Annotated in this window: 42 protein-coding genes (2 of these 42 running past the window's edge); 26 read left to right on the top strand and 16 right to left on the bottom strand. The window is 54.6% G+C overall.

Annotation, left to right across the window (positions count from 1 at the left end; genetic code table 11):
- Both R3C20_11010 and R3C20_11015 read right to left on the bottom strand, forming a co-directional pair.
- On the bottom strand, positions 1-939 hold the 5' portion of the coding sequence (locus tag R3C20_11010; GenBank protein ID MEZ6041028.1) for an arylsulfatase. It extends 540 nt beyond the left edge of the window; only the first 939 of its 1479 coding nucleotides appear in the window; it begins with the start codon at positions 937-939; its stop codon lies beyond the left edge, outside the window.
- Complete coding sequence (locus R3C20_11015) at positions 936-2642, bottom strand: FAD-dependent oxidoreductase (protein ID MEZ6041029.1); 1707 nt, start codon at positions 2640-2642, stop codon at positions 936-938. The genes R3C20_11010 and R3C20_11015 overlap by 4 nt, the downstream gene beginning before the upstream one ends.
- Before the next feature lie 84 nt (positions 2643-2726).
- On the opposite strand from R3C20_11015, the gene R3C20_11020 reads away from it, so the two are divergent.
- From R3C20_11020 to R3C20_11060, 9 genes are all read left to right on the top strand, one after another.
- Positions 2727-4073, top strand: a complete 1347-nt coding sequence (locus R3C20_11020; protein MEZ6041030.1) for a Gfo/Idh/MocA family oxidoreductase — start codon at positions 2727-2729, stop codon at positions 4071-4073.
- A gap of 466 nt (positions 4074-4539) precedes the next feature.
- Positions 4540-5274 (top strand): glycosyltransferase family 2 protein, encoded by a 735-nt coding sequence (locus R3C20_11025; GenBank protein MEZ6041031.1) that lies wholly within the window; start codon positions 4540-4542, stop codon positions 5272-5274.
- The gene (locus tag R3C20_11030) at positions 5271-5624 is read left to right on the top strand and encodes a lipid-A-disaccharide synthase N-terminal domain-containing protein (protein MEZ6041032.1); all 354 of its coding nucleotides are present in this window, start codon (positions 5271-5273) and stop codon (positions 5622-5624) included. The genes R3C20_11025 and R3C20_11030 overlap by 4 nt, the downstream gene beginning before the upstream one ends.
- Positions 5621-7354 (top strand): glycosyltransferase family 39 protein, encoded by a 1734-nt coding sequence (locus R3C20_11035; protein ID MEZ6041033.1) that lies wholly within the window; start codon positions 5621-5623, stop codon positions 7352-7354. The genes R3C20_11030 and R3C20_11035 overlap by 4 nt, the downstream gene beginning before the upstream one ends.
- Positions 7355-7433: 79 nt before the next feature.
- Complete coding sequence (locus tag R3C20_11040; protein ID MEZ6041034.1) at positions 7434-8393, top strand: ATP-binding cassette domain-containing protein; 960 nt, start codon at positions 7434-7436, stop codon at positions 8391-8393.
- A gap of 4 nt (positions 8394-8397) precedes the next feature.
- On the top strand, positions 8398-9351 hold the full coding sequence (locus tag R3C20_11045; GenBank protein ID MEZ6041035.1) for a hypothetical protein: 954 nt from the start codon (positions 8398-8400) through the stop codon (positions 9349-9351).
- Positions 9348-12494 carry a VWA domain-containing protein gene (locus tag R3C20_11050; GenBank protein ID MEZ6041036.1) on the top strand — a complete coding sequence of 1049 codons (3147 nt, stop codon included), beginning with the start codon at positions 9348-9350 and terminating at the stop codon, positions 12492-12494. Before R3C20_11045 ends, R3C20_11050 begins: the two co-directional genes overlap by 4 nt.
- 1 nt (position 12495) lies before the next feature.
- Positions 12496-13872, top strand: coding sequence for a DUF1501 domain-containing protein (locus R3C20_11055; GenBank protein MEZ6041037.1), 1377 nt, complete (start codon positions 12496-12498; stop codon positions 13870-13872).
- A 368-nt stretch (positions 13873-14240) separates the two neighbouring features.
- Positions 14241-17549, top strand: coding sequence for an efflux RND transporter permease subunit (locus R3C20_11060; protein ID MEZ6041038.1), 3309 nt, complete (start codon positions 14241-14243; stop codon positions 17547-17549).
- 133 nt (positions 17550-17682) lie between these two features.
- Here R3C20_11060 and R3C20_11065 read toward each other — a convergent pair whose 3' ends face one another.
- From R3C20_11065 to R3C20_11075, 3 genes are read right to left on the bottom strand one after another with little or no spacing between them, the layout of a single operon-like run.
- Positions 17683-19266: a glycerol-3-phosphate dehydrogenase/oxidase gene (locus tag R3C20_11065; protein MEZ6041039.1), complete on the bottom strand. Its 1584-nt coding sequence runs from the start codon at positions 19264-19266 to the stop codon at positions 17683-17685.
- 45 nt (positions 19267-19311) lie between these two features.
- Positions 19312-19926 (bottom strand): bifunctional nicotinamidase/pyrazinamidase, encoded by a 615-nt coding sequence (gene pncA / locus R3C20_11070; protein ID MEZ6041040.1) that lies wholly within the window; start codon positions 19924-19926, stop codon positions 19312-19314.
- Between the two features lie 59 nt (positions 19927-19985).
- A complete protein-coding gene (locus tag R3C20_11075) occupies positions 19986-21467 on the bottom strand; it encodes a nicotinate phosphoribosyltransferase (protein ID MEZ6041041.1) in 1482 nt (493 codons plus the stop codon).
- Positions 21468-21694: 227 nt separating this feature from the next.
- Between R3C20_11075 and R3C20_11080 the strand changes: the two genes are divergently transcribed.
- Positions 21695-23833 (top strand): MMPL family transporter, encoded by a 2139-nt coding sequence (locus tag R3C20_11080; protein ID MEZ6041042.1) that lies wholly within the window; start codon positions 21695-21697, stop codon positions 23831-23833.
- A gap of 374 nt (positions 23834-24207) precedes the next feature.
- Positions 24208-25209: a pseudouridine synthase gene (locus tag R3C20_11085; GenBank protein ID MEZ6041043.1), complete on the top strand. Its 1002-nt coding sequence runs from the start codon at positions 24208-24210 to the stop codon at positions 25207-25209.
- 3 nt (positions 25210-25212) lie between these two features.
- On the opposite strand, the gene R3C20_11090 is transcribed toward R3C20_11085, so the two are convergent.
- The gene (locus R3C20_11090; GenBank protein ID MEZ6041044.1) at positions 25213-26517 is read right to left on the bottom strand and encodes a hypothetical protein; all 1305 of its coding nucleotides are present in this window, start codon (positions 26515-26517) and stop codon (positions 25213-25215) included.
- A 117-nt stretch (positions 26518-26634) separates the two neighbouring features.
- Positions 26635-27843 (bottom strand): MBL fold metallo-hydrolase, encoded by a 1209-nt coding sequence (locus tag R3C20_11095; GenBank protein MEZ6041045.1) that lies wholly within the window; start codon positions 27841-27843, stop codon positions 26635-26637.
- A gap of 137 nt (positions 27844-27980) precedes the next feature.
- On the opposite strand from R3C20_11095, the gene R3C20_11100 reads away from it, so the two are divergent.
- The 3 genes from R3C20_11100 to R3C20_11110 all read left to right on the top strand — a co-directional run bounded on the left by R3C20_11100 (position 27981) and on the right by R3C20_11110 (position 31866).
- On the top strand, positions 27981-28805 hold the full coding sequence (locus R3C20_11100) for an HAD-IIB family hydrolase (protein MEZ6041046.1): 825 nt from the start codon (positions 27981-27983) through the stop codon (positions 28803-28805).
- Between the two features lie 37 nt (positions 28806-28842).
- Positions 28843-30054 carry a glycosyl transferase gene (locus R3C20_11105; GenBank protein MEZ6041047.1) on the top strand — a complete coding sequence of 404 codons (1212 nt, stop codon included), beginning with the start codon at positions 28843-28845 and terminating at the stop codon, positions 30052-30054.
- A gap of 75 nt (positions 30055-30129) precedes the next feature.
- The gene (locus R3C20_11110; protein MEZ6041048.1) at positions 30130-31866 is read left to right on the top strand and encodes a sugar phosphorylase; all 1737 of its coding nucleotides are present in this window, start codon (positions 30130-30132) and stop codon (positions 31864-31866) included.
- A 12-nt stretch (positions 31867-31878) separates the two neighbouring features.
- Here R3C20_11110 and miaA read toward each other — a convergent pair whose 3' ends face one another.
- The 5 genes from miaA to R3C20_11135 form a co-directional block, all read right to left on the bottom strand.
- A complete protein-coding gene (gene miaA / locus R3C20_11115; GenBank protein MEZ6041049.1) occupies positions 31879-32844 on the bottom strand; it encodes a tRNA (adenosine(37)-N6)-dimethylallyltransferase MiaA in 966 nt (321 codons plus the stop codon).
- A gap of 112 nt (positions 32845-32956) precedes the next feature.
- On the bottom strand, positions 32957-34234 hold the full coding sequence (purD, locus tag R3C20_11120) for a phosphoribosylamine--glycine ligase (GenBank protein MEZ6041050.1): 1278 nt from the start codon (positions 34232-34234) through the stop codon (positions 32957-32959).
- Positions 34231-34440 carry a hypothetical protein gene (locus tag R3C20_11125; GenBank protein ID MEZ6041051.1) on the bottom strand — a complete coding sequence of 70 codons (210 nt, stop codon included), beginning with the start codon at positions 34438-34440 and terminating at the stop codon, positions 34231-34233. Before R3C20_11125 ends, purD begins: the two co-directional genes overlap by 4 nt.
- A gap of 34 nt (positions 34441-34474) precedes the next feature.
- Positions 34475-35050 carry a DUF309 domain-containing protein gene (locus tag R3C20_11130; GenBank protein MEZ6041052.1) on the bottom strand — a complete coding sequence of 192 codons (576 nt, stop codon included), beginning with the start codon at positions 35048-35050 and terminating at the stop codon, positions 34475-34477.
- 399 nt (positions 35051-35449) lie between these two features.
- Positions 35450-37060, bottom strand: coding sequence for an ATP-binding protein (locus R3C20_11135; GenBank protein ID MEZ6041053.1), 1611 nt, complete (start codon positions 37058-37060; stop codon positions 35450-35452).
- A gap of 343 nt (positions 37061-37403) precedes the next feature.
- Between R3C20_11135 and R3C20_11140 the strand changes: the two genes are divergently transcribed.
- The 4 genes from R3C20_11140 to R3C20_11155 are packed head-to-tail and all read left to right on the top strand — an operon-like array spanning position 37404 to position 42412.
- Positions 37404-38738, top strand: coding sequence for a 3-deoxy-7-phosphoheptulonate synthase class II (locus R3C20_11140; protein MEZ6041054.1), 1335 nt, complete (start codon positions 37404-37406; stop codon positions 38736-38738).
- Positions 38739-38770: 32 nt separating this feature from the next.
- Positions 38771-40207, top strand: a complete 1437-nt coding sequence (locus R3C20_11145) for a hypothetical protein (protein ID MEZ6041055.1) — start codon at positions 38771-38773, stop codon at positions 40205-40207.
- On the top strand, positions 40200-41363 hold the full coding sequence (locus R3C20_11150; protein MEZ6041056.1) for a class I SAM-dependent methyltransferase: 1164 nt from the start codon (positions 40200-40202) through the stop codon (positions 41361-41363). Before R3C20_11145 ends, R3C20_11150 begins: the two co-directional genes overlap by 8 nt.
- The gene (locus R3C20_11155; protein MEZ6041057.1) at positions 41360-42412 is read left to right on the top strand and encodes a glycosyltransferase; all 1053 of its coding nucleotides are present in this window, start codon (positions 41360-41362) and stop codon (positions 42410-42412) included. Before R3C20_11150 ends, R3C20_11155 begins: the two co-directional genes overlap by 4 nt.
- A gap of 93 nt (positions 42413-42505) precedes the next feature.
- Here R3C20_11155 and R3C20_11160 read toward each other — a convergent pair whose 3' ends face one another.
- Complete coding sequence (locus R3C20_11160) at positions 42506-43543, bottom strand: NAD-dependent epimerase/dehydratase family protein (GenBank protein ID MEZ6041058.1); 1038 nt, start codon at positions 43541-43543, stop codon at positions 42506-42508.
- A gap of 148 nt (positions 43544-43691) precedes the next feature.
- Here R3C20_11160 and R3C20_11165 point away from each other — a divergent pair, with 148 nt between their 5' ends.
- The 7 genes from R3C20_11165 (at position 43692) to R3C20_11195 (ending at position 53849) form a co-directional block, all read left to right on the top strand.
- Positions 43692-45395, top strand: coding sequence for a hypothetical protein (locus R3C20_11165; protein ID MEZ6041059.1), 1704 nt, complete (start codon positions 43692-43694; stop codon positions 45393-45395).
- Between the two features lie 80 nt (positions 45396-45475).
- The gene (locus R3C20_11170) at positions 45476-46951 is read left to right on the top strand and encodes a M28 family peptidase (protein ID MEZ6041060.1); all 1476 of its coding nucleotides are present in this window, start codon (positions 45476-45478) and stop codon (positions 46949-46951) included.
- Positions 46952-46995: 44 nt separating this feature from the next.
- On the top strand, positions 46996-47598 hold the full coding sequence (locus R3C20_11175; GenBank protein ID MEZ6041061.1) for a hypothetical protein: 603 nt from the start codon (positions 46996-46998) through the stop codon (positions 47596-47598).
- A gap of 52 nt (positions 47599-47650) precedes the next feature.
- The gene (locus R3C20_11180; GenBank protein ID MEZ6041062.1) at positions 47651-48484 is read left to right on the top strand and encodes a hypothetical protein; all 834 of its coding nucleotides are present in this window, start codon (positions 47651-47653) and stop codon (positions 48482-48484) included.
- A 291-nt stretch (positions 48485-48775) separates the two neighbouring features.
- Positions 48776-49765, top strand: a complete 990-nt coding sequence (obgE, locus tag R3C20_11185; GenBank protein ID MEZ6041063.1) for a GTPase ObgE — start codon at positions 48776-48778, stop codon at positions 49763-49765.
- Positions 49766-49799: 34 nt separating this feature from the next.
- Positions 49800-50744 carry a 4-hydroxy-3-methylbut-2-enyl diphosphate reductase gene (gene ispH / locus R3C20_11190; protein ID MEZ6041064.1) on the top strand — a complete coding sequence of 315 codons (945 nt, stop codon included), beginning with the start codon at positions 49800-49802 and terminating at the stop codon, positions 50742-50744.
- A 186-nt stretch (positions 50745-50930) separates the two neighbouring features.
- Positions 50931-53849, top strand: a complete 2919-nt coding sequence (locus R3C20_11195) for a PSD1 and planctomycete cytochrome C domain-containing protein (protein ID MEZ6041065.1) — start codon at positions 50931-50933, stop codon at positions 53847-53849.
- A 29-nt stretch (positions 53850-53878) separates the two neighbouring features.
- Here the strand turns inward: R3C20_11195 and R3C20_11200 are convergent, their stop codons facing one another.
- Positions 53879-54691: a formylmethanofuran dehydrogenase subunit C gene (locus R3C20_11200; GenBank protein MEZ6041066.1), complete on the bottom strand. Its 813-nt coding sequence runs from the start codon at positions 54689-54691 to the stop codon at positions 53879-53881.
- A gap of 222 nt (positions 54692-54913) precedes the next feature.
- Positions 54914-55783 (bottom strand): 3'-5' exonuclease, encoded by an 870-nt coding sequence (locus R3C20_11205; GenBank protein MEZ6041067.1) that lies wholly within the window; start codon positions 55781-55783, stop codon positions 54914-54916.
- A gap of 337 nt (positions 55784-56120) precedes the next feature.
- On the opposite strand from R3C20_11205, the gene R3C20_11210 reads away from it, so the two are divergent.
- Entirely contained in the window at positions 56121-57095 is a 975-nt protein-coding gene (locus R3C20_11210) for a MoxR family ATPase (GenBank protein ID MEZ6041068.1), read from the top strand.
- 220 nt (positions 57096-57315) lie between these two features.
- Here R3C20_11210 and R3C20_11215 read toward each other — a convergent pair whose 3' ends face one another.
- A protein-coding gene (locus R3C20_11215; protein MEZ6041069.1) for a helicase C-terminal domain-containing protein crosses the window boundary here: on the bottom strand, positions 57316-57671 show its 3' portion. 1660 nt of this gene lie beyond the right edge of the window; only the last 356 of its 2016 coding nucleotides appear in the window; its start codon lies beyond the right edge, outside the window; its stop codon occupies positions 57316-57318.

Here is a 57671-nt window from a genome sequence, read left to right on the forward strand (position 1 = left end):
GAAAACTACAAGTGTGTTGTCACTTAGTTTCAGCTCGTCAAGAACAGCCAACAGTTTGCCAACCTCATTGTCCATGTGAGTAATCATGGCTGCATACGCCGCACGCGGCGTAAAGTGAGGGGTGTAGCCCCCGGTCGCTGCCGTAAACGGGGGATCATTCCAACCTTTCGCCAAATACGGCGACAACTCTTCATCCGGGATATGCAGGGCTACATGTGGAATCACGGTCGGATAATACAGAAAGAAAGGCTTGTCTTTGTTGTCACGAATAAACTTTAAAGCTTGTTCATTGATACGATCCGGGGCGTAATCCTGTCCTTTGAATTCATCGTAACTGGCTGGATCTGATGGATCCGCCCCGGCCGAAAGCTTTGCATGCCCGGGCACTGCGGGATTGTTCTTCAAAGCCACTCGTTCGTTGTCGCTCCACAAATACGATGGATAGTAACTGTGCGCGTGCCTCTGGCAGTTGTAACCAAAGAAACGATCAAAGCCCTGACGCAAAGGCTCGCCTGTTGAACCTGGTCCACCCAGGCCCCACTTCCCAAAAGCTCCTGTGACGTAACCCGCTTCTTTCAGCAATTCTGCCACCGTCACTTCCTCGGCCGGTATCGGTTTCTGACCTTCCGGTTGCATTTCACTGTTGTTTCTCACCCAGGCGTGTCCCGGGTCTTTGCCTGTCATCAACACGCATCGAGACGGGGCGCATACCGCGTTTCCGCTGTAGTGCTGCGTTAACCGCATCCCCTCTGATGCCAGCTTGTCCAGGTGTGGTGTCTGAATTTTCTGTTGCCCGAAACTCCCCAGTTCCCGGTATCCCAGATCATCGGCAAGGATGAACACTACGTTTGGTTGCCCCTTTAGCTCTCCGGCCCCCAATTCTCTGTGGGTAAGCACTTGCACGGTCAGCATTACCATACCGATTACTTGATACTTCATCTTTCCTGTCGCTTCCTCTTTATGATGACCAACAACACCGGTGACGCCTGATTACTCGTATCTGCTTCTATCCTGAAGACTGTCGTTTCTTTTTCCCGCTGAAGCTTCGATACCACTGATTCCACTTCGACTGCCTCTGCCTGACCGCCCTCATGACCGCGGTATGCCACAACTGTTATCACTCCTCCCGGCTTCAGCAGTCTGTAGCCTGCTTCGATTGCCTTTCCTGTTGTGTGGCCTGATGTCACACAAGTCTTGTCACTGCCTGGCAGAAATCCCAGATTAAATGTTATGGCCGACTGGCTCTCCGTTCGCAACCATCCGCTCAACAACTTCGCATGACACCCTCGGATGTACGTTACGTTGCCCAGTTTTTCTGCCTGAACTCGCTGCCGAGTCGCCTCGATCGCCTGATCCTGAAGGTCGATCGCTGTGACTACGCCCGTCTCTCCTATCCTTTTCGCCATCAGCACCGTGTCGTAACCGTTTCCTGCTGTCGCGTCGATTACTCGATCGCCTGGCTGCAGATGTCCCGACAGTAGTTGATGAACCAGCTTTGTCAGCGATTTCCGCCTTGTATCCGCTATCACCGCTTCCAGAAACTCTTCTGTTCGCCATTCAGCCACTTCGTCTTCGTTTCGTAAGCGTCTGGTTATTTCTTCTGCCAGCTCTTTCGCTTTGACGGGTGCAACCAGGCACCCTTTCGCCCCAAGGCCATTAAAAATTGCCACTCGGGATTCTTCCTGGTGATACCCCGCCACCACTTTACGATTGCTCATCGCCGGCCTGACTGCCGCTACGTGCTTGACCACCCTGGCCTCTTTCTGTTCCGCTGCTGGCAGCTGGCTCAATAACTGACTCAGCCCCTCTTCGCTCGGTGTGTTCGTTAAGTCCTTCCAGTCGTAGGTCGCTCCTATGCTAAACTCGTTCCTGCCTTCTTCTGGCACGATCCATATCCCCTGATGTGTTATTCTTCGCTCCGTTCTCGCTGGCAACGCAACCTTTACTATGTCGCCCCGGGCGGGTTTGTCTGGTATGTGGGCAAACCACGGGTTGCTTTGCGGCTGATACCCCTGACAGAAAACGATGTTGTGACCACGAAGTTTCAGTCGCGAAATCGTCACGGTGCTGTTGCTCACCCGAACGTCGTTTTCGATTTGCAGAGATTCACTCACCACGAAGTGTTTGCGGCTGAAGAACTCTTTTGATGCGATCAGGTATCGTTTCACAAGTAGACGGCCTGCTGGCTGCATCGAAAAACCGGTCAATCCTTTTTCCGGATCCGCTTCTTCCCTGACTGAGCCTCTCAGCTGCTCACGACGTCTTGTGATGAACATCTGCCTTTCCTCTTCGTTGCGAAATATTCGCAGCATCGATGTCGACTGAAAGATTTCGCACTGTGTTTGCTGTTCTACCTCTCTGTAGAATGCTGACGCGTACTCCCAGTACCGTTGAAAATCCGGCATCTGAGTCATTCGCTTGCCCGTAACTGGCGTGATCAGACCTGCCGCTGCTCTGGAAGCTGTTACCTCCTCTACCCGATCTATCAACGCCAGTGTCCTGCCCCTGTTGTGCAGTTCCCAGGCCAATGTTGTTCCAGCAATTCCCTGCCCTACAATGATGACGTCCACCAGCCGCTCAGCGGTCTCTGCACCGTTGTCACTGTTCTTAGTGTTTTGATTTGACTGTAATGCTTCTTCCAACCGACCCTGTTCCTTTGTTCCTACTCGTGTTTTGCTGATAAAGTTCCGCTTTACCTGAACCCTCCTGATTGAAAGGCTCGCCTGATGTCGCGTACCTCCCACCTCGATCGTCGTTCGTTTCTTCGCACTGCTGGCACGTCTATCGCTGCCGTTGGATCTTCGTTATTTGTCAACCCAGCGAGCTTTGGGTTCAATCGAAGTCCTCTGGAAAAACTGAATATTGCATGTATAGGCACCGCTAACCGTGCTGCTGAAGATGTCAACGGTGTGATGTCCGAGAACATCGTGGCCATCGTCGACGTAGATTCGAACTACCTCGAACGCGCTAAGAAAATGCTCACGGAGAAGAATCAGCTCACCCCTCGAACTTACGCGGACTACCGTGAAATGATTGAAGCGGAGGGCGACAAGATTGATGCCGTTGTCATCGGCACCACTGACCATCATCATGCTCCAGCTTCAATCAGGGCCATCCGAGCTGGTAAACATGTTTACTGTGAAAAACCTCTGACCCACACAGTACAGGAAGCACGCATCATTGCTGAAGCCGCAGCAAAGCAGGGTGTTGCTACTCAACTTGGTACTCAGATTCACGCCGGTGAAAACTATCGCCGCGTCGTTGAAATCATCGCTTCTGGAGCCATCGGTACGGTTACCGACGTCCATGTCTGGGTCGGAAAGGGTTGGGGATACCGGAAGGACTGGGCTAATAGTCGCACCGAAGCTGGTACCCAACCTCCAGCAAATCTTAACTGGGAACTGTGGCTTGGCCCAGCTCCTGTTTACCCGTTCCACGAAGGTCGATTTCATCCCGCACAGTGGCGGCGATGGTGGGATTTTGGTCAGGGCACTCTTGGCGACATGGCCTGCCACTACATGGATCTTCCTTTCTGGGCTCTGGGTCTGCGGCATCCAAATCATTGTGAAGCCGAAGGTGAATCCCCAGACGCGAACATGGCACCGGAGGGACTTGTTGTGCGATACAAGTTTCCTACCAGCAATCAAAACTCACCAGTTAATCTCACCTGGTACGACGGAAACCTCATTCCAAAACGCGTCGCGGACGAACCGGTTCCACCAAATGGCGTGATGTTTGTTGGTACAGAAGGACACATGTTCGCGGACTATGGCAAATATAAGCTTTTCCCTGCGAACAAGTTCGCGGGATTCCAGGCACCAGAAAAATCCATACCACCTTCGATTGGACATCACGCTGAATGGATCAAGGCCTGCAAAGACGGATCACCGACTACCTGTAACTTTGATTATTCCGGTGCACTGACCGAAACAGTGTTGCTGGGTAACGTAGCGTACCGGACTGGCAAATCACTGGAATGGGATGCAGCAACTCTGACAGCCACCAATGCTCCCGAAGCCGCAAAACTGGTTTCCAAGGAATATCGAAGTGGCTGGGAAGTTATTGCGGGGTAGATCAAACAGGATTTGATTCAGAAGCAAGAAGACCTGAAAGGAGAGACTTTTTTCAGGTCTTTGCTTTTGACAGCGAGAAAAATGAAATCAGTAAAAGAAGTAGCAGAAGTACTAGTAAGTGACGTCGCAAATGTTGATAACTCGCCTATCTCTAATCGTAACCCCTTGTTTTAAAAGAAGTTAAGACAAGTGAAGAACGTTGAAAACCAGTAGAAAACACAGGGAAACAGAGTGATCACTGGGCATCAAAGAAGGTCGAAACTCGGCGTCAGCCAGTGATGTCGAGCAGACAGTTTGGAAAACTCACCAGCTCAGCAGCGCAGGAACAGCTAGCGCGTTAACAAGTTATCAACAACACTTGGGAAGGAAGGCATGGTAAGCAGAACTGAGTTTGACTAAAAAAAAGGCAAGCCAGAGAATCGTCGCTCAGACAAACCAAACCCAGCCGTGGAATCAGGGGTCGATGATGTTGTCGGTTGTCATTCCAGCTCATAATGAAGCCGAAAACTTACCAGGATTGCTCGAGGAGATCATCGAAGCGTTCAAAGATGGGCGGACCGAGTACGAAGTGGTTGTGGTGAATGATGGAAGCAGTGATGAAACAGCAGGAGTGCTGACCGCGATACAGCAAACGATGCCACAGTTGCGAGTAGTGACACATGAGAAAAGTTGTGGCCAGAGTACGGGGTTGATGTCGGGCGTTGATGCAAGTCAGGGAGAACTGATCGCCACACTTGATGGCGATGGTCAGAATGACCCGGCAGACATACCCAGAATGCTGGAAACCTATCAGACGGGGACAATACCGTTAACCATGGTGGTGGGACACCGGCAAAAAAGGAAGGATGGGGGTTGGCGGCTATTCTGCTCGAAGGTAGCAAATAGCGTAAGAAGCCGAATGTTGAAAGACGCGACCCCGGACAGCGGATGTGGGATCAAACTTTTTCCAAAAGACGCCTTTCAGAAGTTCCCCCGCTTTGATCATATGCATCGATTCTTGCCGGCGTTGATGCGACGATTGGGCGGTCGAGTGATCTCCCAGACGGTCAATCATCGAGTCCGAGGCAGCGGTTCGTCACACTATGGGACACTCGGTCGATTAACGGCAGGGGTAGTGGATCTTGTCGGAGTCGCATGGTTAATGCACAGAAGCCGATTACCAGTATTAACGGACCAGAAGAAGGAGTCTTCAGGGCCATGACGTCGGAGCAGTGGTGGGTAGGATTTGGCTTGTTTGGCCAGGCGTTGTTTACTGGGCGGTTTATCGTTCAGTGGGTTTCCAGTGAACGGCAAAAGAAGAGCGTGATCCCAGTGGCATTCTGGTATCTGAGCATATCCGGAGCAACAGTGTTGTTAAGCTACGCAGTCTATCGACAGGACCCCGTATTCATCATTGGCCAGTCAACCGGTTTTGTCATCTACTTTCGCAACCTCCAACTGTTGTCCAGGGCTTCGCGGAGAAGCGAAGAGGAAGCAGAAGTTGTGACGTTGCCGATGGTACGGACAGAAACAAGGTCAACAGCTGAGCAACCATCAAGACGAGCGGCATGACAGAAGATCCCAGAGATCTTCCCCGATTGTTTTTACCAGTCGCATTAATGCTGGTATTAACAGCATCGGCATTGATGTCACGGCCTCCTCTGCCGGTCGATGAAACACGATATCTGTCGGTAGCGTGGGAGATGCATGAGTCCGGTGACTGGTTGGTACCACACAAAAATGGTGCCACCTATGCACACAAGCCGCCACTATTGTTCTGGATAATGAATGCACTGTGGCTTTTGACCGGACCGACCGGATGGTCAGCCAGGTTGGCCGGCCCGGCGATGGCCGTAGTCAGCATACTGTTCACCTACCAACTGGGAAAACAGCTCTGGAATCGAAAAGATGTGGCTCAGGCTGCTGCATTGATTCAGACATCTATGATGCTGTGGATGGTGTTTTCCACACTGACGATGTTCGACACGTTGCAGACAGTCACTGCCCAAATGACTTTGCTGGCATACCAAGACATAGCAAGCCGGGGGTTAAGAAAACGCAGCATCCTGTTGGCGTCGGCTGGCATAGGGCTCGGAATACTGGCAAAAGGGCCGGTGATATTCGTCCATGTGCTGCCAGTAGCTTTGTCAGCTCCATGGTGGTGTTCAGCGTCTCTAAGAATTGGGCGATGGTATCTGACAGTGGCGATGACGATCGTATTTGGCGGTATTATCGGATTGAGCTGGGCTCTGGCGGCTGCAGCGAGTGGCGGTCAGGCTTATGCAGAAGAATTACTCTGGGGGCAGACAGCCAATCGAGTGGTCGAATCGTTTTCCCACAAACAGCCCTTTTGGTTCTACCTGCTGGTGCTTCCGATAGGTGTGCTGCCGTGGCCGCTTTTCTCCAGATGTACGGCTAATCTGATGTCAGCAATTCGGGATCGAAGCAACCGATTTTGCCTGGCAGGCATAGTGGGTACGCTCCAGGTGATGTCTTTGGTAAGTGGTAAACAGCCTTATTACCTTGTGCCGTCTATACCCCTGGTGGCATTGTTGATCGCCCGAACAATGATGACGAACGCGACACGGGTTGAACGCAGCGAAAAGTATCTCCAGGTGGCAGCAACTTTGTTTGCCGCCGTGACACCAGCCGTGGTCAATATGGTCCCGCAGTTGGCAGTGACCCGGCTGAACAACGTTTGTCCAACGATCTACAGCGTGGCATTGGTTTTGGTATCGCTGAGCGTTTTGATTCCGGTACAGGAAACACCGATCAGAATGATTCGTCATCATGCAACAGCATCGGTGATGTTTCTGAGTGTGCTGGTGGTCGGACTTGGTAATGGCTTCTGGCAGGAGTTCGATCTAAGCCCAATGGCTCGGTTCGTACGGGTTCAGCAAGAAGCAGGAGAAGCGGTGTTCTGGTATGGGGGCTATCATGGGCAGCTGAACTTTATGGGCCGACTGGAACAGCCGTTGGTAGAGGGCCCGAAAGAAGTGTTGCTGCAGTGGGTGAAAGAGAATCCCGGTGGTGTGGTGGTGATGAGAGCCATCGACGACATACGGGACTTCAGCGAACAGAATCAGGGTGATGATCAGCGTCGTGCAGCGATCGAACGGCAATTGCAACAGACAGGTTTTCCGGACCAGCCTCTGGTAGTTGAGAAAGTTCTCTTTGACCAGCCCCTCCGACGGGGACTGAGCGTCGGGGTCATCGCGGCGGTACGATTGAGGTTCACGACCGACGAACGGACGACAGAAACTCAGGGAAAACAGGGAAAAGAAGCGTCAGAGACTCTTTGATTGCTTCGTGATTTGTGCGTAGCTTACCAGCGGCGACGATGGGTGTTGCCGCAGTTCAGGATAAGCGAGGCAGCCAACGATGCAAATCACCGTAACGAACCTGGTTCTGTCCGGGAGTGATCGCCCTCGCCTGAATAACGTATCGCTGAAAATCAGGGACCAATCGACGGCAATTGTCGGGTATTCCGGAGCAGGGAAAACGTCGCTGTTAAATGTTCTGGCAGGATTTGAAGTGCCGGATAGTGGCACGGTGGATCTGAAGCGAGACCGGACGGATAGCAGCCTGCCCCTTTTCTGGGTGCCTCAGAACGGAGGGTTATGGGCACACATGACGGTCAGGCAACATCTGACGACTCTGGAAAACGCTTTGGAATCGCAAAAACTGGCGATTTCGACAGACGAATTGCTTTTCCGGATGGATCTGCAGCAGCGTCAGACGGCGCGCCCGGGACAGTTGTCTGAAGGTGAGCGATCCCGGCTGGCAATTGCCCGGGCTCTGGCATCCGGAGCAGAAATGCTGCTGCTGGATGAACCTTTGTCACACGTCGACCCGGCTCGTCGTGAAAAGTACTGGAAAGTGATCACAGAAATAACAGAAACACACGGAATTAGCCTGGTCTTTTCTTCGCACGAGCTCGAGGCAGTGATCCGGGAATCCGAACAAGTCATTTGTATCAACGAGGGACAAATCATCTATCATGGCCCGACGAGAACGCTCTACGACAATCCACCCGACCGAATACCCGGAGAGTTTCTTGGCAGGTTAAACTGGTTCACAGCTGGCGAAGCGTGGAAGTGGTTGCAGCAGGAGATATCCGAAGACAGTGTCGGTATCCGCCCGGAACGAGTGATTCTACGGCCGGATCCGTCGTCATTGCTGGAGATCAGCGAAACGCGGTACTCAGGGCACCGATCCGAAACATCGATCGTGAACACACAAACAGGGGAAGGTCGATCCCTGCTGCACCGTGTGGAAGTCAGCAACTTAGGGCCCGGAGATCGGGTGAAAATAGAATGGTTGGCTGTTGATCAAGACTGAAAGCATGCAAAAACCCTCAGCAAGTAGTTCGATTCTCCCGGAACAAGCTGCATATCTGATTGCGCTGATGGTTTTGGTGTTTATCAGTGGATGCGGTGACGTGGCCGCTGATCCGCAGCTTCACTTCCGTCGGTTTGATGCATGGAAAGTTCCGGCAAATGGTCATCATCTTCCGGCGCCGAGGGCACTGTATTCTGATGAAGCGGACACAGTCTATGCTCTGGATGACGCTGGGCGAGTGCTGGTGTACTCACCCAAAGGAGAGCTCTTAAGAAGCTGGTTCATGCCGGAATACTCGATCGGACGGGCGGAGGGGATTATCAAGCTGCTGGACGGACGTCTTGCCGTCGCTGATACGCATTACCACCGTGTCGTGATTTTCGATGCTGATGAGTCAGGTGCAGTCAGTTACATGTTTGGCACAGAGGGCAATGAGGACGGTCAGTTCATCTTTCCAGTGTCCATTGCTCAGGATCCGGCCGGATTCCTCTACGTTGGTGAATATGGGGAAAAGCAGAGGATTCAGAAATTTACCGTGGAAGGCACCTACGTCAGTCAATTTGGATCTCATGGAACCGACGAAGGACAGTTTCAGCGTCCGAGCGCAATCGTATGGCGGGACCAGAAGATCTTTGCGGTGGATGCTTTCAACAATCGAATTCAGGTGTTCACAGATGACGGGAACTTTGAACGAGTGATAGAGCTTTCTCCGGCATCCGCACCGCTGGCGTATCCTTACGATCTGAAAGTTTTGCCGGACGGTCGGATGTTTGTCGTGGAGAATAAAGGTTCACGCGTCACTATTATGCACGACGACGGAACCATAGAAGGACGGTTCGGAAAACCAAGCCGAGGCGTGGACGGGTTTTACACACCGTGGGCGATCGCCGTTTTGTCTGATGGCAGGATTCTGGTAGGCGATACAGGGAATCATCGATTAGTGGAGCTCACACCGTGAAGACCTGGCAACGAATTCTGCGGCGCATAGTTCCTCCAGCCCGGCGGCCGGTCGGGTGGTATTCGGCGATACCTCTGGTCGTTTTCGCGGCGCTGTTTGCCATTATCGGCCTGTCGATCATTCCCGCAGTTTTCCGAGGCTTAACATCTTTTGCCCGCCGGGGATCAGAACCCGGAGCGCTTGCTGGGTTTCTGGACTGGACGCGCCCAGTCTGGGGAGCCGTTCCTGATCTGGAATATGGTCGACCCTGGGCCTTTATACTGGTGGTCGTAACACCCTGGATCTGGTGGATGCAGGCGGCCGGTCATTCGGGATTACCGGCCATTCGTGGCGGGTTTGCATCCTTTTGTCGGTTGATGATTTGTGGTCTTCTGATTCTGGTGCTGGCCGAACCACGGACAGTGCGAACAAGTGACGTCGTATCGGTGGTGTACACAGTTGATGTCTCGGATTCCGTGAATGAAGCCAGGAATCAGGCGATGGAGACGGTGGCGGCAACAGCCGAGCAGAAGCCCGTCACCGATCAGGCCGGTTTGGTGGTGTTCGGGCGAACGGCAGCAGTCGAGTATCCTCCCCGAGAGTCGTTTCCGTTTCAGAAGTTCATCAATTCACGCGTCAGTCAGGATGCGACCAATCTGGAACAATCACTGGCCCTGAGCGCGGCGATGCTTCCGGAAGAAAACAACGGCCGCATCGTATTGATCAGCGACGGGACGGAAACGATCGGACAGCTGAAAGACGTGGTCGATGACCTGCAGTCACGCAACGTCGAAGTGAATGTGATACCCATAGAATATGACTACCAGCACGAAGTACTTCTGGAGCGACTGGATTTACCTCGATTTGTTCGACTGGGAGAAACGTATGAAGCGTCGGTGGTCCTGACCTCCCTGGCCAATGGAAAAGGCACGCTGGTGCTGGCACAGGGCGAAGAAGTTCTGGATCGCCGCGAAGTCGAATTCGGTCCGGGAAAAAGCAGGCATACTTTTCCGATTAAGGTCGAGACGCCCGGGTACTACGAGTACGAAGCAAGAATCGAAGTCCCCGCGGCCTTTGATAATCGTTCCGAAAACAATGTTGTCCGCAACTACCTTTTTATCGATGGTCCGGGTCGGATATTGCTGGTGACGGATCCTCAGGGCAACCCGCAGGAATGGTCGTCAATGCAAAAAGCTCTGCAGCAGGGCGAACGGCAGGTCGAAGTCTGCAATGCCATGGAATTTCCCGTGGATCCACTGTCTCTGATGCCATACGACGCCGTGGTATTCGCGGACGTTGCGGCTGATTCTCTCACAAACATTCAAATGCAGTCACTTCACGACGCGATCCGGAATCTCGGCGTCGGGTTCCTGATGGTGGGTGGGCCAAACAGTTTCGGCCCGGGTGGTTATCAGGGATCGGTCATAGAAGATGCTCTGCCGATTTCGATGGAGATCAGTAACAAGAAAATCCTGCCCAAAGGCGCGCTGGCCATCATCCTTCATACCTGTGAGTTTCCTGCCGGAAACAGTTGGGCAAAACGAATAACGAAGCGGGCCATTCAGGTCCTGAATGCGGAAGATCTCGTAGGCGCGCTGGCGTACGGCATGTCGGGTGAGGAATGGATCTTCGAGATGACCAAGGCCAGCGAATATGGTGAATTGTCTCGAAAAATCAATGCCGCCAGCATAGGCGACATGCCCGACTTTGCGGCAACGATGCAAATGGGATTGAAGGGACTGGTCGACAGCGACGCTGCCAGCCGCCACATGATCATTATTTCTGACGGTGACGCCAGTCCACCCAGCGATAAGCTCATCAAACAGTTCATCGACAATCAGGTCACCGTTTCGACCGTCGCTGTGTTTCCACACAACGGAGACACGCGAACGCTGGAAATGATCGCCGGCGTCACAGGAGGGCGATTCTACTATCCGTCAGACCCGAATCAGTTGCCATCAATCTTTGTCAAAGAAGCCAAGACTCTTCGACGGAGTCAGATTCAGAAGCGGACATTTGTGCCGGAGCTGGAGAACGTCGATCCAATGGTTCGGGATATTGGCGTGCCGCCGGAATTGCATGGATATGTCCTGACATCACCGAAGGATGACCCGCGAGCCACCGTCATTCTTTCCGCACCATCCTCCGACAAAGATGCTGCCATCACAGACGGAGAAAGTGATCCCATTCTTGCTGTGTGGCGATATGGATTGGGCGTCACGGCAGCTTTTACCTCGGATATGACGACACGCTGGGGTGATGACTGGCTGAAATGGGATCAGTTTCAGCAAATGGTTAATCAGATGATTACCCGCGTGGGTCGAGTCAAACGGGAACAGTTTCTTCGAGTCTACACCTACGTCAACGGCAACGAAGGGGTCGTTGTTGTGGAGGATTTTCATCCGGAAGAGAGTCTGCTGGATGTCACCGTCAGTGTTACGGGACCCAACAATTTTGACACCACCCAAAGCGTACGTCAGATAGCACCTCGACGTTATCAGACATCCATGGAACTGAAGGGTGAAGGTCGATACCAGGTACAAATCAGTGCAGTGGGGACCGATCGAAAAGAAACCGCTTACGCCGGGTTTATCGTGTCGTACTCACCGGAATATCTCCGTTTTCGGGCAAACCCTATTGTCCTCCGTGAAATCGCAGAACGAACCGGCGGCGAAGAACTGGTGGTGGATGAGAATGTCGAAGAACTGGCAAACAGGATCTTTGGCGAACGAAAACCCAAGCGCAGCAGCCGACCCGTATTTGACTGGTTCCTGATGGCATTGGCATGCATGGTGCCACTGGATGTCGCAATCAGGCGTGTTCAGATTGATATCATGTGGATCGCGAGGCTGTTCAGACGCAGCAGGAAGGAGTCGACCGCGACACTGGGCCAGTTACTGCAAAAGACGGGCGAAGTACGATCCAGCCTGGCAGGCAGAAAAGACGAAGGATCACGTCCGCGTCCGGCCCAGCCAGAACGACCCATGATGCCGCGACCCAGCATGCCCAGGCCGACAGCTGCCCAAAAGCCGTCCGAAGCGAACACAGGAACAGGATCACAGCCAAAGCCGGATCAAAACTCGTCTGCACCGGCGGGCGATGATGGCAGCACGACTTCGCGGTTGCTGGCAATGAAGAAAAAACGCGATCAGGAAGGGAAGTAGCATGCATTCGTTCATGACGAGACGCCAGTTTGCTCGATACGCAGGCCTGTCGCTTCTGGGCGCATCCGGATCCGGGTGGTTGAGCCAGTTGGCTGCGGCGACTTCAGTCGGTGTGGCAAAACCTCGTCGATCGTGCATCCTGCTGTGGATGTCGGGAGGACCCAGCCAGATGGAAACCTTTGATCCGAAACCAGGGAACGAAAATGGAGGTCCGACCAAGAGTATTGAAACGGCAGTGAGCGGGATTCGGATAGCAGAGAACCTGCCAAAGGTCGCACAGCATATGAAGTCGCTCGCCCCGATCCGGTCCATGTCGACTCGGGAAGGCGACCACCAGCGCGCAACCTACTACATGCGAACGGGTTATTTGCCGCAGGGGCCCGTTCAGTATCCGGCGATGGGTGCGTTTCTGGGAAAGGAACTTCGGCAACAGGAATGCGATCTGCCGTCCTACGTCAGCATTAGCCCCTTTCGAGCGTTCAGTCCGCTGGCCTATGGCCCGGGCTTTCTTGGCCCTGCCTGGTCTCCGCTTGTTGTTGCAGCTCAGCAGGAACGTGCGAGCCAGTCAGATCAGCCACCCGGCGATGGCACCGCGCCGTCAATGAATGAAGTCTCATTTGAAGTACAGAATCTGAAGGTCCCGGAGGCTGTGTCATCAGCGCAGGTCGACGCCCGGTTAAGTCTGCTGGCAGGAATGGAACATCGATTCCTGTCGGCCCGACCGGACAATCCGGGCGTCAGCCATCTGCAGTCGTACGATCAGGCGGTTCGTATGATGAAATCCAGTGCCGTAGGAGCTTTCGATCTCAGCCAGGAGGATGAGTCTCTGCGGGACGCCTATGGTCGCAACGCATTTGGTCAGGGCTGCCTGCTGGCGCGGCGATTGATCGAACATCAGGTCTCTTTTGTCGAAGTCACATTAAACGGGCTTGATGCAAATCCAGGAGCAGGCTGGGACACGCATGCTGACAATTTTGATTCTGTAAAAGCCTTGTGTGAGATTCTTGACCCGGCCTGGGCGACCCTGATGAGCGATCTCGAACAACGAGGACTGCTCGAATCGACTTTGGTGGTTTGGATGGGAGAATTTGGACGCACACCTAAAATCAACGAGAACACCGGCCGGGATCACTGGCCGGGAAGTTGGTCCACCGTGCTTGGTGGCGGCGGCATCCGGGGTGGTCAGGTTTACGGTGCGACAAGCGAAGATGGCATGGAGATTACACAGACTCCAGTGTCTGTGCCCAACCTGATGGCCACGATTTGCTCCGCTCTGGGGCTGGACCCGGCGTCCACAAATCTCAGTAATATTGGTCGACCTATTCCGCTGGCCGATCATGAGGCAACGACAATCAGAGAACTGATCGCCGGCGATTAGTTCCGGCAGATGCAGCCCGCAGGAAATGTGCTGCCGGCGAAGTACGACTCGCCAGGCACCGCTGCCAGCCATCCGGCATTGGCGGCCACGCGTCGTGTTCGAACACGACTTCTGAGATTTTCATCTGACGCAGAAAACGGACTGTTGAATACCGTTTTCAGTCGCCATCATTCAGATCGTACCGGGTCCGACGGTGTCTGGCTTTTCCCGCGGAAAGCCGGGTATCGATCCGAACCCCCGTTGACTTTCAGCGTCACGATAGCCGGTAAGCACATCGACAAAGGACTTTCCGGTAATATACGAACCGTAGTCCTACGGTTTAGTCATCCGCCAGTAACAGGCACAGCCTTCCAGGAAACAGAGAATCCATGTCGCTGCCATCTTACAGCGTGCGCAATCCGGTTCTGGTCAACATGCTGATGCTGGTGATTCTGGCAGCCGGATTTGTGTTTGCGTTCACTTTGCAACGTGAGATGTTTCCGGAATCACGTCCGAAAGGCTTGCTGGTCTCCGCTTTCTATCCGGGGGTACAGCCGGAAGACATTGAAAAGGCCGTGACGATCAAGATCGAAGAAGCGGTTCGCAGTATCGAAGGTATCGAGAAAATCGAATCCCAGGCCGGAGAGAGCATCAGCTTCACGACGCTGACGTTGATGCAGTCTGTTGATGATGTTGACGCTGTGCTTCAGGAAGTGCGTAACGAAGTCGACTCGATCGGTGATCTTCCCGCTGATCTGGAAAAGATCAGCATCCGAAAGGTGGAACCGCAGTTACCTGTGATCAGCATCGCCATTTATGGTGAAGCCAGCGAGTCCGCGTTAAAGAACGCGGCTCAGGATTTGCGTGATGAATTGCTGAAACTGCCGGGTGTCAGTCGAGTGCAGCTGGATGGCATCCGGGACGATGAGATCTATGTCGATGTACGACCCGACAAGCTTGTTCAGTACGACATAACGTTTGAAGAAGTGGCGAGTGCGATCCGTGCTACAAATGTTGACATCAGCGGCGGACAACTGAAGGGCGAACGCAGTACCATCGCGGTGAGAACGATGGGGGAAGAGCAAAACGCCCGGGATCTGCGCGACATCGTCGTCCGGTCTGATTCGTCTGGTCGATTGATCCATTTGTCGGACATCGCCGATGTGTTTGATGCGTTTGTCGATGACGATGTCAAAGGAGAATTCAATGGCAAGCCGTTTGTTAACTGTGTTATCTTCAAAGCCGAAGCCGAAGACGCTGTCCAGATATCAGCGGTAGTGAAAACGTACGTGGCGGCTCGCAGTGGCGAGCCCTACCAGGGACCATCCGCAGGATTATCCGGCGCTCAGGCGATGCTGGGCCGACCAAATCTGCACCAGATCTATGAGGAGCATCGGCAACGGCCTTTTCCGGATATCTATACATATCGACTGCATACGGACATCGCTCGCTTTGTTGAGGGCCGTCTGGACCTGATGGTGCGTAATGGAAAGGCTGGGTTGATTCTTGTTCTGTGTTCGCTGCTGCTGTTCCTGAACTGGCGCGTGGCCGTCTGGGTCGCGTGTGGTCTGGTGGTGTCGTTTCTGGGCACGTTTATTGTCATGTGGCTGCTGGGTGCGTCGGTCAACCTGTTAAGCATGTTTGGTCTGATCATTGTGCTGGGCATCATCGTCGACGACGCGATCGTCATCGGCGAAAACGTATATCGGCATGTAGAGGAAGGTATGCCAGCGTTCCAGGCCGCGATCCATGGCGCGCAGGAAGTGATGTGGCCGGTGATCGTGTCGGTTTCCACCACAATCGGGGCTTTCGTTCCCCTGTTCTTTATTCGAGGGCAAATAGGCGACTTTATGGGGCAGCTGCCTTTGGTGGTGATTTCGGCATTGTCCATATCACTTCTGGAAGCCCTGGTTATTCTGCCAGCCCACCTCAGACACCTGCCCATGCACCGGAAGCTGCAGAAAGTTTCAGGCGACGCGAGCAGTGAAGGGTCCGTCACCGCGCGGGTGCCTTCCAAAGACGGTCTGTTTCACCGCATCGGCGTGATCGGGCAGCAGGTGAAAGAAGGACTTCTGCAGAACATCCTGCAACGTCCTTATGAACGGGTCTTGCGAGTGTGTCTGACCTGGCGTTACGTATCGATGGCAGGTGTGATGGCCGCCCTGATTCTGGCGTTCGGATTGCTGGTCGGTGGCGTTGTGCGCTGGCAGTTTATCCAGGACATGGACAGCGAAACCATCATCTGCGCGCTGGAGATGCCGATCGGAACCACCGGAGATCGCCTGAAGGGTCAGTTGAAACGGCTGACCGATTTTCTGGTGGATGAACAGCGGTTTCCGGAGGTGATCAATGTACAGGCGATATCGGGTCGACAGTACGACGTCACTGGTGCAGGCTCCGTTGGTTTTGAAGACCAGAGTCATCTGGGACAGGTCGTCGTTGAAATCTGCCCGGCAGATCAGCGTTCCCGGTCGAGCAATGATTTGTTGAAGGAACTTCGGGAGTTCTGCAGCGAAAATCTGACGGGTATGAATTCCGTCCGCTGGCAGGCGATGAGTGGGGGACCCGGAGGAAACGATATCGAAATCAGCGTCTCCGGTGTTTCGGACACGCTGTTGCCAAAGGCTGTCGAAGACGTGAAACAGCTGGTAGCAGGCAAAGAGGGTGTATACGACCTGGACGACAGTCTGGATCTGGGCAAGAAGGAACTGCAATTGCGACTGCGAGAAGCGGCTATCCCAACCGGCATCACTGTTGGCGGGCTGGGTCAGCATGTTCGGGGCGCTTTGTTCGGGCAGGAGGCACGACGCATCACTCGCAACCGGGAAGACGTGCGCATTATGGTGAGGTACCCAGCCGGTTTCCGGGAAGACGCGTTCAACGTCGAATCCATGTGGATACCGTCTGCCGGTCCAACCGGGCAGAGAAGCTGGATCCCCATGGATGAAATTGCGGAAGTCGTACCAACCATTGGGTATTCCACAATTCATCGCTATCAGCAAACACGATCGGCGAAGGTGGTTGGATCGTTCGATGATTCGGGCGATGTCAGCACAACAGCCGCGCTGATGGAGATACAAAAGGAAATTCGCGAACAGATCTACCCGCGGTATCCGGGCATCAACGTCGAATACCTCGGCCAGGCCGAAGAAACCCGCAAGTCATTTTCTTCACTCTTGTTCGCTTTCCCGGTTGCGTTTCTGATCATTTACGGGATGCTGGCCGGATTGTTTCGTTCGTACACGCAGCCACTTGTTGTGATGGCCGCCATACCTTTTGGTTTCATCGGGGCAGTGCTTGGCCACTGGATCACGGGAGAAACCTTTACCATTTTGAGTGCCATCGGAATGGTGGCCCTGGCAGGTATTCTGGTCAACGATTCGCTGGTGCTGATCGATTTTATCAACCATCGAGTTCGCGAAGGTTTACCGATTTATGAAGCCAGTGTCGACGGCGCGAAGAAACGATTGCGAGCCATCTTGCTGACCACGCTCACGACCGCTGCTGGATTAATGCCACTGATGTTCGAAACCAGCATGCAGGCGAAGTTTCTGATCCCAATGGCCGTGACGCTGACGTTTGGTTTGTTATTTGCCACTGTGTTGACGCTGATCGTGGTACCAGCACTGAATCTCATTCGAGAAGACATTCTGACTCGGGTTTTCAGGATGTCGACGCAGCCGGAAAGCGTCGATTGAAACTCGGGAACACTTGCCATCACCATGGAGTAGCACAATGAATCCGGTGGATCCAGCAAAAGTCCAGAATCGCAGACAGTGGGGCGGCGTCATCACTAGCATTGCAAGCTCTTGATTCTGTGACGCCTGATGTTCAAACGGGAGGCAGGTAGCTCGTCGCGAGTTCGGTGAAATCGCGGATTTGTTGGACCCGCCAGCTGTCGGTTTGTTGCAATTCTGTTTGCATGATCTTTGCTACGACGGGTGCCGAATCTATTGCGGCCTGAGCATTCAGAAGGAGGGCTCTCAGACGTCGTGAAAGAACATCTTCGATGGTTCGAGCCATTTCCTGACGAACGGCCTGAACAACCTGGGCTTTGACATACGGAAGGCCTGGAATCAGCAGATCACTTCGCGAAGAAGCCTCATCAACCAGACTTGGGATTCCGGCTGCTGTCACATCGTTCTCGGACAGAGTTGCAGTGTCGGGCCGTGAATGGTTGATGACTGCAGAAGACCCGTGCAGTGGCAGGGTGGCTGTACGAGACGTTGCATGTGGTAGCGAGCCAATCGTCGCTGCTTTATTGATGACCTCTTCGCCCATCTTCCGATAGGTCGTCCACTTACCTCCGATGACGGTCAACAGGCCCGCAGGTGAGACGTGCAAATCGTGTTCTCTGGATAAGTTGGCGGTCGACTTTTTCCCGCCTGGTTGCCCCAGTAAAGGTCGCAGGCCGGCGAATATGGACTGGATGTCCGAAACGCCAGGCTTTCGCACAAGGTAGCGTCCCGCATGTTCCAGCAGGTAATCAATTTCATGTCGGCCGGGTTTGGGTTCCAGAGAGATGTGTTCGACACGGTGGTCTGTTGTGCCAAGCAGGGTGTGTCCTTCCCACGGGATAGCAAACAGGACACGACCGTCATCCGTGTCCGGAATCATGAGACCCTCATTGCCCGGAAGGAAATCGCGGCTAAGCACGATGTGTGATCCCTGACTGGGAACAACCTGAGGGCGATTTGAAATGGACTCAGAGAGGTCCAGATTCATCATAGAATCGGCAAAGACACCCGTGGCGTTGACCACAACTTTCGCTCGAACTTGAAATACTTGACCAGACTCGTTGTCACGACAGGCCACCCCGTTGATTCGGTTGCCCAGCAGAATCAGTTCGGTTACCGGGCAATAGTTAAGAACTACGCCGCCGCTCTGGACGATGGTTTGGGCGAGACTGATTGCAAGGCGGGCGTCATTGAACTGGCCGTCTGAGTAGGCAACGCCGCCACGCAAGCCCTGCGTGCTGAGCGTAGGTAAGGATTGAGCCACCTGTTCAGCCGACAATAAGCAGGAATTGCGGAGACCATCTCTGCCAGCCAGAAAGTCATAAGCTTTCAGCCCGGCCAGGTAATACCATCGCGAACCCCGGCGATACGACGGAATAACAAAACGCAGTGGATGCACGATGTGCGGGGCATTGTTTAACAGCCGAGTGCGTTCGCGGAGAGATTCCCGCACCATGCCTATCTGACCGGATCGCAGGTACCTGACGCCACCGTGGATCAGCTTGGTTGAGCGGCTGGAAGTTCCTTTCGCAAAGTCCGCCGCTTCCAGCAGGATAGTTCGATATCCACGACTAATGGCATCCAGGGCTGCGCCCAGTCCCGTTGCTCCACCGCCGATGACAACAACATCCCAGGTTGTCTTTTCGGCCAGCATCGAAATCATCAGGTTGCGATTCATTGGAAGGCTGTCGGCAAGAATGAGGACCGTTGGTGTGGAGTTCGGTTAAGGAGTTTCGGGGCTGATGGTGACACCGGCTGCGGCCATTTGTTCGACAGCAGCTTTGATGTCGCCCGTTTGCATCTCGACGCCGCGGCAACCAGGAAGAATCAGAGTCGTCTGAAATCCGGCCGTGACGGCGTCCAGTGCTGTAAAGCGGACACAATAGTCGGTAGCGATACCCATCACAGAAACGCGATCGACGTCGTTCGATCGCAGAAAGTCTGCAAGACAGGTCGCCTTTCGATGGCCATTGTCAAAGAACCCGCTGTAGCTGTCTATCTCGGGGTCCGTCCCCTTCTGAATGATTGTGTTGATGCGGGAAAGATTGAGGCCATCGACCAGTTTTGCCCCGAAGGAATTCTGAATGCAATGGTCGGGCCACGCGACCTGTGAAAGCCCATTCAGGTCGAAAACATCTCCGATCGAAACTCCCGGATGCTGGCTGGCAAAGCTCTGATGGTTTTTGGGGTGCCAGTCCTGAGTGGCAATGACCACGTCAAACTGAGGCATCCATTGATTCGCCAGAGGAATCAGTTCCAGGCCACCCGAAACAGCCAGGGCTCCGCCTTCAACAAAATCATTCTGCAGGTCGACGATGATCAGTGCATGCCGGGGCATTTGGTACTCCTTTCGGACAGAAAATCGATTGGACAGAGAATCGATGTCGCGTTATTCGATCACGGGGTCGCTTCAGCGATCATCCGGGATTTCAGATCATGGAGACTGCCTTCCAGACCGACGCGATAACGCTCGGGATTATCAAATCGCAGCACCGGGGGGTGAAGTTGTTGTAATTCACGTTGAGCCCGTGATCGAGCTTCGTCCAGGGAAGGCAGGTCTGCCACGACCTGGCCGTTTCGAAGCACCGGCTGAAGCAGATCTTCGCCGGAATCCTGGGCATTCATACGATGAGACCGCGTCGGGTTGGCCAGATCCACGATGGTAACATCGTTGGCAACAGGCTGAAGCAGATTCCAGATCATGTCTCCGGAAAAGAAACCGTGAGCGTCGCGGAATCGTCGCACCTGAAGGATTCCCGGCGTGGAAGTCTTAATTGGCTGCTCAGACAACTTCAGTCGGTGTTGCCAGTCTTCGATCACAGTGGAATTTTCAGCGGAAGCTTTGCGAATCGCTCCGAGCTTGTAGACACCCCCTAGTGCTGGTTGATCGTAGGCCGTGACGAGTTTCGTTCCGACTCCCCAAATGTTGATCTGTGAGCCCTGCGCTTGAAGACTTTCGATCAGACGTTCATCCAGATCGTTGCTGGCCACAATTGCAGCATCAGCGAAGCCTGCTTCATCCAGCATTTGTCGGGCTGTGATACTCAGGCTGGCCAGGTCTCCGGAATCCAGGCGAATGCCAACCATCTTGTGGCCGGCTTCTTTCAGGTGTTTGCCCACCTGGATGGCATGGCGAACACCGTCGATGGTGTCGTAGGTATCCACGAGAAACACGCAGTTGTTGGGCATCGCGGCTGCATATTCCCGAAATGCCGTCAGTTCGTCATCAAATGACATGACCCAGCTGTGGGCGTGTGTTCCTTTGACGGGAATGCCGAATCGTTTTCCGGCAAGAACATTCGAGGTTGCAGCACAGCCGCCGATGTACGCCGCCCGGCTTGCCGCCAGTGCTCCGTCGATGCCTTGTGCTCGACGCAGCCCGAATTCCAGCACAGGCTGTCCTTTCGCGGCTCGGCAAATACGTGATGCCTTCGTCGCGATCAGAGACTGGAAGTTGATGATGTTCAGCAGAGCTGTCTCCAGCAGCTGACATTGAAGAATTGGTCCGGAGATCCGCAGCAGGGGCTCGTGTGGGAACATCACGGTACCTTCCGGAACAGCATCCACATCGACCGACAGCTTCATGGTGTTGAGGTAGCCCAGGAAGTCCATCGAAAACAGCGGCTTTCCGTCGTTGCCTTCGATCGTTTCCAGAAATGCCAGGTCATCTGCATCGAAGCGAAAGGTGCTCAAGAAATCGACGACAGGTTTTAATCCGGCTGTGACGAGATATTCACCTCTGAACGGAGACCGTCGAAAGAACAGATGAAAGACGGCGGTATCTTCAGCCTTCGCCCGGGACCAGTATCCGTAGGCCATCGTGAGTTGATAGAGGTCTGTGAGCAATGCCAGCGATGCTTGTGAATCTGTAGTGATCATGCGGTTTTCGGGCTTCACAAAAAGATGCAGGGTCTGGTGAATCGTTTCCGACAATGGGACTGTGTGGACGATCACTGATGCTCTGGATTGTCCGGCGGTGCCTGCCTGAAAGAACAAACCCAGAAGCGAGACATGCCGAAACAACGAACGGTTTCACGCAAAGGAGCAAAATTCTTCGATAGCAAATAGGCCTTTCCTGTCTTTGTGCGTTTAGCAGGCCCATTTGCATGGTTTCAGAATTTTATCGCCGACATTCGATGGCTTTGCTGGTCGCCTGCGCGATTGCACTGCCTTTTCTTACCTGGTACGGCGAAAAGCTTCCTTCGAATAACGATATCGAAACCTGGCTGCCGGCAAAATCGGATCTCCGGACCGACTACGACGAGTTTGTCCGAACCTTTGGTGCGGACGAAGTGATTATTGTAGCCTTCCAGAAGCCATTTCCGGAGGCAGACCGATTGAACAGCCTTGCGGCGCGTCTTCAGGGTTTGAAGGGGGTTGCGTCCTGCTGGACTCGTCAGCAAGTGGCGGAAATGATGATGGCCAATGACGTAGATGGGCAAACGGCTCAGGACCGACTTGTCCACCTGCTGAAGGCACCGAAGGGCGACCTGGAAACATTGTTGCTGGTTCTGAACAGTCGCGAGTTGTCATCTCGTGCCATGTTGCTGGATGGTATTCACCGTCAGCTGGCTTACTGCGATCTTGGCAACGCAATCGTCGCGGGTGCTCCCGTAGTCGCCTCACAGCTGGACCTGCTGGGAAGCCGTGAAAGTTCCCAGACCCTGTTTGGTCTGACGCTGGTGATCTGCGGTGTTCTGCTTTATCTGAACGTAGGTAGCTGGAAGATTTCACTGGCTTTGATGGCGGCGAATGTGTTAAGCATTCAGACCACCTTGTCTGTGATGCACTTTCTGGGGCAGGAGATGAATTTTATTCTCTCTTCGCTGCCGGTGATGGTGATGGTCTTCACCACAGCTTCATCCATCCATTTTATTGGTCAGTATAACCACACGGCCTGCTATCCAGACGGGCTGGGCCGCGCGATGGCCTCTGTGATTCGACCAAGCGTTTTCGCTGCTCTGACCACCGTAATCGGCCTGCTCAGTCTGGTCTGGTCTGATGTCGGGCCGATACCAGTGTTCGGCAAGGCTGCAGCCATCGGTACGGTCATTTCCTTCATGGTTGGCATTGGACTGACGCCCTGCGTGCTGATGACGCTGAAATACCGGCCCCCTGAAACCGGGACTGGTCAGGAGTGGCTTGAAAGATTTGGTGTTCGCGTACTGAATCAGCCGTCTCGATTTCTGACGCCGCTACTGGTGCTGACCTGTGTGTGTGCGCTGGGACTGGGAAGTCTGAGATCGCTGATTGATCCTCTGGAGTTTCTTCCGGGGAATGATCCGGTTCTGCAGGATACTCTGCAGGTGAAGAACTCTTTGACCAGCCCAACCAGTATTGAAGCGGTGGTGGATTTCAAAGGAGAAGATTCATCATTCGTGTCGCGACTGCTGGCCATCCAGAGTATCGAAGAGACTCTGATGTCGCATCCGAACGTTTGTCATACCTTGTCACTTGCCGACTTCTTCCCGGCCGACGTTGTCGACACGGAATTGTCCGTGAGCCGACTGATCTCTTCGGCTGGCAGCAGTGCATCGAAGGGCTTGATCGCCGACGGCAGCCGCCTCTGGCGCATATCAATTCGATTGCATGAAGATTCGCCCTCCGAGATGCACGAGACGCTGGAGGGTTTAATTGCATCGACAGCCGGGCATGACATCAAGTTCACAGGTCTTGGACCACTGCTTGAACAGGCTCAGGGGGACATCTTTGAAGGGTTCTGGAAGAGTTTTTCTTCGGCCTTTATCCTGATCTCGATTGTCATGGTCGTGGCTTTGAGGTCTCCTTTGGCGGGACTTGTGGCGATGATCCCGAATTTGACCCCGATTCTCCTGGTCTTCGGGATTCTGGGATGGGCCGACTATCCGATCGATATCGGTATCATGATGACCGCGAGTATCGCGCTGGGCCTGGCTGTCGACGGAACATTTCATTTCCTGTTCAGCTATCAGGACTGTTTCCGTTCGACGAAGTGTCGCTACCGGGCGGTTCGTCGGGCGTTGATGCATACGGGTATGCCCATTATCTGCTCCGCCATCATTTCCGGAACAGGGTTGCTGGCTCTGGGACTGTCGCCGTTTCGTCCGACGATGCGTTTTGGCGTGTTGATGTTTTGTCTGTTGTCGACGGCCCTGATTGGTGATCTTGTGCTGCTTCCCGCGTTTCTGGCCCTGGGGACACGCCGCAAGCGACTCACTCGCACTTCTCACACGATCCCCATCACGCGCAAACAGATCGCGGCGTAGTTGGCACCAGGTTTTCGCTTTCTGGTGGGAATTCGAAAGAGGGTTCTCGGTGCACAGTCCGAGGACCGGTATAATCAGCCGATTGCCGCGAGGATTGTTCTTCGCGGCTCCTGGTTAGTGAATCTCTCTTTTGATCTGTGACAATGCCTCGCCATTCCAATTCGGGTCCTTCAAAGCCGGGCCGTAAACATTCCTCCACGTCGAACTCCGGAGGATCGCGCAAAAAAACGGGCTCATCCGGGCGCCCTTCGCGTCCCGCAGCAAAGAGAGCGCCTCGTCGAGACCCATCGAAAGGCCGCGGCGCCGCAAGAGCCGGAGACAGAGACGAAGCTATCCTGCCCTTCGCGCCGGAACGAGGTGTGGTCCTTCCGGGAATGCGATCTGACGCGGGTCCGGATGAAGCGGTAGAAGATGATCGTGAACGCATGCGCCTGCAGAAGTTTCTGGCAACCGCAGGCGTTGATTCTCGCCGTAATTGCGAAGAGTACATTCGTACGGGGCGCGTCACAGTCGACAGTCAACCCGTGCTGGATCCGGCTTCCCTGGTGGATCCGGAATCTCAGGATATTCGCCTTGATGGCGAACGGCTCAGGATGCCTCGCTACAAGTACTTTCTGCTGAATAAGCCCAAAGGAGTGCTGTGTACCAGCCGGGATCCACAGGGACGGCCTCGGGCGATTGATCTGGTCCCTTCGCAGGGACGCCGTTTGTTTACCGTCGGTCGGCTGGACGAAAGTACCGAAGGGCTGTTGCTGATCACGAATGATGGTGATTTAGCGGAGCGACTGGCCCATCCTCGATTTGAGGTCGTTCGGCGATATCGATGTCATGTTGCAGGCGTGCCGACGAATGACACGTTGAAGCAACTGCGAGAAGGGATGTACTTTTCAGACGGATTCTTTCGCTTTCGGGGTGTCCGAGTGCTGAAGCGAAAAGGCCGAAGCGTCATGCTGGAACTGGAATTGCGGGAAGGCAAGAATCGCGAAATCCGTCGGCTGCTCGCAAAGGTCGGCCACAAGGTGATTACGCTGGAACGAATAGCATTCGGGCCGTTGCGGATAGGATACCTGAGCCCCGGGAAGTTTCGAGAACTGCGTCCAGCGGAAATCGGCCAGCTGAAACAGGAACTGGAACAGATGGAGAAACAGCGGGTCGTGGATTCCAATCGGCGACCACTTCGAAGACCGAAGGCCGATCCCGCAGAAAGCACGCCCGATCAGGGTGAGACCAGCAAAAGTGACGCTCGCCCGTCGCCTCGAAAGCCAGCGTCCTCTGTTGGCCGACCAGGCGGAAAGGGAGCTGCCCAGAAACGCGGAGGACCAAAGAAGCCGGCCCCTGCGATCAACAAGGGTCGAGATCGTCGCCGCAATAAATAAGGTTCACACGCCGCCGTCAATCGGCTTTCCCTCTTCGTGTCGAACCGTGTTTCGGCTCAGGAGAAGGATCGCCCCAAGCCAGACGGGCAGAAACAAGATCCATACTTGTGACATGCCCAGCACCCCCATCGAACGGACGCAGAGTCGGATGAGTACACTTGCGGCGGCTTCGGTCGCCGGTTTAACAATTCCATTCGCGACAGCGTTGTACTTTCGCTGCATTGGTATCTCGAGCGGCAGGAACAGTTCTGCCGTAGCGACGTCGTAGATCGATCGACGGTACACATCCCCTGCTCGAGCGATTGTGACAGCAAGCAGGGATGAGAGATATTCGCGGGACTGAAGCAGCAAAAGAGCGATCAGTGCACACAGAACCGGAAAGGCCTGCAGTGCTCTGCTGGTCCCGATTCGATTCAGAAGCCTGCCGGTGGCAAACAACTGAATCATCAGAATCAGCGAATCTGTGACGGCATAGAACCGGGCAAAGTACGCGGTAAGCAGTGCCTCATTTGACTGAAAATGCACGGCGGCAATGGACTTCCATTGATAGCTGATCATCGTCAGGACCAGTGATTTGCATGCCGTCATCGTCATCAACGCGATCAGAAATACGGTGTTGTTTGTATTTCCCGTCGAGGTGAGAGGCGGATTTTCAATGTTGTCACGAAAAGCCGTTTGCTCTGAGAGCCGACGTTGCCAGGTTGATCCGGAACGGAACAAAGGGAACGACAAAGTGGCAACGGCGAACAGATCCAGTCCGCATAAGAAAATCAGCCAGGTGCGACCGCCCAACGCGAGTATTTCGCTACCCATCACGATTCCGGTTGCGATTCCGGCCATCGGGGCCCCTGCAGCAACAACCGCGAAGGCACTCTTTGCCCGCTGGTGCTGAAACACTTCCGCCAGCAGCGATGTCAGCTGGATTGTGTTCAGACAACCGCGAACTTCGGCCAGAATATACAGCAGACTCACTGCCCAGATTCGAGTTTCGTTAAGTCCGTCGAGCCAGTCCAGCAGCAGTGTGGCAGTCACCAGACTGATGCGAGTGGTGCGAGCAATTCGAAGGATGCGGACGGATTTCCCCAGTCGATTTGCGAGTGCCGCCGAAAGACCCACAGCGATCGCGGAGAACAGGAACATCTCCGGAAGTGAACTGATGCCTCGCTGCGATAGAAACAGACTGTCTCCCACAGTTCTCGCAACGAAATACGATGAGGATGTCAGGAAGCTGTAAAGAAACAACAACCCGACAGCCCGCTGCTGCGGTAGGGGAATTCCCAGAACATCTCGAACGAAGTTTTTGAACAATCCAGAACCTTAAAAAGTGCGAGGCCGCGCGACATCAGGCCGCGCGGAATGGGCGACTGCTCAGGGAATGCCTGTCAGAAGAAGCAACATCCAGCGAACGTTGGAAAATAGTGGCGCTTAGTGTTCGGATCGAGTGGCGTAGGTGTGTTGCGTGGCGGCCGGCCCAATCCGAACGGTGTAGCTCTGCCCGTCCGCAGCCACCGATGCCTTCACCCATTCGCCCTTGCAGCCTTCAGTCGGGCCGTGGTTTGCGATGAATTCGGCAGGTGCCTGTTTGGATGCATCCAGCTGAACATTCTGGTGCAACTGAAATAGATTCTGCAGAGACTTTACCTCGCGCAATGTCTGCATCGTTTGCTCTGCTCCCCCTTTGGTTGGTCCGTTGCACATCACAGCCACAACCGGATCGATTGCCAGGACAAGAGCCGGGTTGTTGCTGACGGGCAGGCCGTGATGGGTCACCATAAACAGATCCACCAGTCCGATTCTGTTTGTTGGTGTGACGAGGTCGGCTTCCACATTCCAGGTGAGATCGCCACAGGTCAGAAAACGGAATTCCCCGAAAGTAAAGAGTAGGCTGAGGCTGGCAGCATTGTCCGAGGGATCGTGGGGTTTTGGCAGATGCCGACTGGCATACGGGTTTGGCTTTCCTTTGTCATCGATCACTGCGCGGCCGGATGTGAGTACTCGGACGGAGAGCGGTGTGTTGCCGGATTGGAGGGGGATCGAATCGCCCGCGGCAAGTGACTTTGATGCGTTCTGGCTTGCGCTGCGATAGGCGGCAATTCGTTCGTGGTAATTGGGGTCTTCCTGAAGTTCGTCAGGGATCCCACGGTCCCAGAATGTACCGATGCCAAACTCCGCCTGAAGAGCCGCGTGGTTGCCGTAGTGATCCAGATGCCAGTGCGAAACGACCGCATGATCAATGCGGGACAGTCCGGCAACGTCTTTGGCAACGTGAATGATACGCTGCAGGTCGCGCCCATGGTTATCCGGATAGCCGGAATCGATCAGCATCGATTCACCCGAGGGAGTGACGAGAAGCGTCGCCGCGCCTCCTTCGACGTCGATGAAGTAGATATCGAGCCGCTGATCTTTTTCAGAAGCAGAAGCGGAACCGGCAAGAAGGACAACAAAACCGGCTAGGAAGTGGTGTATTGCAAATGGTTTTTGAACCCAACTCAGCATCAGGACATCCTTAATGTTCAATGGTTGGCATAGAATGGGTGTCAATTCACCCAACGCCGTTGCACCCCCAACGTTGTTGAGTGATGCATAGACGCTTTCGATCATGCGAATCAGAGCCTTCGCCTGCCATCGGGTCAAGTGGTTGTGTCATGTCTTCGCGCAGCGGGCCTCTGGTCGTCGAACCGGGGATTCGTCATTTCTCGCCGTTGCGATCGAGGTGTTCGATCGCAACGCGACGGCTTGCCGTCGTCGCAGGATTCGTTGAGAGAGAACAAATGCAGTCTGGAAAACGGAAACTCATCGTCTTTACTGATCTTGACGGATGTTTGCTGAACAAGCACGACTACGACTGGTCTGCGGCCGCGGGGACTCTGCAGGAACTCCGACGTCGAGCAATCCCCGTCGTGCTGAATTCCAGCAAAACGGTCGCTGAGATGCGGGAGTTATCATCTGAGCTGGGCCTCGACGGTCGAACCATCATCTCAGAGAACGGTGGAGTGATCTGCTGGGGAAAAGAAGTGCCGAAACTGGCGGGCTCCGTCGAAGTCATCGGTTCCGTTCGCCGGGACATCGTTCGCCTGTTAGGGACCCTGAAAGACAGATATCAGTTTCGCTCATTTGAAGACATGGGCCTTGATGGTGTGATGGAAGAGACACAACTCCCCCGGCATCGAGCATCCCTGGCCATGCAGCGTGAGAGCACGGAACCGTTGATATGGGAAGACACAAATCAGGCGCGTGAAGATTTCGAATCGGTTTTGCACCTGCACGGCTTTCACCTCACGAAGGGAGGAAGATTCTGGCATGTTGCCGGAGATGCCAGTAAAGGAACGGCCATGCAGAAAGTGACCAGTGAATTTCTTCGACAAAGTCTGCTATCGTCCCCTCAGGAGATTCTGCTGACAGCGGCTGTAGGAGACAGCCCGATAGACCAGAGCATGCTGGATGTGGCAGACGTTCCGATAGGAATTCCAACCGACCGGGGGCTGGGAGTGAGAATTGATGCTCGGCGTGGCATCGCGGCGACGCTGGTCGGTGCAGCCGGATGGGCCGAAGCCGTCACCAGATTACTGCGAGAGTTTGACGAACCGTCGGGCTGAAAAGCGACCAACGCACCTGATTAGAAAGCACGAATACATGGCGGATTTTGCTCAGGACGGGATCATTGGGACCCTTCATAACCTGCGAAACCGATCGACGGAAGAACTGGAAGCGGATCTGTTACGGTTCTCCGAAGAGACGCCGATGTCTCTGTTGCTGCCATGTCTTTACTCTGAGCTCGAAGGGCCGGCGATGGAGCACATCGTCGACGAACTTGCCAGGATAACGTATTTAAGCGAGATCATCATCGGACTCGACCGGGCAAACGAGCAGCAGTTTCTGGCAGCAAAGAAGTTCTTCGAACGCCTTCCGCAAAACTACGTTGTCCTCTGGAATGATGGAACACGTCTGCGACATGTGGATGCCGCACTGCAGGCAGAGGGATTGTCGCCAATAGAACCTGGAAAGGGCCGTAATGTCTGGTATTGCCTGGGCTATTTTCTGGCCTCAGGTAAGTCGAAGGCTGTGGCTTTACACGACTGCGACATCCTGACGTACGAACGGTCTCTTCCGGCTCGTTTGCTGTACCCGCTGGCCCATCCGTCTTTCAATTATCTGTTCTGCAAGGGCTACTACTATCGGGCGGCGCAGGGGAAACTGAACGGTCGGGTCTTTCGGCTTCTTGTGATTCCATTGATCCGTGCGATGAAGACCGTGCTCGGTAATGTGGAATTCCTCGATTACATGGGGAGCTTTCGGTACGCCCTGTCGGGAGAATTCGCGATGAAGTCTGAAGTGATTACATCGCTGCGCGTGCCAAGTGACTGGGGACTGGAGATCGGTACGCTGTCGGAGATGTATCGCAACTGCAGCCTGAACCGAATCTGCCAGGTCGACATTGCCGACGCCTACGATCACAAGCACCAGCTTGTCTCAGAGGACGATCGAACGGGAGGCCTGCATCGCATGGCGAATGACATCTGTAAAGCTTTCATCCGAAAGCTGGCGGTGGAGGGCGTCGTGATCAGCCGCAGCATGCTTCGAACTCTCAAGGCCTGCTACTACAGAACCGCCCTGGATCTGGTTCATCACTATCACAATGACGCTGCGATGAATGGCTTGAACATGGATCGGCACCAGGAAGAATCAACGGTGGAGCTGTTCAGTCGCGTCCTGGTAGCCGCGGGGGATGAGTTTCTCAGTCGGCCGGACGAGAGTCCGTTTATTCATAACTGGTCCAGGGTCACCAGCGCTCTGCCTGATATCTATGAACAGATCCTTGGTGCAGTGGAAGCAGACAATGCGTGATCGTCCCTTCGACGTCACGGCCCTGAATTGACCAGTTTGCTGGTTCTGTGAACTCGAACAGAAAAGGCCCGACTGATGAACTCTGATCACGCTGAACAGGAATTCGAGAATCAGCTGCTTCAGCACCTGAATTTCCTGTACCCGTCTATGGATGCTGATGCGCTGGTGGGCAGGATCGGGCAGATCTTTGAAGATTTCAGCAGATCGGTTCCCTGTTCACTGAGCGACCTCTGGTGCCAGAGAGACATACTACTGATTACTTACGGAGATTCGATTGTTGACGACGACGCGACACCACTGAATACGCTTCAGCAGTTCCTGGACGAATACTTGAAAGACGCGGTGTCCTCGGTGCATATTCTGCCGTTCTGCCCGTTTAGTTCGGATGACGGGTTTGCGGTGGTGGATTACACCGTGGTGAATCCCGCGCTGGGAGACTGGTCGCATATTCGCCGGATCGCCGAACGGTACCGATTGATGGCAGATATTGTCATCAACCATGTCTCATCAGAAAGCCAGTGGTTCCGGAACTTCTGCGAGAACGTTGAACCCGGTGCGACGTACGTGATGCAGGCTCGTCCGGAGGATGATCTGACGGATGTTGTCCGACCCCGCGCTTCACCGTTGCTTCGGCCAACGGAAACCCTGGACGGAACCAAATACGTCTGGTGTACGTTCAGCCATGATCAGATCGATCTGGACTTCCGAAACCCCGAAGTGCTCCTGGCCTTTCTGCAGATTGTGCGGCTGTATCTGGAACAGGGCGTCCGGATCTTTCGGCTGGATGCCGTCGGGTTTCTCTGGAAAGAAGTGGGAACCTCCTGCATGCATCTGCCTCAGACACATGAGGTCGTCAAACTCATTCGTTCCATTACCGACTATTACGCCCCGGGAACATTGCTGATCACAGAAACAAACGTACCGAATCACGAGAACCTGACGTATTTTGGCAACCGAAATGAAGCCCACGTCATCTACAACTTCAGCCTCGCGCCGCTGCTGGTGCATGCTCTGCTGACCGGAGCGACGGAGTACCTGAAGCGCTGGATGATGAGCATGCCGCCGGCACCGGTGGGGTGCACGTATCTGAATTTTACCGCGTCGCATGACGGTATCGGTATGCGACCCGTTGAGGGTTTGTTGTCCGAGGAAGAGCAACAACAAATGGTCGACACCATCTGTCGTTTTGGAGGGCGCGTTTCGACGCGTCGAACAGCGGACGGTGGAGAACGGGTCTATGAATTGAACGTGTCGCTCTTTGATGCGCTGCGTGGTACGGTGAGTGGGGAAGACGAATGGCAGTTGCATCGTTTCCTGTGTTCTCAAACCATCATGATGGGCCTCGAAGGTATTCCCGCCTTCTACATCCATAGTCTGCTGGCGACCCCCAACGATTATGACACGCTGAAGAGAACGCAGCACAACCGCAGCATCAATCGTCACAAGTGGGATCTAAATCAGCTTCAGCCGCTGTTGAATGATCCGGAGACGATCCAGTCTCAGGTTCTAAGAGAGTTGAAGCGGCGTATGAAGATCCGGGCCGAACAGTCCGCCTTTCATCCCAATGCGACTCAGTTCACGCTGCATTTAAGTGACCCTTTCTTTGCGTTCTGGAGACAAAGCACCGACCGAAGTCAAAGTATCTTCTGTGTGCACAACATGACCAGTTCCATTCAGTCACTGCGCTTTACCGACCTCAACCTGATCTCAACCGATCTTTGGTACGACGCGATTTCCGGTCATCAATATGCTGACCAGGTCAGCGAAATCGAAGTCTTACCCTACCAGTGTCTATGGGTCACGAATCGATGAAGACGAGAGGTGTCACGTTTCATCGAGTTCCGGAGTGTCACGGAGTCCGTTCTTAATGGCACGGCTCAGTTCGTCCGCTGATTCGGTTCCCGTCGTGGAAACGGATCGACATTCCTCAAGATTTCTGAACCAGGTGTGCTGTCGTTTTGCGAATTGCCGTGTGCCGGTCTTGATCTGTTCGACGGCTGCATCGAGCGAACATCGGCCGGATAGATGTTCTATCAGTTCGCGATAGCCCAATGCCTGCAGAGCCGTTCGACCGGCGGGTGGATCCAGTGACATCAGCCATTTCACTTCCGGCAGCAAGCCTTGTTTCATCATTTGATCCACGCGTTCGTTGATACGGTTATGAAGCCAGTGACGAGGCGGATCAATCCAGATGACTCCCCGAGGCTGATCTGCCACAGGACGTGGATGTTGTGATTGCTCGTCAGACAATCGTCGTCCCGTCAGGCGATAGACTTCAATAGCCCGAATGATGCGCCGAGTGTCATTGGGATGCAGTCGCTGTGCTGACGTTGCGTCAATCATCTTTAATTGTTCGTGCAGCCATGCTCGGCCATGCTGCATGGCTTGCGATTGCAGATGGTCCCGCAGGTCCCAGTCGGCTTCCGGTCCTTCAAACAGACCTCGAAGCAGGCTCCGCAGGTACAGTCCCGTGCCGCCCACAAACAAAGGTGTGCGGTTCCTTTTCACGATGTTTGTGGCTGCAATTGTCGCCATCGAAACAAATTGAGCCACACTGAAGTCCTGTGAGGGATGTGCGACGTCGATCAGGTGATGCGGCACGCCTTCCTGCTCGTGCGGCAGGGGCTTTGCAGTGCCAATGTCCATCCCTGTATAGATGGCCATGGAATCGAGCGAGACGATTTCGGCTTCCAGCAATTGTGCCAGGCGGATCGAAACGGCTGTCTTGCCGGAAGCGGTTGGCCCGGCAAGAAAAACACTTCGACGCAGGATCTGAACGGCCAGAGTCATTGGCAGTCAATCAACGACGGTCCACAGAATAGATGGGTCAACGGGCTGAGATGGGTGACCAGAGATTGTCGAGCAGCGTTCACCGTTCCTGACGGACATCGCATCCTCAATTTCACGCATCGACGCACTTGTCACTGATGTCGCGTCGGCACCAGCCACCGTCCCAGGTGATTTTATCAACAGCTTCGTAGGCACGCGATTTTGCATCGGCGACGGTGTCGCCCAGAGCGGTGACCCCAAGGACACGACCACCAGTGTTCACGACTTCGCCGTTCTTTTCTGTTGTGCCCGCATGAAACACCTTCACATCCGGCAGATTATCCGCATCCGAAAGACCATGAATCATATGGCCTTTCTGGTAGTTACCGGGGTAGCCGTCGGAGGCCATGACAACGCAAACCGAAGGCCGAGGATCCCAGTCGAGTCCCTCCAGCTCAGCCAAACGTCCGGTGGCAGCCAGTGACAACACCTGCGCAAGGTCCGATTTCAGCCTCATCAGGACGGGCTGCGCTTCGGGGTCACCAAACCGAACGTTGTATTCCAGAACTTTGGGCCCGCTGTCGGTGAGCATGATGCCAGCGTAGAGGACACCCGAGAAGGGGCAGCCTTCAACCCGCATCGTATGAACCGTTGGAATAAGAACCCGCTGGATAATCTCGTCCATCAGCTTTTCAGTGACCAGCGGTGCCGGACAGTAAGCGCCCATGCCTCCCGTGTTTGGACCCTGATCGCCATCGTAAGCACGCTTGTGATCCTGTGCTGCATCCAGAGGGATAATGACGTCGCCATCGACGATGGCCAGAATACTGGCCTCCTGACCAACGAGGCATTCTTCGATAATCAGAGATTGCCCGGCGTCGCCGAATGTTCGATCCTGAAGGATTGATTTGCAGGCGGCTCGCGCTTCTGAACGATTCCTGCAGACAAAAACGCCCTTACCTGCAGCCAGTCCATCGGCTTTGACAACCATCGGGCCTTCTTCATTCTGCTCGATGTATTCCAGGGCTTCGGCAAGGCGAGAAAACACCTGAAAATCAGCCGACGGAACATTTGCCCGACGAAGAAGCTTTTTGGTGAAAACCTTGCTGCCTTCCAGTCGAGCTGCAGCGGCAGATGGTCCAAAGACCTTCAGCCCCGCGCGGCGAAATTCATCGGCAATTCCGGCAACTAATGGTGCTTCAGGTCCGACAACCGTCAGATCGATTTGATTCTCTTTCGCGAAGTGCATCAGACGAGAGATATCTTCGGCGGGGATATTAACGTTTTCCGCGTCAATCCCCGTTCCGGCGTTCCCCGGAGCACAGTAGACCCTGGTCACAAGCGGCGACTGGCTGAGTTTCCAGACAAGAGCATGTTCACGTCCACCGGATCCAATGACCAGAATCTTCATCGCGTACTTTCACCTTCCGGACCATGATGTTCCGGGTCGTTGCTCAACAGGGGCAGGAGTTCGGCAGACAGGTTAACGAGGCCAAACGTCAACTTCGATTCAGAGCGACACGCAGATCCGGTTTTCTTCGAACCTGAGAGCAGTGAATCGTCCGGCAAATGACAAAGCCCGGCCTTCTGACGGAGGCCGGGCTTTGAAATGAGCATCCTGATACTTCAACACTCAGGACATTGATCACACTCAGGACATTGATTGCGGCGCGGGTTCGGGTTTCAGAATGAAAGGAAACACACGAACGGCAACCCCGGGTGGATGCTGGGTCTTGTAGGCCAGCTGAGCAGCTCGGTCGGCAGCGAACTGGAGACGGATGAACTGCAAACCACAGAAAGAATCAACATCTGCTTCGGCGGCGACATCAGCAAACATTTCGCCAGCAGACGCAGCATGACGGCGCACACCATGAATACTGCGTTCGCGAACTTTGACGCCGGCAGCAGCCAGTTTAATCAGACCCTTCAGAAATCGCCCGACTGTTGTATCGGCGCCGGATACACGCCAGAGTCGCTCCCACTCTTCGTGGGCTTCCCAGTAGTAGCCGAAATTAAAGAAATCCACACCAAGCAGGTAATTGCGATTAGTGCACCAATTGTCCTGATTCAAAGCCTTGGGGCCCTGGCCAGGTGCATGCTTGCGACCATGGCTGTGACCTTTGGGGTCACGAATAGGATGGGGCATTCCGGAACCGGGGAAGTACGCGTACTCAGGAAGTGGTGTTCCGGGTAGCAGGCGTTCAATTTCGGCTTCTGCCGTGATCATAGGTGGTCGACTCCACGAAAGGGGTGCCTGGGCTGGTTGCTCCGCGGAATGAGATCAGACGATTTTGATCAGGAAACACGCGGAACTTGCTTCCTGATCAACCTGGACATCGCTGAGGCCTGAACAAAAGATCAGTATCTGATCCGTGTCGTTTGGGTTGGCACGAATTTACACCTTTTTCCGGTAACTGCGAGAACTAGTTGCTCGAAACGGTTAGTTTCGTGGGACCTTTCATTCGTGGGCAACTTCGTAAGCACAATGGTTGCCGTTTCTGTATCTTGCCTAAAGTTAAAATGAGCAGGGGGTTACGGAAACTGTTCGTGCGGTCCTTCCCGGAGTCAAGTGCCACACGCGTTCCAGGACAGCCCTGGGGACGCACATTGTCCGAAGTACCGGCGATCAGGAGTCGGAGAGCAGACCCAGTCTGCGGAGGGCGGGCTCCAGGCTCCGTTGGTCTCCGATTTTTAGTATGGCCTCCGGTTGCAGGTAATCAGGCAGATTGTCGGCCGTACCACCATCCTGGTGAATTGAAATAGCGGTTGCGACTTCGGGTGAAGCCCGTTTGATGGCCTGAATAACGTCCCTTCCGGATGTGGGTTGCATTTCCGCGGCAGCGATCACAAGGTCATACGTACCGTTGAAGAATTGCCGGAGGCCGTCGTCGCCGTTGACAGCAACATCGACCGTGTGGCCCAGACCTGCGAGAAGATCATCCAGTGGTTTTCGACGAACAGCGTCCTGATCGATGTGAAGAATACGCTGTTTCTCCGAAGTATTTCGGTGCTCAACTTGCTGCTGAGCCTCAGCCGAAGGTTGGGCTGTGGCGAGCGGTTGGACGCCGACTAAAGGAAGCCGAATGGTAAATACTGTCCCCCGAGGTGTGTTTGGGGCAGCTTCCAGGGTACCACCGTGAGATTCGACAATTCGTTTCGACAGGCAAAGTCCCAAACCGGTACCGGTGGCTTTACTGGTGACATACGGTTGAAAGAGTTGCTCCCGGACAGCATCCGGAATTCCATGACCCGTGTCAGCAATCTGGATGACAGCCTGATTATTGGCTTCACGCAGTGTCATTCGCAGTTCGCCACCTTCGGTCATCGCTTCGACCGCGTTGGAAAGCAGGTTCACGATGACCTGAGTCAACTCAACTTCATTGGCTACGGTCGGTTGGACCATCTCCAGATCCGATACGAAATCGATACGGTTCTCCTGATTCTCTGATTGCCACATCACACTTGTCAGCTTTGGCACGTGCTCCAGAAGCGAACGCAGGTCCGTGAGTGTTCGATTGGTATTTGTGGAGTTTTGATAAAAGCTTCTGAGGTTTGTCAGCAGTCGTTCGGCGTGTTCGACAGCAACCACCAGCTGATCAATTCGGGGCTTGATGTCGTCCGGAACGTTGACCATGTCGTTCAGTAATTGGACGATGCCAAAGATGGGCGAAATGGCATTGGCCACGTCATGAATCACGCCTGCGGTGACTTCTCCAAGAACAGAAAACTTTTCGCGCTGGAGCAGAGATCGTTCAGCGAGTTCCAGCCGACGAACAGTCTCCGAAAATTTCCTGCTGGCCTGTCGCAGTTCATCGTCAACCTCATGAAGTTCTGATGCCGCTCTCTTGTTCCCGGTGATATCCCTTTGAAGGGCGATCAAGTGAGTCGTCTGGCTCCTGTTGTTACGCAGGGGACTGATGATCCATTCCAGCTCGAAAGGGGTCCCATCGCGTTTGTAGTTTGTTGTTCGGGCGATGAAATTCTGACCCGATTTCAGCGATTCTTTCAGCTGATTCAGAAGAGATCGATCGGTGGCAGGCCCCTGCAGGATTCGGGGTGTCTTACCCATGAGCTCTGCAATGGAATACCCTGTCATACGGGTAAACGCACTGTTCACAAACAGAATCTGGGGACCGGGCTGTTCGAGATCCGCGGTAGTAACCAGGACGGAATAGTCAGCGTAGGCGGCTGCAAGTTCCAGCAAATCCTGTCGGACATGATGTTCTTCAGACTTCACGACGGCATGCTCCGGGTCTCGTTCTCGCAATGGTCAGCAGGATAGCACGGACGATGAATCGAGTTGTCAGTCTGTGGATGCGGGGCAGGGACGGGCGAGGCAGGGATGGGCGGGACTATCCTGAGTCCTGTTATCAGAACACACGCACTTTCATTGATCAACGCCTAGCTGGAGGATTCCAGTGATTGATGGCTGAGTTGGCGGGCTGTGTTGCGAAAGGGCAGCGGAATATTCACATAACGTTGCAAACGGAAGTCCGCCGGGCAGCAAATGTGGTCGGGAAGTCGAAAACGCATCACCTGGACGGATGACAAATTGCCGCGTTGCAGAAACAATCCGCGCCATGAACGATCAATGGACACCCGAAACCTGGCAAAGTCGGCCTGCGATGCAGCAGCCGAACTACGACAACCCACAGGAACTAGCGCTGGCACTCAGGAAGCTGAGCCAGCTGCCTCCGCTTGTGACGGCGTGGGAAGTCGATCGCCTGCGCGGTCAGCTGGCCGACGCTTCCGCAGGAAAGGCCTTTGTCCTGCAGGGCGGCGATTGTTCCGAAAGCTTCGACGACTGCAATGCCGGATCCATTCTGCGGAAGTTGAAGGTGCTGATCCAGATGAGCCTTGTCCTGATCTGCGGCTCGCGCCAGCGAATCGTGCGCATCGGACGCATCGCCGGGCAATATGCCAAACCCCGGTCGTCTGATCTGGAGACGAAGGATGGAATAGAACTGCCAAGTTATCGAGGAGACATCGTTAATCAGTCAGGTTTCACGTCGTCCGAACGCCGACCGGATCCTCAATTGATGCTGCGGGCGTATGAACGCGCTGCACTGACCATCAATTATATTCGAGCGTTAAGTGAAGGGGGCTTCGCGGATCTGCATCATCCGGAGAACTGGGATCTGGAATTTGTTCGTAATACTCCGGGGTCTCGCAAGTACCAGTTACTGCTGGAAGCACTCAGTGATTCGATTCGTTTCATGGAGGTTGTTTCCGGTAGCGAACTCAAGGAGCTGAGCCGGGTTGATTTCTTTACGTCACACGAAGGTTTGCTGCTGGCATTCGAACAGGCTCTGACACGGACAGATCAGCGCGAGCGGGGTTGGTACAACCTCGGCACACATATGGCCTGGATCGGCGACCGAACCAGGGCCATTGACGGTGCTCATGTGGAGTACTTTCGGGGCATCCGAAATCCCATTGGTGTGAAGGTCGGCAACAATATTGCCGCAGATGAGCTGCTGGATCTGATCCGTGTGCTCAATCCGGGTAACGAACCTGGTCGGTTAACTCTGATTCATCGGTTTGGTGCAGAGAAGATCCGACTTCGATTACCGGCTCTGGCCGAAGCAGTCACTCGTTCCGGCTTCAACGTGCTGTGGAGTTGTGATCCGATGCACGGAAACACCCAAACCGCGCGAAACGGAATCAAAACACGATCTTTCGATGAAATCACCTCCGAAATCATCACGGCGTTCCGTATTCACAAAGAGTGTGGAAGCCGACTGTCGGGAATTCACCTGGAACTGACGGGTGAGGATGTGACAGAATGTACTGGCGGCCCGGGTAACCTGACAGAGTCTGATTTGACTCGCGATTATCGCAGCCAGGTCGATCCGCGTCTGAACTACGAACAAGCGATGGAAATTGCCTTCCTGATCGCTGAGCAAATGAAATAGTGGCCCGGAAATAGTTGCCGAGGAATAGCCTCTTGCCAGCGGAGTCTGAAAGTTCAGCGAAAGCCGACCAGCCCGGATGGTTTGGTAAGCTGCTGCAGACCCTGAATATGGATGCTGCCGTCCGATTCGCCATCCTTGCACGATTCTGGCAACTGATCACCGGGCCGCTCACTCAGATGCTGATTGTGTATCAGTTTTCGGCGGCCAGACAGGATTATTATCAGGCGTTCTCGCGAATGCTGGGTATGCAGATTTTCGTTGAGCTTGGGTTGGGGGTCGTTCTGATCAACGTCGCAAGCCATGAATGGGCGCGTCTGTCCATGAATTCGTCTGGCCGCATCGAAGGGGACCGCGAATCATTATCGCGACTCGTCTCCCTTGGGCGAATGATGGTAAAATGGTATGGCGTCGCCACCCTGGTTTTCGTGGTCGCCATCAGCGCAGCGGGAATTCTCTTCTTCCGCGACACCGAATCACTGCAGTTGGCGGAAGCGGGCGCGCGGGAGCGCATTCTTTGGTTCAGTCCCTGGGTTGCCCTGGTGCTGCTAACGGGCGGGCAGCTTGCTTTTCTGCCGCTGACGTCCATTCTGGAAGGCTGCAATCAACTGAATGAGCTGAATCGGGTTCGGTTCTGGCAGGCCGTCGCCGGTACGATTACGGTCTGGGCAATGGTTGTTCTTGGTTGTGGGCTTTGGGCTCTTGTTGGTTCGGCCGCCGTCCGACTGGCGGCGGATGCGTGGCTGGTTTGTCATCGGTTTCGACCATTCTTCGAATCGTTCCGGGCAGCATCTTCAGGACCTCAGGTTCAGTGGCGGACCGAGATTCTTCCCCTGCAATGGCGCATAGCCGTTCAGGGGATTCTGCTTTGGATGGCCAGTCAATTGCCGCTGCTGGTGATCTTTCGATACGACGAAGAAGGCAGGGCGACGCAGCTTGGCATGACATGGACCATTTTGACCGCCCTGCAATCCGCCTCACTGGCATGGATCGAAACGCGCCGGCCCGTCTTCGGATCTTTGATTGCGGAACGGCGTTTCGTCGAACTGGATCGCTTGTTCTTTCGCATGACCCGATTTTCGATGATGGGTATGGTGGCAGGCACGGGCGCATTCTGCGCAACCGTGTGGTGGCTTGGGACACGAAATGAGTGGCTGTTCGATCGGCTGTCGGGACGCATGCTGCCTCTGTTTCCGACACTGTTATTTTCCGTCGCAATGATTGTGTACCAGTTTGCTCTTTGCACAAATCTCTACGTTCGCGCTCACAAGAAGGACCCTTTTCTCGTCGCTTCCGTGGTTTCCAGTTCCGTGATTGCGGGTCTCCAGTTCTGGCTCGGTCGATACTACGGCACCACCGGAGTTGCCGCCGGATACCTCGCAGGAATCGCTCTTGTCCAGGTGCCGCTCTGGACGATCATCTGGTGGACCACTCGACGCGAGTGGCATCGTCCGGGAGCTGCCCATGGATAATCTGCAACGAGGAGTGACGGCGGGTCTGCGTGCCGAACCTGAGGATCTCACTGGTATTCGCTGCCAGCGAGTGCCCTGTGCCCTGTGCGGTGCTGCAGATTCGCACCGGATCTGGCGCATGACGGATGTTCATTGCGGGGTACCTGGTGAGTTTGACATTGTCCGCTGTGCTGTTTGTGGGCACATGTTTTTGAATCCAAGGCCGGTCAACGATCATCTGGGACGCTGTTACCCCGAAGATTACGGCCCGCATCAATCTCAGGTGTCTGATGGACAGGCACAGGAAGCTGAGTCGCAGGGAGCTGAGTCGCAGGGAGCTGAGTCGCAGGGGTCAGGAACGGCTGATTTATCGGCTGAACGACCATGGTACCTGCGCGTGATCCCGTTGCGACATGTTCCGGGATTGAAACGTCTTTATCTGTGGCTTTTGGATGATCGTAGTCAACCGGTCCCGGAAGCGACGGATGCCGGTGGCGGCTCGGCGGCTCGGGCACTGGAGCTGGGATGTGCCACAGGTACCTACCTGCAAAAGCTGAAAGCCGCAGGTTGGCAGGCTGTCGGCGTGGAACCCAGCGAGAAGGCGGCCCTGAAAGCCAGATCAGCGGGTCTGACGGTTCAAACGGGCACACTGGATACGATCGAATTTTCTCCCGACGATGTTTTCGACCTGGCCGCCGCCTGGATGGTTCTGGAGCATGTTCCCGATCCCGCAGCGACGTTGCGGCAATTGTTTGGAGTGATTCGCCCGGGCGGAAAATTGTTGTTCAGCATTCCGAATGCCGGGTGCTGGGAAGCGATCGTGTTTGGTCGTCACTGGTACGCGTGGGAGCCGCCAAGGCATTTGCATCACTTCACCCCGGACTCGATTCGACGGCTGCTGACACAGGCAGGCTTTGACGATATCCGTGTGACGCATCAGCGGAATTTGTCTTACGTGATCGGAAGTCTTGGATTGTTGTTTCTCTCAATCAGGCCTTCCTGCCGAGTCGGTCAGCGTCTTCGTGACTTCCCCGGCAAGCCTCGTTTATTCATTCAACTGATGCTCGCCCCGTGGGCCCACCTGCTGGCGTGGTTGCATCAGGGCGGCCGCCTGACGATTTGTGCAACGCGTCCCGATAACGGCGGGGACTTTCATCAAGCGGAGCCGCGCCAATGAACGTGCTCTTTCTCTCGTCGGGCGATCGAGTGCCATCGGCGCGGTTTCGGATCCTTCCGTATCTGAAGTATTTTCAGGCGGATGGCCATCGGGTTGTCCTGGCGAACAGTTTCCCACAAAAGTACGACTACTTTCCGTGGATGGGGTTTCGCCCGAGCCAGCTTTTGAAGCGCAGTGTCCGCTGGTGGCACTGGTTGCGAAGCAGACTCCAACGATTCGATGTCGTCTTCATTGATCGTGAAATCTTCGATAACACATCAACGGACATGGAAACGCGCTTTCGCGAATCCTGTGGCAGGCTGGTGATCGATCTGGACGACGCTGTGTTTCTCCGTTACCCGGAGAAGTTCGACCGCCTGATGAAGCTGGCCGACCTGGTTGTCTGCGGAAATCGCTTTCTGATGGACAAAGTGCGACCTTTGAACGCGAATCTTTGTCATGTGCCAACCTGTGTGGACATGGATGACTATGCAGAGCGATTGCGGGAGCAGAAGAATTCGGAACGGCCGGTGGTTGGCTGGATGGGCACCGCAGGAAACCTCAAGTATTTATCTGTAGCGTCCGCCGCCCTCCGGCAGCTGGCCAGGGAACGATCGTTTGAACTGCGTGTGGTCGTTCCGTCTGCGGAATTGCTGAAAGATACGGATCTCCAGGGTGTTGATGTCGTCCATGAACCATGGCAGCCGCAACGTGAAACGGAACAACTCCGGCAGTTTGACATCGGCCTGATGCCGCTGTTCCCGAACCAGGAATGGGATGTCTACAAGTGCGGTCTGAAACTGATTCAGTATCTGGCTGTTGGAGTTCCCGGGATTGCTGCGCCTGTCGGGGTGAATTCAGAAATCCTGGATGGCAATCAGAACGGCTTCGCTGCTCAGGACACGGACGAATGGTTGTTCGCGCTGCGTCAACTGACGGCCGACCCAAACCTCCGCCAGCAGATGGGTCAACGCGGTCGTCAGACGGTTATCGAAAAGTATTCCATTCAGGCCAACTACCCGGTGCTTCGCGATGCCCTGCAGGGGTTACTGTGCGTGGAACGTTCCTGATCACATCTTCCTGCTGCACAGCCATGTTCGCTCCAGCCACTGGCGTTTTGTTCGCCCGGGCATGAGCCCCTGTCAAAATCGCGCGGATGGGCTTCAGGAACCCTGGTCGGCGCTGCTGGTCCAGCCAGCGGGCAATCCTTTGGTGACCTCGATATTGTGGAACTCGCTGCTGGTCCTGGCTCCAACCGTTCGCGCCCATTGGGCCATCTTTCGAATGCCTTCGTTGAGCGGCGTGGCAGTCGAATGTCCAAAAACTTCGTCGCACCGGGAATGATCGGCCCAGGCAGCTTTGACTTCATTTCGTGCCGGCAGAAACTCAATATCAGCATCCACTCCGAATTCTGCGCAGACAACTTTGGCAAGTTCAAGCACCGTGGTCGGAGTTGTTGCACCGATGTTAAAGACCTGGCCATTCGCGCGGGCTTCGCAGGGGGCAGACAACATCGGTGGCATCAGATCGGCGACATAGGAAAAGGCACGTTGCTGAAGACCGTCCCCGAAAACGGGCAAAGCCTGCCCCTGCATAATTCGGTTCATAAAGATGCCAACCACATTGCGGTACTTGTCGCCGATGTTCTGATGTTCTCCGTAAACATTGTGCGGGCGGAATACGGTGTAGTTGAGCCCGAATAGTTCGTGAGCTGCCTTGAGGTCCAGTTCGACGGCGTATTTTGAGATGCCGTAGGGGTCTTCCGGAAGCGGTGCCGTGGATTCGCGCATTGGAACCTGACCAGCTCCGTAGACGGCGATGGAACTGGTGAAAACGAAATAGCGGATGTTGTGGCGCACGGCAGCGTTGATCAGGTTCACACTGCCGATCAGATTGTTGTGATAGTTAAATCTTCGGATGAAGTGGCTGAGTCCTTCAGCCGCGTAGGCGGCCAAATGAAACACGACGTCGACGTGATTCTGTCTGAACAACTGGTCCACCAGTTCATGGTCGGTGACGGAACCCTCGACGAAACGCAGACGGCTGGAAGTGGGGACGTTTTGGCGAAACCCACCCGAAAGGTCATCCAGTACGATGACATCGCACTCAGAATAACGCTCATCCAGAAGGAGCGACCTGGTCAGGTGCGAACCCAGGAACCCGGCGCCACCGGTGACAAGCAGACAGGGTTTTCCAGCCATTTCAGACGACATTCCAGCAGAAATCGACACGGAGATTGCGATTCGGGAGCTTAAACACGGAAGCTCACTTTGACACCCTTTCGAGCCGCCGGTAGCATGGGTTTCCGGATATTTCCAGTCTCCCCGCAGATACCGCGGAGCCGCTCTGATGCGTCTTATCGTCACGTCCAGTCTGATTCTACTGATCGCTTTCGCGAATGTTCCGCCGGTTTGTGGTGCTATCAAATCGACGAACAATCCGCAGTTTGATGCTGCGGTTGCCAGGGCGCTGCGCTGGCTGCAGACAGCGGTCGCGGCGTCTGAACCGCACGGCGGCGAACATGTTCTTGCGACATACGCAATGATGAAATGTGGAGTTCCAGCTACAGATCCCCTCGTTCTTTCGGGTATTCAGGCGGCTGTGGATCGCAGCAGTCGAACAACGTATCAGCCAGTGAGTCCCTACGATCACATCTACGGGGCGGGGGTGGATGCGATGTTTCTGGCAGACATTGATGCCGATCTGTACAAGCCGAATCTGCAGGTCATTGCCAACTACATCCAGTCCGTGCAGAGGTCGGATGGATCGTGGAGTGACACTCCCACAAACCCAGGCGACGTCAGTATGTCCCAGTATGGTGTCCTGGGACTGTGGGCGGCTCAGCGAGCGGGTTGTAATGTTTCACCACAGGTATTTGATCGGGCCGCGGATTTTCATCTGCGAAAGGGAAATCAGGATGGTGGCTGGGGCTACCGTCCAGGCACAAATGCGGGTCCAGGTCAGGGGAGCTCAACGCACAACATGACGATGGCTGGCGCCGGGACATTATCTGTCGCGCGGTTCGTCCTTCACGGACCCAAGTTTGAAACGGACAAGCCTAAAGAACAGGAAGCGGACTTATTCGGGGTTATGAAGAAAGTGGACCCCATGGCAGATTCAAAGAAAATTGGATCTGCTTTTCCCGATTACAAAGCCGCGAACGGAGCCGGGACGCTGGACGGGCGTGTCGAACGGGCCTTTTCCTGGAACATGGCGAATCTGACCGCTGTCAGCAAAGTCGAACACAATATGTACTTTTATTACTGCATCGAACGCGCTGCAGCACTGAATGAACTGGGCAACATTAACGGAACAGACTGGTACACTTTCTACGGCAATGGACTCCTGACACTGCAGTCAGAAGACGGCTCATTCAAGACGCACTCGGGTCCGGTGAGTGGTACCAGTCTGGCCCTGCTCTTTTATATGAGATCAACCGGGCAGATTCTGGAGAAACTGGTGGGCGGCGGATTGCTGAGAGGCGATCGCGGCAATCCGTTGGGGAAAAAAGAAAAGGAAAAGGATCCGACCGCGCTGGATCATTTGCTGGCATCGATTGAGAAAATGGATACGGAGTCGCTGAAAGTCGACGAATCGGAATTTGATCTGGCGGACGAGATTGTTCGGAGTGTGACTTCTATTCAGGATCCTGAAGAGCTGGTAGGACAGGTGGATCGGTTGAAGAAACTGGTCAACCATCCGAAAGCGGAAGTCCGCCAGCCGGTCATCTGGGCTCTTGGGCGGACGGGCGACTTTTCGCTGGTTCCATTTATCCTGAAAGGTCTGCGTGATCCGAACGTCGACGTCAATGTCGAGGCCGAGTTTGCTTTGCGTTATATCGCCCGAAAGCCGTCCGGATTTGGTCTTTCGAGCAATCCGATTGCGGGTGCTGAAAACGCGTCGGATTCAGAAAGACTGCGTGTGGCGAATATCTGGCGTGACAAAGCCTATAAGGCCTGGTCAAACTGGTACTTCGAACGCCGCCCATTCGAAGATCGAGATGGCTTTGATGAACTCGAAGCCCAGATTCCGGTGAATCCACGAAACCCGTAGCAAACAGGCGAAGTTTGCAGAGCAGAAATTCGTGCGGGCGAGGTGCCTGGCACGTCTTCACAAGAAGGTAGCGAGAACTCATGATTCGCATGGTTTGTTGCGTGTTCGCATTCAGCGTCCTGATGGGTACGCAGGTGGCACTTGCTCAGTATGACGGCGCTACTTCGGTGCCGGAAAAATACGTCACGGGATTTCAGAGTATCACAGAAGGTGATTCCCGTGAGCTTTTAACCAGGCTGATTGCTGAAGATTTCTCCGGGCGCGGCACGGGCCAGGAAGGCTATCTGAATGCGGCTCGCTGGGTTGCAGGCAATCTGGAAGCCTGGGGATTTCAGCCTGCCGGCCCTGATGGGTCGTGGTATCAAAATGTCCCGTTCATCCGGGTGAGTGTGGATGCAGAAAAGACCGCCCTCCGTCTGGGGGACGAAATACTGTCTGACGGTGATCAGTTTGGCATCGCTCATTTCGTCGGAACATTCGATAAACAGCTGCCTGTAACCTTCGCCGCGATACCGAATTCTCGTAAGCAGCCTGAGATCAAAGAGGGTCAGTTCGCCGGGCAACTCCTGGTGATCCGAGGTCGTTTAGAAGGCAATGAAGCCTTTCTGTCCCGGGGGAACCCGGAGTGTGTTCTCATCGCGGTGGATGAAGCCAGAATTCGAACGGAAAGTGTGTCCCGTCTGGAACAGACGCCACTGCCCACTCCGGTCGCAAAGATTTCGCTGACTGCTGCTTCAAAGCTGGCAGAACGCTGTGGCGTTCAGGGCGAACTGTTTACGGGTGAGAGTCCCGATCAGCCGATCTTTGTCGCTTCATCTGTGGTCGCCCATGCGAGCGTTTCGGTGGTGCGGGAATCCATGGATGTTCCGAATGTCGTTGGGTGGTATCCGGGCAGCGATGAAACTGTGAACGACGAATACATTGGCATCGGTGCCCATCTGGATCATCTGGGTGTCCAGCGCGATCAGGTGTTCCCGGGCGCGGACGACAATGGATCAGGTTCGGCGGCAATTCTTCAGATGGCAAAGGCCATTCATCTGGGAGACACAAAGCCTCGCCGCAGCGTGCTGTTCATGGCGTTTTGTGCAGAAGAACGTGGGTTACTTGGTTCAAAGTTCTACTGCGAGAATCCGGTCCGCCCGCTCGACAAGATGATCTGTATGCTGAACATCGACATGATCGGGCGCAACGAAGAAACCGCAGATGAAGCGGCGTCAGAGAATGAAAACACGATTCACCTGGTCGGCAGCCAGCTGGCTTCGGAGGAAATGCATGAAACGGTGATGGACGCCAACAAGTACGTCAACTTTGTCTTCGAATACGATGAGGAAAAACGGGTGGCGATGCGTAGTGATCAGGCATCCTTTGCTGCCAAGGGAGTCCCCGTGACCTTCCTGTTCGGCGGTTTCAATCCGCATTATCACAAGACGACTGATACGCTTGACGGGATCAACTTCGGGAAGATTGCGAACGCAGCCCGCCTGAACTATCTCACGCTGATGTTTGCCTCTGAGCATGGACACTTCAAAAAGAAGCCCGCTGTCGCTGCCGAATGAGTTTTGGCAGCCCCCCGGCTGTTTTTGATGGATGGAGAAGGCCGATGACTCGAGACTCTGAAGATCTGAACAATCGATTGCAGCGAGAATTCACTCAACGTGATTCCGGTCGTCGTGGGCGGTCGACAGAGTCTTCAGGTTCCACGGGGGCAGAGCATCTTCCCGTCAAGGCAGAAGTCGTTGCGACGCCTGTGGAGCGGGCTTCTGTTCCGGCCGGCAGTGATATCTCTGAGGAACAGCTTGGGCTGATCAATCGGATGCGGCTTCGCAATGCCGAATCAGCCCATCAGCTGGAAAAGGCCAGGCTGGCCTATCGAACAGAGATGCAGTTGATCCAGCATCAGGCCGAAGCGGCTATTCGCGAAAGCAAAGCTTTCTGGGATGCCAAATCGGTCGAGGTTGCGGAAAGCATAAAGACCTATGTGCAGTCTACGATTCGGGCTCTGGAGATTGATCGGCTGGATTCTCGCAATGCCGATCTTCAGCGAGCCTATGAGGCAGCCACGGCGGCCATGGAACGGGCCCGTGCTTCAAGTATGCCGGAAGTCATGAAGGATCGGCTGATCCAGAACATTCTGGATAACTTCGAATCGACACTGGAACGGATCCAGAACGACACGATTGTCGCCCGGTATGACCTGGACTAACGGCCCGCATTCTTTTCTCTTGTGAAACAACCCAGCCGTTGAGTCCGTGACCATGTCTGATCCAGCCAGACACTCGCCTGACCGAACTGCGATGACCGCCGGGATGATAGTGCTGGGTGGTGTGCTGCTGGTAACAGCCATGCTGCTGGGGGCTACCATTTATGCGTTTGGTGTCCGTGGGGAAGGCTTTCGTTGGGACGTGTTCCGCGGTGGGGCGATTGTGTTTCTGATTTGCATTGGCTGCGTTGCGGCGGGATGCATTCTTCTGACTTTGTTGTTTCGCATTCTTATGGCATTCATGCCATCGTCCCTCCGGAACTGGTCGTCTCGGGGCGAATTAAACCAGGCCCGGCGACGTTCTGTTTCGGCAATCGAACGTCGTCATCGAGTTCAGGAAGAACAGGCTCGCCTGACTGCCATGATGCAGGCTTCATATTTGTACGAACGCGAGTCAGCGCGGACATCCAATGCCAGGGCCCTCGGTGAATTTCGCAAGGCATTGCAAACCGGGGTAGTCAACAGTTGTGAGATCGTTTTCGATCATCTGAATCGAACGATTGAGCAGTACGAACGCGTCGTCGAAGAAATTGAAGCATCGGAACTCGGCGATTCTGAAAGGGCGGAGTTACTGAACAGCCTTTCCCGGCAGCTGGACGTCGGTGCCATGACACAACGTCATCGTTCGGCCCAGAGAATGATGGAAGATGCGATCTGGCGCGTGCGTTTCCAGAAGGCCCGAATGATGGGTCGCCGGAACGTCGAGTCCGCGGTTCGTTATCTGCAGTCCGTTCGCAAGCCGGACTGCTCACAACGAGTGCTGCTGCAAATTGATGCGATGCTGGCAGAATTCAACGATTCGCAGGCTTCCGGCGACGGGTGCATGTGACCCGGAACCAGTCGGCAATCGGACAGTCATATGAGATGACGTGGGCTGGGGAAGCGTGACGCCCCGAATCCATTCCATTGGAATTCCGGCAATGTTCAGACATCCGGCCCGTCACATCAAAGTCCTGACACAAGCTGTCGGGTTCTCGATTTTGCTTCAAAAACGGATCATCCGGGAATTGTTCGGTTCACGTGGTACTTCAGCTACAATGGCGGCCCATGCTTCGGCCGTCGGCCATCGGGAATAGACCCGAAGCGTGCCGCAGAAGTTGTTTCGAATTGAAAAAGACTCATGTTTGTCGATCGTGTCGCTCTAAATTGTCAGGCCGGTGATGGCGGAAACGGGTGTAGTAGTTTCCGTCGGGAGAAATTCGTTCCGCGTGGCGGCCCCGATGGTGGCGACGGTGGAGATGGTGGCAGCATCATCATTCGGGCGGACCATAATCTGGGCACGCTTTCGAATCTGGTGGGCCACCGGCACTGGAAGGCTGAGCGTGGCGAACATGGCATGGGCAGCCAGATGACCGGCCGTTGCGGACAGGATACCGTCATCCTTGTGCCTCCCGGCACGTTGGTCAAAGATGCAAAGCACGGACATGTGCTGAAGGATCTGGAAGACGGCGAGAGTGTGATGGTCGCTCAGGGAGGCAAAGGCGGTCGCGGCAACATGCGCTTTGCAACCCCGACAAACCGTGCACCGCGCGAGTGTGAGAATGGCCATCCGGGGGAGTATCGAGAAATTGTTCTGGAACTCAAACTGATCGCCGATGTGGGTCTGATAGGAAAACCGAATGCCGGCAAATCCACATTGCTGAGTCGGATATCGCGAGCAACGCCGGAAATCGCAGACTACCCCTTTACCACCAAGTATCCGAATCTGGGACTGGTGCAGGTCGGATTTGATCACGACTTCGTTGTCGCTGACATTCCGGGCTTAATTGAAGGCGCGCATCAGGGTGTGGGACTGGGGCATGAATTCTTAAAACATGTTGAACGGACGCGGCTGCTGATTCATCTGGTCGAACCGTCGCCAATGGATTTCTCTGATCCGCTTGATAACTACGAACAGATTCGGGAAGAGCTGAAACTGTACGATGATCGTCTTGCGGATCGCCCCGAGATTCTTTGTGTGACCAAGGCGGAGTTGCCCGATGCTGAGACCTGCGCAGAGTTGCTGCGAGAGACGTCGGGTCGGGACGTGCTGCTGATTTCTTCGGCAACGGGACAGGGACTGACGGAGTTAACGCGTCTGATCGTTCAGCGGTTAACCGAGATGGATTGATTTGGCGACCAAGTAAACCCACAACAGGTGGACCATGAAAATTCTGCTGGCCAGCCCGCGAGGATTCTGCGCGGGCGTCAACATGGCGATTGAATGTCTGGACGAAGCCATTCGCCGAGTTGGTTCGGGAATCTACGTCTACCACGAGATTGTTCACAACAAATACGTAGTGGACCGCTTCACTCAGCAAGGCGTCAGGTTCGTCGATTCACTCGAAGAGGTACCACATGGTGCCATTCTGTTGTTCAGCGCACATGGCGTGTCACCAGAGATCCGACGTGTTGCCCGTGAACGTCGGCTGCAGACAGTTGACGCCACATGTCCACTGGTAACGAAAGTGCACCTGGAAGCAATTCGCTATGCAAATGACGGCTATAACATCATTCTGATTGGCCACGAAGGTCATGATGAAGTGATTGGCACCATGGGCGAAGCACCGGAAAGTATCACGCTTGTCGAAACCCCGGAAGAGGTTCAGCAGCTGCGATTCGGAGTGAATGACAAGTTGGCGTATCTGACCCAGACGACGCTCAGCGTTGATGAAGCCTCGGCAGTGATTTCGGCATTGAAAGAACGGTATCCTCAAATCGAATCGCCAAAGAAGGAGGATATCTGCTATGCAACAACCAATCGGCAGGATGCCGTCAAACAGCTGGTCGAACGGGGTGACGTATTAATTGTGCTTGGAAGCCAGAACAGCAGCAACAGCCGCCGACTAATGGAAATTGGCGCGAGTCGCGGTGTGCCGTCTTACCTGATCGACGGTGCGGTGGAGATGAAGGCCGAATGGTTTGAAGGTGTTGAAACGGTGGTTGTGACCGCAGGCGCAAGCGCTCCGGAAATCGTCGTTCAGCAGTGTATTGACTATCTGCGGTCAAATTTCGGCGCTACTGTTTCGGAAGAACGCCTGAGAGAAGAGAATGTTCATTTCAATCTTCCGCGTGAGTTGCAGCAATTGAAGGTTGAGCAGCGTTTGTGAATGCTTTTCCCGGACAAACAGATCATTCGTCGAACATTGAGGGCATTTGCGCTGGAAAATAATTTCCGAAAGAACCACCTGAAAGAAGGTCCGCTTTTCGGTAACGACGTTGTTTATGAGGGTTCGTGCTGTCATGATTCACGGCCTGCCTGTTTGTACGCCCCGCCCCGTGCTTCGGAATTTCTGATGAGATACCAACGTTTGTTGACTCATCAATTGGCCACCTGTGTGGTTGTCTTCGCCATCATGTGTGGATTGCCCGCTGCTGCCTTTGGTGCCGCATGCACAACGTTCACCAGTGAAGAAGAAGCGCCGGCCGCGACATTCGAATCTCACATACGACCTATTCTGAGCTCTCGATGTGGCAAGTGTCACAGCGAGACCGTTCAGAAAGGTGAACTCAATCTGGCCACCATGTCGGACCTGCGTCGCGGCGGCGAATCGGGCGAATCTCTGATTGCCGAAACCGTCGGCGACAGTTTGCTTTGGATCATGATCGAAAGCGGCAGCATGCCGCCGGAAGGTGAACCACCCCTTGCGAATGACGAGCGGTTGTTGATTCAGCAATGGCTTCGAGAAGGTGCAAAGTCCGCCGAACGAACAGAATCAATCAGGGTGACTCAGCACGACGTGCTGCCGATCGTTTTGCTGCGATGTGCCGCGTGCCATGGTGCTCGCCTGCAGCAGGGTGGTGTCGACATGCGAAGCGTTGCGTCAATGAAAGCGGGGGGGAAGTCAGGCCCTGTGCTGATTGCTGGTGATGCCGGTGCGAGCCGAATGATGGAAAGGATTGAAACCGAAGCCTGTCCGCCGCGAGATCAACTGTTGAAGTATTTCGTCAAACGTCCTTCCGCCGGCGAGGTAGACACGCTTCGAAAATGGATTAATGAAGGAGCCGTTGAATACGACATCCAGCCGGATATTGCGACAAATGAACCGGATCCTTCGGTGACAGATGAAGATCGGACGCACTGGGCGTTTCGCGCACCGGTTACGACCCGAACGGCGACTTCGATTGACGATTTTATTCTGCCAAAGCTCCAGGCGGCTGGCCTGCAATTTTCCCCACGCGCGGATCGGGATACGTTGATTCGCCGCGCCTGTCTTGATTTGACAGGCCTGCCGCCGACCGTTGAAGAATGGCGTCGCTGGAGAGAAATGCAGGACGAAGACTGGTTTTCGCAGCTGGTGGACCATTTGCTGGAATCACCCCGATATGGAGAACGCTGGGGGCGGTACTGGCTGGATGTCGCGGGCTATGCTGATTCTGAAGGAGGTGTTTCAGCGGATCCTGTCCGTGAGGTTGCGTGGAAGTATCGCGACTACGTCATTCGATCATTCAATGCTGACAAACCATATGATCGGTTCCTGCTGGAACAGCTTGCGGGAGATGAATTGCAGGATTGTGATGCGGCGTCTGCCGAAGACGTGACCGAACAGATGGTCGACAATCTGATCGCGACGGGTTTTCTTCGGATGGGTATCGACCAGACGGGTTCCCGGACAATGAACTTCGTACCCGAACGCCTGGGCGTCATCAACGACGCCATTGCTGTCCTGGGTTCTGGTGTGCTGGGACTCACGCTGGAATGCGCTCGGTGTCATTCACACAAATATGATCCCATCCCCCAACGTGACTACTATCGTCTGAAGGCCGTGTTCCAGGGAGCGTATGATGAACATGACTGGCTGACATTCCGAAACCGCGCGATCGAATTCGATACGGCGGCTCGACGCAAACGGGTGGCGGAAGTGAATCCGCCGCTACTGGCTCAGCTCAAGAAGCTGAAGGCTCAGCTGGCCCAGGCCGAAACGGTTGTCAAGCTGCAGTTGCTTCGCGAGCATTATCCGGAACAGAAAGAATCCGATCGGCAGGAAACTCTCCAGGCGCTGAGGATTGCAGACAATAATCGCTCTCTTCCCCAGCGCGTTCTGGTGGAAATGCTTCAATCGGCTGAGATTATCCCGGATCACCTTCAGCCCGAAACGGTAAAGCAGGCAAGAAGACAGGTCGCCGACTTCAACGACCAGATCGAAGCAGTTCAGCTTCGTCTGGAGCCACCGCTCCGCATTCGGGCGTTGTGGGATCGAGGAGAGCCATCTCCCACTTACGTCCTGCGGCGCGGCGAACACGAAAAACCTGGTCCACTGGTAGGGCCTGGTGTGCCCATGGTATTGACGGATGGCAAGACGCCCTTTGTTGTTGAACCGCCATTCCCTGATGGTACCCCGAAGACGGGCCGCCGCCTGGCGCTGGCTCGCTGGCTGGTGCAGCCGAACCACCCTCTCACGGCCCGAGTGATCGTCAATCGTATCTGGTTCCACCACTTTGGTTCAGGCATCGTTCGGTCACTTGAAAATTTTGGTGTGAAAGGTGATCGGCCAACACATCCGGAATTACTGGACTGGCTTGCATTGACGTTTGTTGAGCAGGACGCCTGGCATATCAAGTCGCTGCACCGTCGCCTGATGAATTCCCGTACTTATCAGCAGGCGAGTCTTGTGACCCAGCAGCATCTGGATCTGGATCCTCAAAACCATTTGTTATCACGCATGAACGTCCATCGTATGGATGCAGAAGCGATTCGAGATTCGTTTCTGGCGGTGAGTGGTCGCCTGGACTTGCGAGAGGGTGGCCCGCCGGACTTTATTTCCGTCGATCACGATGGGCTTGTCAGCACAAAGCCAACGGCTGATGGTCATTGGCGTCGCAGTGTGTATCTGCAGTATCGGCGGACAGAAATACCGTCGCTGATGGCGACCTTTGATTACCCCGTCATGGGCCCCAATTGCGTCAATCGAAGTCAATCCACGGTGTCGCTTCAGGCACTGATGTTGTCAAACGGGCAGCAACTGCACCAACTGGCAGCGTCATTTGCCGACCGAATTCTGGAAGCGACGTCGGGGGCCAGTTCGGGATTGGCTGATGAGATCAGTCGCGTGTACCAGATGGCATTGTCACGTCTTCCGGACGACGAGGAAATGGCGCTGGGAATGTCGGCGCTGAAGGAGCTGGAGACAGCGTGGGGCGGGGATCATCGTCGCGCGCTGGCGACGTTTTGCCACACGATCCTGAACTCGGCAGAATTCCTGTACGTCGATTGAATCACGCGGTGTGGATCAGGCGATGTGGATCACGCGGGCTGCCACACCAGAATTTCACCTTTTCCTGGTACGGAAAGATCTCCGGAGTAACGCTGGTAGCAGCCTTCGCTGACGTCGAAGGGAAGATTGATACCATGCTGTTTCAGATGCTGAGCATACAAGTTCATGAAGGTGGGATTGAATTGGTTGGATTCTGCAAAGGTCGGCATCATGGTTAGTGGTTTGAGAGAAATGATGGTGCCACGATTCATCCAGGCCCCAGTACGAATCTCAGCGCCACTCATCAGGACAATGGTGCCACCTTTCATCTGCAATCCGGTGAAATCTTTAGCTGGCCCGCCCAGGACAATGGTTCCTCGGCGCATGCGGAGGCCCACTTCCAGTCCGGCCGATCCATCGACAATGATCAGGCCATTCTTCATTCCCTGCAGCGAACCTCGGTAACCACCACCGATCTGACCGCCGCCGTTTCCGTGGACATGGATGAAACCGTTTTTCATTTCGGCGCCGATCCAGTCGCTGGCATGACCGTGGACTTCGATCCGCCCACCTTTCATATAGGCGCCCAGGTGCATCCCAACAGCACCAAAGACGGTCAGCGAGCCTTTCGTCATTGCTCTGCCGACCCAGCGGAGCTTGGATGTCGTTCCGTGCAGCACCAGATCATCGCTGCCGTCCCCTTCAACGTCAAAGAATTCCTCCAGTGGTACCTGCCGCTTACCGTGGTAGATCGTCAGCTTTCGGATTTCAGCGTTTGAAAGAGGGCAGATGACATCCGGCGAAAGGACCTCTGCTTCGAGGGGAACTGCAGGTTGTTGTTTGAGATGGAAAGTGGTTGGCATCGTTCGATCGAGTGGCTTCCGGAGGGACGAGTTCACGGTACTAAGAACGCTCAGTGTGATCGAGCTCAATCTTACCCGGAAATCGGGGCGAGTAACACATGACATCGCTGGTCTGCCCGATTTGGGGTCGAAGCAGGCCTTGTTTGCTGAAGGTGCCTTTGCTCCCTGCGCATCGTTACGTGGCCTGAGAATTAACGGAGAAACTGAAAATCTGACGGCCAGTCAGGGCTGGTCGGCGACGGTGGTTGCGGCGATGACGTCCACTGTGGCCGCGAGTATCCAGGCACGTCGATGCTCAAGACGTTTGTCCCAGAATTGCAGGTAGTGCTGATAAGCAGGATGGCGGTCAGCCTGTTCTTCGAGCATGTTCCGCGTTTCCGCGACGAGTTCCTTTTCTTCTTCGAGGGTGATCTTTCCGACAAGCACCCGAGTCCGCAGGAAAACGAAGTACGTGTCCAGGACATCGCAACGGCAGTAGTCGTTGATCCTGTCTGCGTGCCCCTGTTCATAGAGCCCCTGAACCTGAGAGCCATCAATGCCCGACTTACCAGGTTTGTCGATAAGATTTGCGAGCATGTTCAGGCCACCGCTGACCCGCACTGCACCAAAGTTGGAAAAAAAATCCTGCAGGTCGATGTGTGTATCCAGGTTGTATCGATTCCGTGACTGTTCAAATGACCGCGAGTCGACATTGAACCAGGCGGGCACACTGATTCCGTATCGAAACGCGCCGAGTTCCAGGACGGGTATGTCGTAACCCCTTCCATTGAATGTGACGAGTGTAGGACGATCGTAGTGTTGCCAGCCCTGCCAGAAACGTCGTGTGATTTCGGATGGTCGAAATTCAGGTGCATCCAGAACTGTCAGATCCCTCAGGCGAAAATCACCGCCGACCTTCGCGACGGCCACGGAAATGGGTTGTACGAAAGTGGGTGGAATGACGTCTCGCCCGGTCGATTCCAAAAGGTCTTTGCGATAACGCTCAACGGCTTCGATGGGTGTCAGTTCTTCATCCGGGTATCGGACGCGTTGTATGAGATCACCATCCCCTACAGCCTCGACATCGAAAATCAGGTATCGAACATCGCTCATTTCTGTTTCTATCCTTACCCTGAATCGCTCTTGCTGCGAATTCGAACCAGCGATTTGCTGTCCGCTTTCAATTCCTCGGCGTGTTGTGTCCAATGCTGACGATAAATGCGTCTCGAGGCAATCGAATGGGCTGTTTGCAGCGAGTGAATTGCAAACCCAACCAGCGTACGCTGAAAAATGGTCGTTCGTTCGCTCCAAACTGAATGTACTCCACCGTTCCTCCCCAACCGTCAACCATCGCATGTCTGATAACCGCCCCAATAACACATCCCCCTCCATGCCGGTGGATCAACTGGAAGAACAGGCTATCCGCGGTCTGACCGTCGCGTATCAGCGCATGCGTCATGAAATCGGGAAGGTCATCATTGGTCAGGATGATGTGGTCGATCAGTTGCTGATTGCCATGTTTTCCAGAGGTCACTGTCTGCTGGTGGGGGTCCCGGGACTGGCCAAGACACTGCTTTGCAGCACGATCGCTTCCATACTTCAATTGTCGTTCCGACGCATTCAGTTTACCCCCGACCTGATGCCTTCAGATATCACCGGAACCGATGTGCTGCAGGATGATCCGGAGACGGGGCGTCGAGTCTTTCAGTTTATTAAGGGGCCGCTGTTCACAAACGTGTTGCTGGCAGATGAAATCAACAGAACGCCCCCGAAGACTCAGGCAGCCCTGCTCGAAGCCATGCAGGAGCGTCATGTGACTGTGGGCTCTGAAACCTACGCTTTGCCCGAACCTTTCTTCACTCTGGCGACCCAAAACCCAATCGAACAGGAAGGAACCTATCCACTGCCCGAAGCACAGCTGGACCGCTTCATGTTCAATGTGGTTGTGAGCTACCCCACTGCTGCTGAGGAACTGCGAATTCTGAAACAGACAACCGGTGCTGACAAACCCGAGGTCAATCCGGTGCTGACAGGGAAGCAGATTCAGGCATTGCAGGAAGTTGTTCGGCGAGTACCCTGTGCCGAATACAATTTTGTCTACGCCCGCGACATCGTTCGGGCCACCCGGCCTGGCGAACCGGAATCTCCGCCGTTTATCAAAGAACTCATTTCATGGGGAGCTGGTCCTCGTGCCGGTCAGTTTCTGATACTTGGCGCACGGGCTCATGCGCTGCTGCAGGGGCGGTTTCACGTCACAACGGACGACATCAAAGCCGTTGCAAAGCCCGTGCTTCGGCACCGCATCATGACGACGTACGCCGCAGCCAGTCAGGGCATCACACCGGATACGGTGATCGACCGTCTATTGAAGTTCGTTCCCGTCGAGCTTCACGAACGCGCCCGCCGGAAAGTGCAGCCAGGCTGATTTCGGAGAGAAGGAAGTCCGTCAGTCGAACCTGTGATCGCAAGTGTATTGACGATCCGTCAGCCATCCGTGAAGTTGGCGACATCGGTAAAACCGGTGATGAAAGCGACTGCAGAGGACGTGAGGCTTTCGCGTTGAAGAACCACGCGGCGGCTGAGGTTCTCAGGCCGGGCCGGGAATCGATGAGGTTGCCGGAGTCGTCGTTCAGATGGTCGACAGCCTAATCATCCATCGGCATGGGATCGATCGATTCGCCGTTGTCGATTTCGATGCGACAGTCGGGCAGACTCTGAATAAACAGTCGGCCGTACGGCTTCGTCAAAACCCGGGGATCGAGAATGACGACGCGTCCGGAATCCTCACGATGTCGAATCAACCGCCCGAAGCCCTGCTTCAGCTTGATCACCGCTTCCGGGATCTGATATTCCTGAAAGGGGTTGCCACCGCGTTCCCGGATTTTTTCGAGTCTTGCTTCCAGAAGTGGATGATCCGGCACACTGAAGGGAAGCCTGGGGATAATGACATTCTGAAGTGCGTCCCCCGGAACGTTCACACCCTGCCAGAAACTATCCGTCC

It is taken from the genome of Planctomycetaceae bacterium (genome assembly GCA_041398825.1).
Classification (GTDB): Bacteria; Planctomycetota; Planctomycetia; order Planctomycetales; family Planctomycetaceae; genus F1-80-MAGs062.

Bases quoted from the DNA above. Each gene is read 5' to 3' on its own strand.
- R3C20_11020 (MEZ6041030.1), top strand. From the start codon at position 2,727: ATGTCGCGTACCTCCCACCTCGATCGTCGTTCGTTTCTTCGCACTGCT.
- R3C20_11025 (MEZ6041031.1), top strand. From the start codon at position 4,540: ATGTTGTCGGTTGTCATTCCAGCTCATAATGAAGCCGAAAACTTACCA.
- R3C20_11030 (MEZ6041032.1), top strand. From the start codon at position 5,271: ATGACGTCGGAGCAGTGGTGGGTAGGATTTGGCTTGTTTGGCCAGGCG.
- R3C20_11035 (MEZ6041033.1), top strand. From the start codon at position 5,621: ATGACAGAAGATCCCAGAGATCTTCCCCGATTGTTTTTACCAGTCGCA.
- R3C20_11040 (MEZ6041034.1), top strand. From the start codon at position 7,434: ATGCAAATCACCGTAACGAACCTGGTTCTGTCCGGGAGTGATCGCCCT.
- R3C20_11045 (MEZ6041035.1), top strand. From the start codon at position 8,398: ATGCAAAAACCCTCAGCAAGTAGTTCGATTCTCCCGGAACAAGCTGCA.
- R3C20_11055 (MEZ6041037.1), top strand. From the start codon at position 12,496: ATGCATTCGTTCATGACGAGACGCCAGTTTGCTCGATACGCAGGCCTG.
- R3C20_11060 (MEZ6041038.1), top strand. From the start codon at position 14,241: ATGTCGCTGCCATCTTACAGCGTGCGCAATCCGGTTCTGGTCAACATG.
- R3C20_11065 (MEZ6041039.1), bottom strand. From the start codon at position 19,266: ATGAATCGCAACCTGATGATTTCGATGCTGGCCGAAAAGACAACCTGG.
- pncA (MEZ6041040.1), bottom strand. From the start codon at position 19,926: ATGCCCCGGCATGCACTGATCATCGTCGACCTGCAGAATGATTTTGTT.
- R3C20_11075 (MEZ6041041.1), bottom strand. From the start codon at position 21,467: ATGATCACTACAGATTCACAAGCATCGCTGGCATTGCTCACAGACCTC.
- R3C20_11080 (MEZ6041042.1), top strand. From the start codon at position 21,695: ATGGTTTCAGAATTTTATCGCCGACATTCGATGGCTTTGCTGGTCGCC.
- R3C20_11085 (MEZ6041043.1), top strand. From the start codon at position 24,208: ATGCGATCTGACGCGGGTCCGGATGAAGCGGTAGAAGATGATCGTGAA.
- R3C20_11100 (MEZ6041046.1), top strand. From the start codon at position 27,981: ATGCAGTCTGGAAAACGGAAACTCATCGTCTTTACTGATCTTGACGGA.
- R3C20_11105 (MEZ6041047.1), top strand. From the start codon at position 28,843: ATGGCGGATTTTGCTCAGGACGGGATCATTGGGACCCTTCATAACCTG.
- R3C20_11110 (MEZ6041048.1), top strand. From the start codon at position 30,130: ATGAACTCTGATCACGCTGAACAGGAATTCGAGAATCAGCTGCTTCAG.
- miaA (MEZ6041049.1), bottom strand. From the start codon at position 32,844: ATGACTCTGGCCGTTCAGATCCTGCGTCGAAGTGTTTTTCTTGCCGGG.
- purD (MEZ6041050.1), bottom strand. From the start codon at position 34,234: ATGAAGATTCTGGTCATTGGATCCGGTGGACGTGAACATGCTCTTGTC.
- R3C20_11125 (MEZ6041051.1), bottom strand. From the start codon at position 34,440: ATGCTCATTTCAAAGCCCGGCCTCCGTCAGAAGGCCGGGCTTTGTCAT.
- R3C20_11130 (MEZ6041052.1), bottom strand. From the start codon at position 35,050: ATGATCACGGCAGAAGCCGAAATTGAACGCCTGCTACCCGGAACACCA.
- R3C20_11140 (MEZ6041054.1), top strand. From the start codon at position 37,404: ATGAACGATCAATGGACACCCGAAACCTGGCAAAGTCGGCCTGCGATG.
- R3C20_11150 (MEZ6041056.1), top strand. From the start codon at position 40,200: ATGGATAATCTGCAACGAGGAGTGACGGCGGGTCTGCGTGCCGAACCT.
- R3C20_11155 (MEZ6041057.1), top strand. From the start codon at position 41,360: ATGAACGTGCTCTTTCTCTCGTCGGGCGATCGAGTGCCATCGGCGCGG.
- R3C20_11160 (MEZ6041058.1), bottom strand. From the start codon at position 43,543: ATGGCTGGAAAACCCTGTCTGCTTGTCACCGGTGGCGCCGGGTTCCTG.
- R3C20_11165 (MEZ6041059.1), top strand. From the start codon at position 43,692: ATGCGTCTTATCGTCACGTCCAGTCTGATTCTACTGATCGCTTTCGCG.
- R3C20_11170 (MEZ6041060.1), top strand. From the start codon at position 45,476: ATGATTCGCATGGTTTGTTGCGTGTTCGCATTCAGCGTCCTGATGGGT.
- R3C20_11175 (MEZ6041061.1), top strand. From the start codon at position 46,996: ATGACTCGAGACTCTGAAGATCTGAACAATCGATTGCAGCGAGAATTC.
- R3C20_11180 (MEZ6041062.1), top strand. From the start codon at position 47,651: ATGTCTGATCCAGCCAGACACTCGCCTGACCGAACTGCGATGACCGCC.
- obgE (MEZ6041063.1), top strand. From the start codon at position 48,776: ATGTTTGTCGATCGTGTCGCTCTAAATTGTCAGGCCGGTGATGGCGGA.
- ispH (MEZ6041064.1), top strand. From the start codon at position 49,800: ATGAAAATTCTGCTGGCCAGCCCGCGAGGATTCTGCGCGGGCGTCAAC.
- R3C20_11195 (MEZ6041065.1), top strand. From the start codon at position 50,931: ATGAGATACCAACGTTTGTTGACTCATCAATTGGCCACCTGTGTGGTT.
- R3C20_11200 (MEZ6041066.1), bottom strand. From the start codon at position 54,691: ATGCCAACCACTTTCCATCTCAAACAACAACCTGCAGTTCCCCTCGAA.
- R3C20_11205 (MEZ6041067.1), bottom strand. From the start codon at position 55,783: ATGAGCGATGTTCGATACCTGATTTTCGATGTCGAGGCTGTAGGGGAT.
- R3C20_11210 (MEZ6041068.1), top strand. From the start codon at position 56,121: ATGCGTCATGAAATCGGGAAGGTCATCATTGGTCAGGATGATGTGGTC.